Annotated in this window: 57 protein-coding genes and 1 riboswitch (2 of these 58 cut by a window edge); of the genes, 17 read left to right on the forward strand and 40 right to left on the reverse strand. The window is 57.2% G+C overall.

What is annotated here, in order from left to right:
- Positions 1 to 499, reverse strand: the 5' portion of a protein-coding gene (locus ACR0AH_RS06455; RefSeq protein ID WP_170732574.1) for a threonine/serine dehydratase. It extends 413 nt beyond the left edge of the window; only the first 499 of its 912 coding nucleotides appear in the window; the start codon lies at positions 497 to 499; its stop codon lies beyond the left edge, outside the window.
- A 78-nt stretch (positions 500 to 577) separates the two neighbouring features.
- On the opposite strand from ACR0AH_RS06455, the gene ACR0AH_RS06460 reads away from it, so the two are divergent.
- Positions 578 to 1,420, forward strand: coding sequence for an LOG family protein (locus ACR0AH_RS06460; RefSeq protein ID WP_170732575.1), 843 nt, complete (start codon positions 578 to 580; stop codon positions 1,418 to 1,420).
- 3 nt (positions 1,421 to 1,423) lie between these two features.
- Entirely contained in the window at positions 1,424 to 2,521 is a 1,098-nt protein-coding gene (locus ACR0AH_RS06465) for a cystathionine gamma-lyase (protein WP_480590952.1), read from the forward strand.
- Here the strand turns inward: ACR0AH_RS06465 and ACR0AH_RS06470 are convergent, their stop codons facing one another.
- On the reverse strand, positions 2,522 to 2,905 hold the full coding sequence (locus ACR0AH_RS06470) for a hypothetical protein (RefSeq protein ID WP_170399056.1): 384 nt from the start codon (positions 2,903 to 2,905) through the stop codon (positions 2,522 to 2,524).
- A gap of 159 nt (positions 2,906 to 3,064) precedes the next feature.
- On the opposite strand from ACR0AH_RS06470, the gene ACR0AH_RS06475 reads away from it, so the two are divergent.
- The 3 genes from ACR0AH_RS06475 (at position 3,065) to ACR0AH_RS06485 (ending at position 6,045) form a co-directional block, all read left to right on the forward strand.
- On the forward strand, positions 3,065 to 3,982 hold the full coding sequence (locus tag ACR0AH_RS06475) for a DnaJ C-terminal domain-containing protein (protein ID WP_480590954.1): 918 nt from the start codon (positions 3,065 to 3,067) through the stop codon (positions 3,980 to 3,982).
- Positions 3,979 to 4,323, forward strand: coding sequence for a hypothetical protein (locus tag ACR0AH_RS06480; protein WP_170406831.1), 345 nt, complete (start codon positions 3,979 to 3,981; stop codon positions 4,321 to 4,323). Before ACR0AH_RS06475 ends, ACR0AH_RS06480 begins: the two co-directional genes overlap by 4 nt.
- Before the next feature lie 63 nt (positions 4,324 to 4,386).
- Positions 4,387 to 6,045, forward strand: a complete 1,659-nt coding sequence (locus tag ACR0AH_RS06485; RefSeq protein ID WP_480590955.1) for a U32 family peptidase — start codon at positions 4,387 to 4,389, stop codon at positions 6,043 to 6,045.
- Positions 6,046 to 6,048: 3 nt separating this feature from the next.
- On the opposite strand, the gene ACR0AH_RS06490 is transcribed toward ACR0AH_RS06485, so the two are convergent.
- The 5 genes from ACR0AH_RS06490 to ACR0AH_RS06510 form a co-directional block, all read right to left on the reverse strand.
- A complete protein-coding gene (locus ACR0AH_RS06490) occupies positions 6,049 to 6,672 on the reverse strand; it encodes a cytochrome P460 family protein (RefSeq protein WP_170425939.1) in 624 nt (207 codons plus the stop codon).
- 225 nt (positions 6,673 to 6,897) lie between these two features.
- Positions 6,898 to 8,085: a dual-specificity RNA methyltransferase RlmN gene (rlmN, locus tag ACR0AH_RS06495; RefSeq protein WP_170562225.1), complete on the reverse strand. Its 1,188-nt coding sequence runs from the start codon at positions 8,083 to 8,085 to the stop codon at positions 6,898 to 6,900.
- 77 nt (positions 8,086 to 8,162) lie between these two features.
- Positions 8,163 to 8,483, reverse strand: a complete 321-nt coding sequence (locus ACR0AH_RS06500; RefSeq protein ID WP_480438911.1) for a lysozyme inhibitor LprI family protein — start codon at positions 8,481 to 8,483, stop codon at positions 8,163 to 8,165.
- A gap of 157 nt (positions 8,484 to 8,640) precedes the next feature.
- Entirely contained in the window at positions 8,641 to 8,811 is a 171-nt protein-coding gene (locus tag ACR0AH_RS06505; protein WP_170399076.1) for a hypothetical protein, read from the reverse strand.
- A gap of 176 nt (positions 8,812 to 8,987) precedes the next feature.
- Complete coding sequence (locus ACR0AH_RS06510) at positions 8,988 to 9,521, reverse strand: invasion associated locus B family protein (RefSeq protein WP_170399079.1); 534 nt, start codon at positions 9,519 to 9,521, stop codon at positions 8,988 to 8,990.
- Positions 9,522 to 9,700: 179 nt separating this feature from the next.
- Here ACR0AH_RS06510 and ACR0AH_RS06515 point away from each other — a divergent pair, with 179 nt between their 5' ends.
- Positions 9,701 to 10,699 carry an asparaginase gene (locus tag ACR0AH_RS06515; RefSeq protein WP_480590957.1) on the forward strand — a complete coding sequence of 333 codons (999 nt, stop codon included), beginning with the start codon at positions 9,701 to 9,703 and terminating at the stop codon, positions 10,697 to 10,699.
- A 3-nt stretch (positions 10,700 to 10,702) separates the two neighbouring features.
- On the opposite strand, the gene ACR0AH_RS06520 is transcribed toward ACR0AH_RS06515, so the two are convergent.
- From ACR0AH_RS06520 to hutI, 8 genes are all read right to left on the reverse strand, one after another.
- On the reverse strand, positions 10,703 to 11,023 hold the full coding sequence (locus tag ACR0AH_RS06520; protein ID WP_170399083.1) for a YciI family protein: 321 nt from the start codon (positions 11,021 to 11,023) through the stop codon (positions 10,703 to 10,705).
- A gap of 22 nt (positions 11,024 to 11,045) precedes the next feature.
- Entirely contained in the window at positions 11,046 to 11,474 is a 429-nt protein-coding gene (locus ACR0AH_RS06525; RefSeq protein WP_480590959.1) for an SRPBCC family protein, read from the reverse strand.
- On the reverse strand, positions 11,462 to 11,791 hold the full coding sequence (locus ACR0AH_RS06530) for a metalloregulator ArsR/SmtB family transcription factor (protein ID WP_170732583.1): 330 nt from the start codon (positions 11,789 to 11,791) through the stop codon (positions 11,462 to 11,464). Before ACR0AH_RS06530 ends, ACR0AH_RS06525 begins: the two co-directional genes overlap by 13 nt.
- Before the next feature lie 39 nt (positions 11,792 to 11,830).
- A complete protein-coding gene (serB, locus tag ACR0AH_RS06535; protein ID WP_170399090.1) occupies positions 11,831 to 12,709 on the reverse strand; it encodes a phosphoserine phosphatase SerB in 879 nt (292 codons plus the stop codon).
- A 68-nt stretch (positions 12,710 to 12,777) separates the two neighbouring features.
- A complete protein-coding gene (gene hutU / locus ACR0AH_RS06540) occupies positions 12,778 to 14,460 on the reverse strand; it encodes a urocanate hydratase (protein WP_480590961.1) in 1,683 nt (560 codons plus the stop codon).
- A gap of 1 nt (position 14,461) precedes the next feature.
- Positions 14,462 to 15,253 (reverse strand): N-formylglutamate deformylase, encoded by a 792-nt coding sequence (gene hutG / locus ACR0AH_RS06545; protein WP_480590963.1) that lies wholly within the window; start codon positions 15,251 to 15,253, stop codon positions 14,462 to 14,464.
- Positions 15,253 to 16,788, reverse strand: a complete 1,536-nt coding sequence (gene hutH, locus ACR0AH_RS06550) for a histidine ammonia-lyase (RefSeq protein ID WP_480590965.1) — start codon at positions 16,786 to 16,788, stop codon at positions 15,253 to 15,255. Before hutH ends, hutG begins: the two co-directional genes overlap by 1 nt.
- Positions 16,785 to 17,990, reverse strand: a complete 1,206-nt coding sequence (gene hutI, locus ACR0AH_RS06555) for an imidazolonepropionase (RefSeq protein WP_480590967.1) — start codon at positions 17,988 to 17,990, stop codon at positions 16,785 to 16,787. The genes hutH and hutI overlap by 4 nt, the downstream gene beginning before the upstream one ends.
- A gap of 81 nt (positions 17,991 to 18,071) precedes the next feature.
- Between hutI and ACR0AH_RS06560 the strand changes: the two genes are divergently transcribed.
- The 3 genes from ACR0AH_RS06560 to ACR0AH_RS06570 all read left to right on the forward strand — a co-directional run bounded on the left by ACR0AH_RS06560 (position 18,072) and on the right by ACR0AH_RS06570 (position 21,734).
- Positions 18,072 to 19,427 (forward strand): formimidoylglutamate deiminase, encoded by a 1,356-nt coding sequence (locus ACR0AH_RS06560; RefSeq protein ID WP_170732588.1) that lies wholly within the window; start codon positions 18,072 to 18,074, stop codon positions 19,425 to 19,427.
- A gap of 6 nt (positions 19,428 to 19,433) precedes the next feature.
- Positions 19,434 to 20,138: a GntR family transcriptional regulator gene (locus ACR0AH_RS06565; RefSeq protein WP_170732589.1), complete on the forward strand. Its 705-nt coding sequence runs from the start codon at positions 19,434 to 19,436 to the stop codon at positions 20,136 to 20,138.
- A 78-nt stretch (positions 20,139 to 20,216) separates the two neighbouring features.
- Complete coding sequence (locus ACR0AH_RS06570) at positions 20,217 to 21,734, forward strand: malonate--CoA ligase (RefSeq protein ID WP_170732590.1); 1,518 nt, start codon at positions 20,217 to 20,219, stop codon at positions 21,732 to 21,734.
- A gap of 3 nt (positions 21,735 to 21,737) precedes the next feature.
- Here ACR0AH_RS06570 and ACR0AH_RS06575 read toward each other — a convergent pair whose 3' ends face one another.
- The 11 genes from ACR0AH_RS06575 to glyA form a co-directional block, all read right to left on the reverse strand.
- Complete coding sequence (locus ACR0AH_RS06575; RefSeq protein WP_170399105.1) at positions 21,738 to 22,466, reverse strand: metallophosphoesterase family protein; 729 nt, start codon at positions 22,464 to 22,466, stop codon at positions 21,738 to 21,740.
- Positions 22,467 to 22,590: 124 nt separating this feature from the next.
- Positions 22,591 to 24,186 (reverse strand): phosphoglycerate dehydrogenase, encoded by a 1,596-nt coding sequence (serA, locus tag ACR0AH_RS06580; protein WP_480590970.1) that lies wholly within the window; start codon positions 24,184 to 24,186, stop codon positions 22,591 to 22,593.
- 58 nt (positions 24,187 to 24,244) lie between these two features.
- The gene (locus ACR0AH_RS06585) at positions 24,245 to 25,399 is read right to left on the reverse strand and encodes a phosphoserine transaminase (RefSeq protein WP_480590972.1); all 1,155 of its coding nucleotides are present in this window, start codon (positions 25,397 to 25,399) and stop codon (positions 24,245 to 24,247) included.
- 198 nt (positions 25,400 to 25,597) lie between these two features.
- Positions 25,598 to 28,453, reverse strand: a complete 2,856-nt coding sequence (gene gcvP / locus ACR0AH_RS06590; RefSeq protein ID WP_170509015.1) for an aminomethyl-transferring glycine dehydrogenase — start codon at positions 28,451 to 28,453, stop codon at positions 25,598 to 25,600.
- Between the two features lie 111 nt (positions 28,454 to 28,564).
- A complete protein-coding gene (gcvH, locus tag ACR0AH_RS06595) occupies positions 28,565 to 28,930 on the reverse strand; it encodes a glycine cleavage system protein GcvH (protein ID WP_170393732.1) in 366 nt (121 codons plus the stop codon).
- A gap of 17 nt (positions 28,931 to 28,947) precedes the next feature.
- On the reverse strand, positions 28,948 to 30,042 hold the full coding sequence (gene gcvT, locus ACR0AH_RS06600; RefSeq protein WP_170732594.1) for a glycine cleavage system aminomethyltransferase GcvT: 1,095 nt from the start codon (positions 30,040 to 30,042) through the stop codon (positions 28,948 to 28,950).
- Between the two features lie 16 nt (positions 30,043 to 30,058).
- Positions 30,059 to 30,481, reverse strand: a complete 423-nt coding sequence (locus ACR0AH_RS06605) for a universal stress protein (RefSeq protein ID WP_170776276.1) — start codon at positions 30,479 to 30,481, stop codon at positions 30,059 to 30,061.
- Positions 30,482 to 30,556: 75 nt separating this feature from the next.
- Positions 30,557 to 31,930, reverse strand: coding sequence for an alanine/glycine:cation symporter family protein (locus tag ACR0AH_RS06610; protein WP_170393738.1), 1,374 nt, complete (start codon positions 31,928 to 31,930; stop codon positions 30,557 to 30,559).
- A gap of 25 nt (positions 31,931 to 31,955) precedes the next feature.
- Positions 31,956 to 32,900 carry a lipoyl synthase gene (lipA, locus tag ACR0AH_RS06615; RefSeq protein WP_480590974.1) on the reverse strand — a complete coding sequence of 315 codons (945 nt, stop codon included), beginning with the start codon at positions 32,898 to 32,900 and terminating at the stop codon, positions 31,956 to 31,958.
- Positions 32,901 to 32,914: 14 nt separating this feature from the next.
- Positions 32,915 to 34,294 carry a dihydrolipoyl dehydrogenase gene (gene lpdA, locus ACR0AH_RS06620; RefSeq protein WP_480590976.1) on the reverse strand — a complete coding sequence of 460 codons (1,380 nt, stop codon included), beginning with the start codon at positions 34,292 to 34,294 and terminating at the stop codon, positions 32,915 to 32,917.
- Between the two features lie 11 nt (positions 34,295 to 34,305).
- A complete protein-coding gene (gene glyA / locus ACR0AH_RS06625) occupies positions 34,306 to 35,559 on the reverse strand; it encodes a serine hydroxymethyltransferase (protein ID WP_480590978.1) in 1,254 nt (417 codons plus the stop codon).
- A gap of 147 nt (positions 35,560 to 35,706) precedes the next feature.
- On the opposite strand from glyA, the gene ACR0AH_RS06630 reads away from it, so the two are divergent.
- The 4 genes from ACR0AH_RS06630 (at position 35,707) to ACR0AH_RS06645 (ending at position 38,769) form a co-directional block, all read left to right on the forward strand.
- Positions 35,707 to 36,309, forward strand: coding sequence for a helix-turn-helix domain-containing protein (locus ACR0AH_RS06630; RefSeq protein ID WP_480590980.1), 603 nt, complete (start codon positions 35,707 to 35,709; stop codon positions 36,307 to 36,309).
- A 62-nt stretch (positions 36,310 to 36,371) separates the two neighbouring features.
- On the forward strand, positions 36,372 to 37,331 hold the full coding sequence (locus ACR0AH_RS06635) for a dihydrodipicolinate synthase family protein (RefSeq protein WP_480590982.1): 960 nt from the start codon (positions 36,372 to 36,374) through the stop codon (positions 37,329 to 37,331).
- Positions 37,322 to 38,254: a 4-hydroxyproline epimerase gene (locus ACR0AH_RS06640; RefSeq protein WP_480590984.1), complete on the forward strand. Its 933-nt coding sequence runs from the start codon at positions 37,322 to 37,324 to the stop codon at positions 38,252 to 38,254. The genes ACR0AH_RS06635 and ACR0AH_RS06640 overlap by 10 nt, the downstream gene beginning before the upstream one ends.
- The gene (locus ACR0AH_RS06645; RefSeq protein WP_480590986.1) at positions 38,251 to 38,769 is read left to right on the forward strand and encodes a putative molybdenum carrier protein; all 519 of its coding nucleotides are present in this window, start codon (positions 38,251 to 38,253) and stop codon (positions 38,767 to 38,769) included. Before ACR0AH_RS06640 ends, ACR0AH_RS06645 begins: the two co-directional genes overlap by 4 nt.
- Here ACR0AH_RS06645 and ACR0AH_RS06650 read toward each other — a convergent pair.
- The 3 genes from ACR0AH_RS06650 to thiB are packed head-to-tail and all read right to left on the reverse strand — an operon-like array spanning position 38,757 to position 41,939.
- On the reverse strand, positions 38,757 to 39,449 hold the full coding sequence (locus ACR0AH_RS06650; RefSeq protein ID WP_480590988.1) for a thiamine ABC transporter ATP-binding protein: 693 nt from the start codon (positions 39,447 to 39,449) through the stop codon (positions 38,757 to 38,759). The genes ACR0AH_RS06645 and ACR0AH_RS06650 overlap by 13 nt on opposite strands.
- On the reverse strand, positions 39,436 to 40,983 hold the full coding sequence (locus ACR0AH_RS06655) for a thiamine/thiamine pyrophosphate ABC transporter permease ThiP (RefSeq protein WP_480590990.1): 1,548 nt from the start codon (positions 40,981 to 40,983) through the stop codon (positions 39,436 to 39,438). The genes ACR0AH_RS06650 and ACR0AH_RS06655 overlap by 14 nt, the downstream gene beginning before the upstream one ends.
- Positions 40,959 to 41,939, reverse strand: a complete 981-nt coding sequence (gene thiB / locus ACR0AH_RS06660; RefSeq protein ID WP_480590992.1) for a thiamine ABC transporter substrate binding subunit — start codon at positions 41,937 to 41,939, stop codon at positions 40,959 to 40,961. Before thiB ends, ACR0AH_RS06655 begins: the two co-directional genes overlap by 25 nt.
- Positions 41,940 to 41,971: 32 nt before the next feature.
- Positions 41,972 to 42,077: riboswitch (TPP riboswitch) on the reverse strand.
- Between the two features lie 179 nt (positions 42,078 to 42,256).
- On the opposite strand from thiB, the gene ACR0AH_RS06665 reads away from it, so the two are divergent.
- Both ACR0AH_RS06665 and ACR0AH_RS06670 read left to right on the forward strand, forming a co-directional pair.
- Positions 42,257 to 42,487, forward strand: a complete 231-nt coding sequence (locus tag ACR0AH_RS06665) for a type II toxin-antitoxin system CcdA family antitoxin (RefSeq protein WP_170406922.1) — start codon at positions 42,257 to 42,259, stop codon at positions 42,485 to 42,487.
- Complete coding sequence (locus ACR0AH_RS06670; RefSeq protein WP_170509040.1) at positions 42,487 to 42,786, forward strand: CcdB family protein; 300 nt, start codon at positions 42,487 to 42,489, stop codon at positions 42,784 to 42,786. The genes ACR0AH_RS06665 and ACR0AH_RS06670 overlap by 1 nt, the downstream gene beginning before the upstream one ends.
- Before the next feature lie 70 nt (positions 42,787 to 42,856).
- On the opposite strand, the gene ACR0AH_RS06675 is transcribed toward ACR0AH_RS06670, so the two are convergent.
- The 4 genes from ACR0AH_RS06675 to ACR0AH_RS06690 form a co-directional block, all read right to left on the reverse strand.
- Positions 42,857 to 43,267, reverse strand: coding sequence for a universal stress protein (locus tag ACR0AH_RS06675; RefSeq protein ID WP_170393765.1), 411 nt, complete (start codon positions 43,265 to 43,267; stop codon positions 42,857 to 42,859).
- A gap of 13 nt (positions 43,268 to 43,280) precedes the next feature.
- Positions 43,281 to 44,588: a TRAP transporter large permease gene (locus tag ACR0AH_RS06680; protein WP_170393768.1), complete on the reverse strand. Its 1,308-nt coding sequence runs from the start codon at positions 44,586 to 44,588 to the stop codon at positions 43,281 to 43,283.
- A gap of 160 nt (positions 44,589 to 44,748) precedes the next feature.
- Entirely contained in the window at positions 44,749 to 45,747 is a 999-nt protein-coding gene (locus ACR0AH_RS06685; RefSeq protein WP_170625728.1) for a TRAP transporter substrate-binding protein DctP, read from the reverse strand.
- 119 nt (positions 45,748 to 45,866) lie between these two features.
- A complete protein-coding gene (locus tag ACR0AH_RS06690) occupies positions 45,867 to 46,367 on the reverse strand; it encodes a TRAP transporter small permease subunit (protein ID WP_170393772.1) in 501 nt (166 codons plus the stop codon).
- Between the two features lie 616 nt (positions 46,368 to 46,983).
- On the opposite strand from ACR0AH_RS06690, the gene ACR0AH_RS06695 reads away from it, so the two are divergent.
- Complete coding sequence (locus ACR0AH_RS06695) at positions 46,984 to 48,465, forward strand: aminotransferase-like domain-containing protein (protein WP_170393774.1); 1,482 nt, start codon at positions 46,984 to 46,986, stop codon at positions 48,463 to 48,465.
- Positions 48,466 to 48,775: 310 nt separating this feature from the next.
- Here the strand turns inward: ACR0AH_RS06695 and ACR0AH_RS06700 are convergent, their stop codons facing one another.
- The 7 genes from ACR0AH_RS06700 to ACR0AH_RS06730 all read right to left on the reverse strand — a co-directional run bounded on the left by ACR0AH_RS06700 (position 48,776) and on the right by ACR0AH_RS06730 (position 55,598).
- Positions 48,776 to 50,050, reverse strand: coding sequence for a hypothetical protein (locus tag ACR0AH_RS06700; protein ID WP_480590994.1), 1,275 nt, complete (start codon positions 50,048 to 50,050; stop codon positions 48,776 to 48,778).
- A gap of 47 nt (positions 50,051 to 50,097) precedes the next feature.
- Positions 50,098 to 50,340, reverse strand: a complete 243-nt coding sequence (locus ACR0AH_RS06705) for a hypothetical protein (RefSeq protein ID WP_480590995.1) — start codon at positions 50,338 to 50,340, stop codon at positions 50,098 to 50,100.
- A gap of 144 nt (positions 50,341 to 50,484) precedes the next feature.
- Positions 50,485 to 51,723 carry an AGE family epimerase/isomerase gene (locus ACR0AH_RS06710; protein ID WP_480590997.1) on the reverse strand — a complete coding sequence of 413 codons (1,239 nt, stop codon included), beginning with the start codon at positions 51,721 to 51,723 and terminating at the stop codon, positions 50,485 to 50,487.
- Positions 51,724 to 51,884: 161 nt separating this feature from the next.
- Positions 51,885 to 52,916: a putative sulfate exporter family transporter gene (locus ACR0AH_RS06715; protein WP_170732609.1), complete on the reverse strand. Its 1,032-nt coding sequence runs from the start codon at positions 52,914 to 52,916 to the stop codon at positions 51,885 to 51,887.
- A 69-nt stretch (positions 52,917 to 52,985) separates the two neighbouring features.
- Positions 52,986 to 53,993: a phosphate acetyltransferase gene (pta, locus tag ACR0AH_RS06720; RefSeq protein ID WP_170422529.1), complete on the reverse strand. Its 1,008-nt coding sequence runs from the start codon at positions 53,991 to 53,993 to the stop codon at positions 52,986 to 52,988.
- A 193-nt stretch (positions 53,994 to 54,186) separates the two neighbouring features.
- On the reverse strand, positions 54,187 to 54,897 hold the full coding sequence (locus ACR0AH_RS06725) for an aspartate/glutamate racemase family protein (RefSeq protein ID WP_170732611.1): 711 nt from the start codon (positions 54,895 to 54,897) through the stop codon (positions 54,187 to 54,189).
- Positions 54,894 to 55,598, reverse strand: a complete 705-nt coding sequence (locus tag ACR0AH_RS06730; protein WP_170562158.1) for a GntR family transcriptional regulator — start codon at positions 55,596 to 55,598, stop codon at positions 54,894 to 54,896. Before ACR0AH_RS06730 ends, ACR0AH_RS06725 begins: the two co-directional genes overlap by 4 nt.
- Before the next feature lie 111 nt (positions 55,599 to 55,709).
- On the opposite strand from ACR0AH_RS06730, the gene ACR0AH_RS06735 reads away from it, so the two are divergent.
- Positions 55,710 to 55,872, forward strand: the beginning of a protein-coding gene (locus ACR0AH_RS06735) for a thiamine pyrophosphate-binding protein (protein WP_480590999.1). The gene runs 1,532 nt beyond the window's last position; only the first 163 of its 1,695 coding nucleotides appear in the window; its start codon is at positions 55,710 to 55,712; its stop codon lies off the right edge, out of view.

Below are 55,872 nucleotides of genomic sequence, written 5' to 3' on the forward strand. Positions count from 1 at the left end.
ATACTGTGTCCGCCTGCAAGCCCTGCGCGTCCCATTCAGCAAAACATGTCCCTTGCCCTGCCACCGTCGCTGGCGCATCATAGGCGTGGATTTGCATGGCGCCGGTGCTTTCCTCATGCGCCTGCGCCATGGTCAGTGCATTGGCGTATTCACCCGAAACAACACTCAGATCAGCCCCGATCCGCTTGATCAGCGCAATCTTGGAGGGACCTGCAAGTTCGGGCACAAAAATCTTCGCTGGGTAGCTCAGTGATTGCGCGGCATAAGCCGCTGCCGCACCGTGGTTGCCACCGGAAGCCGCCACGACGCCTGCCGCAGGCACATCCATGCTGAGCAGGGTATTGAACGCCCCGCGCGCTTTGAAGCTGCCGGTGTGCTGCATATGTTCAAGTTTCATTTCAACCGGATAGCCCGGAATTTGGCTTTCCATCACTGGCGTGACCTGTGCGTGTCCGGCAATGCGGTCCCGCGCTGCCAATATTTCACTTTTCCAATCCATTCTTGTCTTTCCGTGACTGGCACTCTGCCCGCGAACCCTATAGCTGTTTTGGAAACACGCAAGCAGGGAACCCCGCATATGAGAGAAGATCGCCTCAGCCCCTTTCGCGACGCACAGACCGACCGCTCGACCGCAAGCGAGGTACCAGATACCCCGCAGACGCGGTCTTCGGCCTATCGCCTTGCCTTCGCTGATGATGACTTCCTGTGCCGGGATGAGCTGCGCCCCGTGCGGCTGCAACTGGAGCTGCTGAAGCCCGAGATGATCATGACCGAGCGTGAGATCACCTCGACCATCGTCATGTTCGGTGGCGCGCGCATTCCGGAGCCGACCCAGAAACACACGGCGCGGACCGAGACCTTGGCCGGGCTGTCGAAATACTACGATGAAGCGCGTGAGTTTGCGCGTCTGATGACCGAGAAGTCAAATCGGACAGGTTGCCGCGAGAACGTGATCGTCACGGGTGGCGGCCCCGGCGTGATGGAAGCGGGCAACCGTGGTGCACAGGATGCAGGCGGGTGTTCGATCGGCCTGAACATCGTGCTTCCGCACGAACAGGCTCCGAACCTGTATGTAACGCCCGATCTCAGCTTCAATTTCCACTATTTCGCCATCCGCAAGATGCACTTCCTTATGCGCGCTCGCGCCATCACCATCTTCCCCGGCGGCTTCGGCACCATGGATGAGCTCTTCGAATCCCTGACTTTGATCCAGACCGGCCGCATGGATCGCGTCCCTTTCCTGCTGTTCGGGCGTGAGTTCTGGGAGAAGGTCATCAACTGGGAAGCGCTGGCCGATGCAGGCACCATCTCGGACGAGGATCTGGACCTGTTCCGCTTTGTCGACACTGCGCAAGAGGCGGTCGAGATCATCGAGAATTGGGAACCCGCGCCCCCACGCGATGAAATACCGGGGCGCTGAGCCATGAGCCCGAAGACCGGAGAAATGTTGCACTTGCGCGGGAATGCTCTGAACAAGGGCGAGCCTGTGGCCCTGCCGTTGACCCAAAGCAGCATGTACCATCTGCCCGGCGCGCCGGATGGGCATGCCAGCTATGGCCGGGTCGACAACCCGACCTGGGTGCATCTGGAACACGTTCTGTCGCATCTCGAAGATGCACCCTGCCTCAGCTTTCCTTCGGGTATGGGTGCGATTTCGGCGGCCTTGTTTGCGACGGTCCAAGCCGGGTCACGGCTGCTGATCCCGTCCGACGGGTATTATGTGACGCGCCTTTTGGCTGATCGGTTCCTGTCAAATCTGGGCGTCTCGGTTATCGAACGCCCAACCACCGACTTTGCCGAAGGTGGCTTTGATGAATTCGATGTGGTGTTTCTGGAAAGCCCCTCGAACCCCGGTTTGGACATGCTTGATCTGCCAGTAATCGCCGAGGCCGTGCGCGAGGCCGGCGGCATCACCATCGCCGACAACACAACGATGACCCCATTGGGCCAGCGCCCACTGGACCTTGGCGTCGATGTGGTTGTGAGTTCAGATACCAAAGCGATGGGTGGGCATTCGGACCTGTTGATGGGTCATTTAGCCAGCCGCGATCCGCAAATCATGGAGCGAGTTGAGGAATGGCGCCGCGTCTCCGGTGCGATCCCGGGGCCACATGAAGCGTGGTTGCTACATCGGGGTTTGGAGACTCTGGATGTGCGGTTTGATCGGATGTGTAGCTCAGCACAAATACTGGCTGAACGGCTGGCGGCGCACCCGGCCGTGAAACAGATCCGCTATCCCGGACTGACCGATGATCCGGCGCACACATTGGCGACGGCTCAAACCACGCGCTTCGGGTTTCTGCTAAGCATCACGCTTGAGACCGAGACCAAAGCCGAACAGTTCATCAACAGCTGCCCACTGCTGCGTCCGGCTACATCCTTCGGCGGCGTCCACAGTTCGGCCGAGCGGCGCGCCCGTTGGGGGGATGCTGTCGATCCTGCTTTCATCCGCCTGTCCGCGGGGTGCGAACCGGTGGACGAGTTGTGGCAGGCCATCGAGGCCAGTTTAGACGCGATATGACTATTTCTTAGGGTCGCGCAGTTCGGGAAACACGTAGATCGGCAGCACAATACTGCCGATCAGAGCGCCCAACCATACCAGCAAGGTTGCGGCCAACAGATTTGAGATACCGCCAATGGTCAGACCGGATGTGATCAGATCGGTGACCAGAAGGCCAACAAAGGTCACGATCAAGGCAATTCCGCCCTTCAGCGCCGGTGCCTTCTTTTCCCCCAGCTTCAGGATCAGCGGTTCGGCTATCACCTGGACCAGGGTGAACACGACTACCACCACGATGAAGGAAATCGGTCGGATCGCAAACTCTGACAGCAGCAAACTGGCCAACAACAGCCCGATGGCGTTCCCAGCCAGCAATGCCAGCACCGATTTGAGCCTGCGCGTCATGGGGTGATCTCCGTCAATGATCAATCTGAAACATCTTAATATTAGCAGAGCTTGACAGATTTACGAGACAATTTAGCCGCCTCTTCTTTTTTTGACCTGTTGAAATCAATTGATAAAATACCTTCATCAAGGCCAAACCCCACATCGACGAGAGGCAAGATGAGCGACGACCCCTATTCCGTACTTGGCGTCGCCAAAGACGCCAGCGATGCCGAGATCAAGAAAGCCTATCGGAAGATCGCCAAAGAATGCCACCCGGACCTCAAGCCGGGCGATGCCGAGGCAGAGGCCAAGTTCAAAGCCGCTGCTGCTGCTTATGACCTGCTGAAAGACCCCGAGACGCGCCAACGCTACGACAATGGCGAAATTGATGCGTCGGGTCAGGAACGTCCGCAGCAGCAGTATTATCGCGAATATGCCGAGGCTGCTGGCAACCCTTATCGCGGTCACGCGGCTGAACAGGACGATATGTCCGACATCTTTGCCGAATTCATGCGCGGGCGGGGTGGATATGGACAGCGCACGCAGGAGTTCCATGCACCGGGCCACAACCTGAACTACTCGCTGCAGATCAGCTTTCTTGACGCCGTTTTCGGAGCCAGCAAGAAATTGACCTTGCCAGATGGGAACCGGATTGAAGTGAAGATACCTGCGGGTATCACGACCGGGCAAACCATCCGCCTGCGTGGCAAAGGGGCCCCGGGGTACGGCGATGGGCCTCCCGGCGATGCGCTTGTGACGATCTCGGTTGCGGATCACCCGGTGTTCGACCGTCAGGGCGATGACATCCACATCACGCTGCCCATCACCATTGATGAGGCCGTTCTGGGTGGCAAGGTTCCCGCCCCCACCATCGACGGTGGCGTCAATGTCAGTGTCCCAGCGGGGACCAGCAGCGGCAAAACCCTGCGCCTGCGTGGCAAAGGGGTCAAGAAACGCGGCTCGTCCGAGCGGGGCGATCAGTTCATAGAACTGACCGTCGCAATGCCAGACAAGGTAGACGATGAATTGAAGCACTTCATGGAGACATGGCGCGAAACCCACGGCTATGATCCGCGCAAAGGAATGCCGTCATGAGCCGCACATTGACCGAAGCCGAACTGATCGACGCCATCGCCCGCCTGACTTCGGATCGCCTGACCGAATATCTGGCCGCTGAGATCGTGATCCCCGAGCAATCGGAGCAAGGTCTGCGATATCAGCGCATCGACGTTGCTCGTCTGGAACTGGCATGCGAACTGCATGACCAGTACGACATGGAGGCCGATGCACTGTCGATGATGATCTCTCTGATCGACCAGATGCATGGGCTGCGCGCCGAACTGCGCGAAGTTTTGAACGCGGTCGAGGCGCAACCGGAACCGGTTCGCCAACAACTGATCGAAGTGATCGGAACAGCGCGATTCCGTCGCAGTTAACGGGGTTTTGGGAGCCGGGATTTTGGCGTAGAAGGCGCCCTTGATCCTTAGCCCGGTATCCCCATGACCCAGTCCAGATCCGAATTGCTGATGCCTGCGGGCAATCTGCGTAAGTTGAAACTCGCCATCCTCTATGGCGCGGATGCAGTCTATTTGGGCACACCGGATATGTCGCTGCGCACTAAATCCGAGTTCTCGCTGGAAGAGGTGATAGAGGGAGTCGAGTTTTGCCACAACCATGGCCGGCGCGCGTACCTGACGCTAAACCTGTTCTCGCACAATAAGGACATTCCGAAGCTGGACGAATACATCGACACTGTCCGCAAGGTGAAACCTGACGGGCTGATCATCGCCGACCCCGGAGTGTTCCAATACGTCCGCGAACGCGCGCCGGAACTGCCGCTGCATATCTCGACGCAAGCCAATATCTGTTCGTGGTTGTCGGTGAAGTTCTGGCAGGATCAGGGGGCCGAGCTTGTGGTTCTGGCCCGCGAAGTCTCATACCCCGAATTGGTCGAGATTCGCGAGAAATGCCCCGATATCAAGCTTGAGGCGTTTGTGCACGGGGCCATGTGCATGACCTATTCGGGCCGCTGCCTACTGTCGAACTTCATGGCCGAACGCGGGGCCAATCAGGGCAACTGCGCCAATTCCTGCCGCTGGAACTATGGTCTGAAACTGCGTCTGAAAGATGGAACGCATCAGGAGCTGCGCATTACCGATGAAAACGCCGACCTATTCGAATTCCTGCTGGAAGAAGGCTGTCGCCCCGGTGATTTGATGCCCATCGAAGAGGATGATCGGGGATCCTACATCCTCAATTCCCGCGACCTGTGCATCATGCCCAAGCTGGATGAATACTTGAAGATCGGTGTCGACAGTCTGAAAGTCGAAGGGCGCGGTAAATCGGAGTATTATGCCGCCATCGTCGCGCGCGCCTATCGTATGGCCATCGACGACTATCACGCCGACCCCGAGAACTGGGACCCGAAGCCCTATATGCGTGAACTCGAAACAGTCGGGAACCGCGGCTACACGCTGGCTTTCCACGAAGGCCGCCTGAGCAATTATGCACATGATTACGAACACACAGCCTCGATTGCGCAGTGGGAATATGCCGGGATCGTCACCGAGGTAACTGAGGATGCCTTTCTGGTCGAGGTGAAAAACAAGCTGGAACCGGGGGATGTATTGGATTTCGTCTCTCCGATTTCGCGCGAGACGGTTCTGCTGCGGGTCTATGACTTTGAACGCGCTCATGATGGGGCGCGGCTGGACGTTGTGCATGGCAGTACCAAAACCATCATCCGCCTTCCCTTCACCCTGTTCGATCACGAGGATATCGACGATCTGCGCGCCCGTTTCCCGGTCTACTCCGTCCTGCGCAAAGAACGTGCCCTGACCGACGAACACTGGAGTCGCATTCGGTTTGACAAGCTGGTGCAGGGGCTGGAAACCTCAGGTCGCGACAACCCTAAGGCCTATACCCGCCGTCGTGACGAGCTGGTCGAGAAAATCGGCGAAGACGGCAATGAGCGCCGCTTCAAAACCAATCGTATCGGAACCGAGGGATGTTGCGGCAAAGGCTGCAACGGCTGTTTGATCTTCTGGCAGGATGAGAAATACGCGCTCGCCCGCGAGGTCCTATCCAAACGCAAACACGGTGAGCAACTCAGTCGTCAGGAAGCGACCGAGCTGAAGCTGCCTGACCCGGCGGCCTGAAGATCACTCTGCGACACGATACTCTTCGGGTACGTAAAACGTATAGTCCCGGTCCGCGACGGCCTCGTGGCAGACATGGCAGTAATCGACCTCTGACGCGCGAAAGCCCATCGTATCACCGAACAGCGAACCGTCCGGCATCACCATGATATAACGCCAGTCGGCTGTTTCCGGGTTGGTGCCTTCTGGCAGTTTCTCCATCACGAACAGGGCACCGGGATGGATATTGCCCTCATCTGTGACAGTCATACTGTCTTTGGCCAGGACCGAGCCCGCAGGCAGCTCTTCGCCTTCTTGCAATGTGCCGTAATTGTGGGCCATGCGGTTCGCATAGCTGTTGACATAGCGCTGCCCATGCGTGGCCGAGATGTAGGGCGCATCGTTGAACAACGGCCAGTTCTGATAGTTTCGGATCAAGTCCATCTGTGCCGCCGCATAACCCCGCGACATGCGTCGTATCAATGACTGATAGTGTTTCTGCGCTTGCTCCTTGGTCAGATCGGCTGGGTTTTCAATCGCCAAATGCGCATCCTGATCTTTGGTCTGAGCAGATGCCGCGTGGAGAACAAATCCCGAGATCGCCAGAACAGCCGCGATACCCAAGACTTGCCGGTGACTTACAATCATATTGTGGCCTCCCTGACTGATCAGTTCGCCTAAATGCCGCTTTGCTTCAGAAAAATGGTAGCGGCCTTAATTGGTGTTACCAGCACCGCCCCGGCAATCTCACCACCTTGTGTCTGTCGGTGAGTTCCCCATCCAGAGCGGGTCTGCGCCGAAGATACCAAATTTTGAACAAGGAAACAGCACTCAATTCATTAAGTTTTTCGCGTGAAGCCACGGCGCATGCCCTTAGCGGTTTAGCCCGGCTTCAGCCTCGATCTGCTTTCGCGATTTCCGGGCCCGTTCGGTGGCCGATTTTAACTGGCCGCAGGCCGCCATGATATCCTCACCCCGCGTTTTGCGGATGGGTGAGGCATAGCCCGCCTGATAGATGATGTTGGCAAAGGCCCGGATGCGATTGTTCGAGCTGCGCTTGTAGGGCGCGCCCGGCCATTCGTTGAACGGGATCAGGTTGATCTTGGCCGGGATGTTATGGCGCTTGATATGAGCGATCAGACGATGCGCGTCTTCGTCGCTGTCGTTCACGCCATCCAGCATCACGTATTCGAACGTGATCCGTTCAGAATTCGACGCGTTGGGATAGCTGGCCAACGCCTGCAGCAGTTCCTCGATATTCCAGCGCTTGTTGATCGGAACAAGTACGTCGCGAGTTTCATCAGTGGTGGCGTGGAACGAGATCGCCAACAGGCATCCAATTTCTTCAGCCGTGCGCGCGATCTCGGGTACCACACCCGAGGTCGACAGCGTGATGCGGCGACGGGACAGAGAAATCCCCTCGGGGTCCATCGCGATCTTCATTGCGTCACGGACGTTTTCAAAGTTGTAAAGCGGCTCGCCCATACCCATCAGCACGATATTTGACAGCAGGCGTGTTTCATCTTTGGGCGCACCCGGTGTTGGCCATTCCTCAAGATCGTCACGCGCCATCATGACCTGCCCGACAATTTCGGCCGCTGTCAGGTTGCGCACCAATTTCTGCGTGCCCGTGTGGCAGAAGGAGCAGGTCAGAGTACAGCCCACCTGAGATGAAATGCATAGAGTTCCGCGATCATCTTCAGGGATATAGACAACCTCAACCTCATGCCCGCCCGCGATGCGGCACAGATACTTGCGGGTGCCGTCCTCTGAAACCTGGCGGGTCACGACTTCGGGGATTTCGATTACGAACTGCTCGGCCAGTTGCGTGCGATAGGCCTTGGCCAGATTGGTCATCTCACCAAAATCACGCACACCCCATTGGTAGATCCATTGCCAAATCTGCCCCGTGCGCATCTTCGCCTGCTTTTCGGGCGTGCCGTGTTCAATTAGCGCCTCACGCAATTGATCGCGGGTCAAACCGACAAGGTTCATCTTCCCCTCGGGCAGTTTGCGGGGGATGGTCATGACGTCTTGAGTGATCGGCGCTTTGGGCGACATTGGCGTATCTCGGTGGATTCTGGCTTGGGATGCGCCTCTATATAGGAACACACGTAAAGATCAAAAGAATTCGTGCTTCAATTTGCGTAACGCAACAATTCGTCAACCCGCGCCCGGCCAAGGTCAACCCGACAGGCTGTGATGGCGATCCCCGTACCCGATCCTCCGCCGAACGAAGCACCTACCGCTTCGCACTGCGCATCGCGATAGGCCACCCACGCGTTTTGCGAGGCCTCCAGCGCAGGCACAGCAACGACCCGTCCAGTGACCTCGTCCAGTTCTTGTGCGGAGCCAAGCGCCAGCGAATAGCTGGAGTCTATCGCAGCGTTTACCCGCAATTCCATATCCGAAACACAAGATCCAATTTCCACCTGCGAACCGGCGTCAATACACTCCATAGTTGGATCCGCAATTGCGGATATCGGAAACATCAAAAAAACAAATGCCCATCGCATCCATCAATCCTCCAGACAGAGATATCTGTCTATCACAGATCAAGATGCGCGCCCAATCAAGATGGGCCACTAAAGCAGAAACTTAAGCGGCCCATTGTTGTTAGTTTACTGCGGGCGGGATGTAGCAATCTTCTGCATCCAGGGTCTTTACGGGATCTTCCGGACCACATTGCTCACCCGTTATCGGATAGGTTTCCGATCCTTTCTCACAACCTGCAAGGATCACCGCAGACGCCATCAAGAGCACTGCCAGGTTTTTGCTTAAGTTCATTGCCGACTCCTCAACAAATTCTGAACTAATTAGTTCAGAAAACGGGGGCGCAGGCTTTGACACGGATCAAGAAACACCGCTCTACGTGGCGTAAATTTCTGAAAACACACAGGATCGGACCAAACAAATAAAACCCCGCCGGAAAGCGGGGTTCCGGAATTTGATCTGCTTGTGGCTTAGTTCGTGCAACGCGTTTCCGCGTCTTCAATCGCGGCCGTAAAGCCCAGCAACGAGAAGGTGTCCTTGGTCTGCGTACCACGTTCCGAACGGGCGGTCAGCACCGCCTCACTTCCGCGCTTCATCGCTGTGACGATCTTGGCATCGTCCGAGGCGGTCGCAGGCCATGCCCACTCACCATCAGTGAACAGCTCGAACTCGCTGCCATCGACAACCAAATTGACAGTAGAACCAGACGCAAACGGATAGCCGCCGGTAAAGGTCACCTGCCCTTTAACCTCGGCATTCGGGCGATAGAACACAAACAGCAGGATATCGCTGCGCCGAACGGAAACGACCCGGCCACCGCGTGTGTTCACGGTCTCTTTCGGGGCAGATACGCTCCAGCATTCGGTTGGGTCGTCCTCGACAAACACGCTCCAGTCCGTTTTTGCAGCGACGCGATTGGTACTGGTCGCCTGCTGCGCAATTGCCGTTGTCGCCATTCCTGCCATGCACAGGCCCGCGATCACGCGGACGAGCTTTAATCCCATCGGTTCAGCCTCCTAGCCCGACCTATTACCTCATACCCATCGGAAATACGTGCGAACTCTGCCGGTTCGTCTGTTCAGTTGCGTATTCCGATGATTGTCGACATACACACACTAACGCAGGTTTCGCCACAGGCGAAAGGGCGATTGGCAGATTTTTGCGCATGATTGATGGGGTGGACATGACACAAGCCGTACCGATGACAGAACTCTGGCGCGGGTCACTGTTGGAAAGCCTGCATATGGGCCATGCAGTGATCTGTGACGATAGTGGTCAGATCGTGCGCAGCTGGGGTGATCCAAACGCGGTGATCTATCCCCGCTCCTCGGCCAAAATGATCCAGGCCCTGCCGCTGATCACCTCGGGAGCAGCTGCAAAATACGGTTTGAACAGCGAACATCTGGCCTTGGCCTGTGCTTCACATAACGGGGCGCATATCCATACTGACCGCGTGTCCGCATGGCTCGATCATCTCGGTCTGTCCGAGCCCGATCTGCGCTGCGGCCCACAGGAACCTGCCGACATGGCGGCCCGCGACGGGTTGATTCTTGCGGACGATACACCCTGCCAGATTCACAACAATTGCTCAGGCAAGCACTGCGGCTTCCTTACTTTGGCGCAGCATATGGGGGCCGGGCCGGAATACTTGGAAATCGACCATCCAGTTCAGCAGGCCTGCCTGTCTGCCATCGAGGAAACCACTGGCGAGACCAGCCCAACCTATGGGATCGATGGTTGCTCCGCCCCAAATTTTGCGACATCACTGGTAGGGCTTGCGCGATCGATGGCCTGGTTTGCCTCTGCCGCAGACCGTTCGGACCGCTCCAGCGAAGCAGCGGTACAGCTCACAGAAGCAATGGTGAAACATCCCGAACTTGTCGCAGGTGAAACTCGCGCTTGTACTGAGTTGATGCGAGCGATGAACGGGCGCGTTGCAATCAAGACAGGGGCCGAGGCCGTCTTTGTTGCCATCATCCCGGAAAAGCGCATGGGCGTTGCGCTAAAAATCACTGACGGCACTACCCGCGCCAGCGAATGCGCCATCGCCGCGATTCTAGTGCATTTAGGTGTGCTAGAGGCCGATCACCCGGCCACTCGCAAATTCATGAACGCCACACAGTATAGCCGTCGAGGGCTGGAATGCGGCGCTATCAAACCTGCACCGGGCTTCCCCGGCTGAGGATTACATCTCGATCTCGTGGACCTCGGCCACCTCGACCGAACCCGAGCCGTTCACAACCATCGGGCAACCCTTGGCCATCTCGGTTGCGGCGTCAATGCTATCAGCCTTGACCACCGTGAAACCCGAGGCCGGGTTTGCACCACCATTGTCTTCGATCCCACCACTGCTGACCGTGTAGGACTGGCCTACAGGATTTCCCGGAATCTCTAATGAGCCGCCGATTTCCTGAAACCAAGCGCCCCAAGCGGCCATGGTCGCCTCGATCTCGGCGGGATCGGTTGGGGTGTGACCCCCATGATAAACAAACAAATATTGGGGCATATCGCTCCTCCCTGATGAAAACCTATTTGCAAAGTGCTTCGAGTTTGCGCAGCGACGATGTCCAGCCTTCGTTGTGGTTCGTGGCCGATTCGGCATCGACAAGTTCACTGTGATCAACCACCAGCCGTGATCCGCTGTTGGTCGCGGTAACCGAAAAGGTCACATGGCTTTCCGCACCGCGCTGGTCCTGATCGTCATGCCAAGCCCACGTAAATCCAACAGATTTTGGTCGATCGATATGGGTAACGTGACCCGAGACTTTGAACTGCTGACCCTCGCCATTCTGCATAACCGAATACCACGGACCAATGCGCGAAAAGTCGAGATCATGTTCCGGTACATGCAACCCTTCGGGCCCCCACCACTGCAGAAGCTTCGCACCATCGCTGACCCATGCGAACAGGACCTCGGGACTAACGGGAAAATCTCGTTCCAGTTTCAGGTCGGCCATGAATTTTCCCTTTCAATAAGCTCTTCCAAACGGTCGAGGCTGCTTTCCCAGAACTGCCGTTTCGAAATCGTCCATTCGGCTATCGCGCGCAGCCCCTCGGGCTGCACCGAATACATCCGTTGCGTGCCGTGTACCCGCTGCTGCACCAACCCGGCCTCGCGCAAAACCTTCAAATGGCGCGAGATCGCGGCCCCTGACATGCCCTTGCCTTCTATCAAATTACCGACGGGCAGTTCGCCTTCGTCCATCAGTTGCTCGACAATCGAGAACCGAGTGGCATCAGACAAAGCGGAGAATGTGACCAGAAGCGTATTCATGGCTTTATTTAACACAATAGTTAAATTAAAGGAAACCCCTTAGAGGCCTTGAAATTCTGACCTGCCATAGCCCTGCAGATACAACAACGCTGTCAGATCGCCGTGATTTATGCGGACATCACATTCGGCAGCGACCGAAGGCTTGGCGTGCAACGCGACACCCGTCCCCGCCCGACCCAACATTCCCAGATCATTCGCTCCATCGCCAACGGCAATCACATCAACCTCGGAGATACCTAGGCGTGTTGTGATCTGCTCCAATGCCTCTATTTTGGCCTGTCGCCCAAGAATGGGCCGCTTCACGTCGCCGGTAAGCTTGCCATCCTCAGCCAGCAATGTATTCGCCCGGTTCTCATCAAACCCAAGCTCTTCGGCGACCTTAGCCGTAAAAGCCGTGAACCCACCCGAGACCAGCGCTGCATAGACCCCATTCGCGCGCATCGTGGCAAGTAACGCCTTGCCGCCGGGCATCAGCGTGATCCGTTCATTCAGAACCTTGCCGATCACGCTTTCATCCAGCCCTTTCAACAAGCCCACACGCTCAGTCAGTGCACCTTCGAAATCCAGCTCGCCGTTCATTGCACGCGCGGTGATATCCTTGACCCGATCACCGACACCAGCCTCATCAGCCAGTTCATCGATGCATTCCTGTTGGATCATGGTGCTGTCCATATCGGCCAGCAGCATCTTTTTCCGGCGACCGTCAGCTTTTTGCACGACCAGGTCCACGCCCATCTCTTGCAACTCGCCCCAAACGTCCCAGCGATTGTCGGGAATTTCTGGCAGGGAAAACTCGGCCGCCTCATCGAGGCTCAGCCAGTTCGCATCACCCCCGCCCCATGCATTCCGCAACGACTCAACCAGCGTCGCCTCTAAAGAAGGGGCCGCAGGGTTGGTCAGCAGAGTAGCTACATACATGTCAGGCCTCCGATTAGCGCACCTGCGGGATATCGCAGGTGCAGCATTTTCACCAGAGGCAGATTGATCTAACCAAGAATACCAGGCAGGCGCAGCCCATGTTCGCGAGCGCAGTCTTTCGCGATCTCATACCCCGCATCTGCGTGACGCCAGACGCCTGAGGCAGGGTCGTTCCACAGAACGCGCTCCAATCGCCGCGCGGCATCATCGGTCCCATCGGCGCAGATCACAACACCCGCGTGCTGGCTGAAGCCCATACCAACGCCGCCGCCGTGATGCAGCGAGACCCAGGTCGCACCGCTGGCCGTATTGATCAGAGCGTTCAACAGCGGCCAATCCGATACTGCGTCCGAGCCGTCCAGCATCGCCTCGGTCTCGCGGTTCGGGCTGGCGACCGAGCCCGAGTCCAAATGATCACGCCCAATGACAACAGGCGCTTTCAACTCGCCATTGGCAACCATTTCGTTGAAGGCCAACCCCGCGCGGTGGCGATCTCCAAGGCCGATCCAGCATATACGTGCGGGCAGACCCTGAAACGCAATGCGTTCCTGCGCCATATCCAGCCAACGATGCAGATGCTCGTTCTCAGGGAACAGCTCCTTCATCTTGGCGTCGGTCTTGTAGATATCCTCGGGGTCACCCGACAATGCACACCAGCGGAACGGGCCGATGCCCTTGCAGAACAGCGGCCGGATATAGGCGGGCACAAAGCCGGGGAAGGCAAAGGCATTCTCCAAGCCTTCATCCTGCGCCACCTGACGGATGTTGTTGCCGTAATCCAGCGTCGGAACGCCCGCGTCCCAGAAATCGACCATTGCAGCGACATGCTGTTTCATCGAAGCACGGGCGGCCTTTTCAACCGCTTTAGGATCAGTTTCGCGCTTGTCCTTCCACTGCGCCATGCTCCAGCCAATCGGCAGATACCCATTGATCGGGTCATGGGCGCTGGTTTGGTCAGTGACGATATCGGGGCGCATGCCACCGGCCTGCATCCGCGCATAAATTTCGGGGAACACCTCAGCCGCATTGCCTAGCAGACCCACAGATTTCGCCTCGCCCGCCTTGGTCCAGCGGTCGATCATCTCAAGCGCTTCGTCGAGAGTCTCGGCTTTTTCGTCCAGATACTTGGTGCGCAGGCGGAAATCGATAGAATCCGGATTGCACTCGACCGCCAAACAACTGGCCCCGGCGAACACTGCCGCCAGAGGCTGTGCGCCACCCATGCCGCCCAGACCGCCGGTCAGAATCCACTTGCCAGTCAAGTCGCCGCCATAGTGCTGACGGCCAGCCTCGGCAAAGGTTTCGTAGGTGCCCTGTACGATGCCCTGCGTACCGATATAGATCCACGAACCGGCCGTCATCTGGCCGTACATCATCAGCCCCTTCTTATCGAGCTCGTTGAAGTGATCCCAATTGGCCCAATGAGGCACGATGTTTGAGTTGGCGATCAGAACCCGAGGCGCATCCTTATGGGTGCGGATGATCGCCACCGGTTTGCCCGACTGGACGATCAGGGTTTCATCCTCTTCCAGATCTTTCAGCCCTGCGACGATCCGGTCGAAATCGTTCCATGTCCGCGCCGCGCGACCGATGCCGCCATAAACCACCAGCTCGTGCGGGTTTTCGGCCACATCCGGATGCAGGTTGTTCATCATCATCCGCAACGGCGCTTCGGTCACCCAGCTTTTTGCGTTCAGTTCGGGGCCGGTGGGCGGATAGATATCGCGGGTATTCTTGCGAGGATCGGTCATGTCAAAGCTCCAATGCAGTGTCTTGGATGGCGTCGAGAATATCCACCAACCAGCGACGCAGGCGCTTGGCTTTCGCCTCGTCAAACGCCCACGGAGGGGTTTCGGCGGACAGATAGGTAGATTGCGCCAGCTCCATCTGGATCGCGTGTTGGCCCTCATCAGGACGGCCATAGTGGCGGGTCGTCCAACCCCCTCGGAATCGCCCGTTCAGGACGGTGCTGTAAGGGGAGGAATGCGAAAATTCATAGGCCGCGGCCTCAATGCCGGGGGCACAGGTCGCGCCACCATCGGTGCCGATGTTCATATCCGGCAGGGTGCCTTCAAACAGGAACGGAATCTTGCTGCGGATCGAGTGGCAGTCAAACAAGATCGCAACGCCGTGTATTGCCCGCGCCCTTTCAAGCTCTTGCTCAAGCGCGTTGTGGTAGGGCGCGTGGTAGGCGGTTCGACGTACCTCGATCTCATCGATTGAGGGCTCCTGCCCCTCGGCCCAGATCGGCTGACCGTCAAAATCGGTCAACGGCACCAGAGTTGTTGTGTTCTGCCCAGGATACAATGATACACCCGCAGGGTCTCGATTAGCGTCAATGACATAGCGGTGGATATGGGATTGCACGACCGTCGCGTTGGCAACGAGCCCATCGTAGAGCTGATTGATATGCCAATCCGTATCCGCCAGCGCCTGCCCATTCGCATTCAGTTGCGCGGCAATGTCGTCGGGTACATGCGTGCCGCCATGCGGCTGTCCCAGCACGATGGGCCCATCGCCACGCTGAACACTGAAAACCTGCATTACGACAGCTCCGGCATGGGCATTGCAGCTGCCTGCAGTATAGTTCCACTTTCGACCAGCGACTTCGCGGTTTCCAATTCGGGTGCCAGATAGCGATCATCGCCTAGCGACGGAATATCGTCGCGCAAACGCCCAACCACGCTGGTCAGCGCTTTGCTGGTCGCAAGAGGTGCGCGGAATTCGATGCCTTGCGCGGCGCAGAGCAGTTCGATCCCCAGAATATAGTTCAAATTATCAACCATCCGGCCTAAACGCCGCGCCCCGTGCGCCGCCATCGAGACGTGGTCTTCCTGATTGGCCGATGTAGGTGTGCTGTCGGTCACACATGGGTTGGCCAGATGTTTGTTCTCGCTCATCAACGCAGCCGTCGTGACCTCGGCGATCATCAGACCCGAGTTCAGCCCCGGCTCGGGCGTCAGGAAGGGCGGCAGATCAAAGCTAAGCGCCGGGTCGACCATTAATGCGATCCGACGCTGTGCGATCGCCCCGATCTCTGACAGGGCCAAAGCAATCATATCGGCGGCAAAGCCTACCGGCTCGGCGTGGAAATTCCCGCCCGAGACGATTGCATCCGGATCGGTCAGAACCAGCGGATTATCAGTGGCCGCGTTGGCCTCAGTTACAAGAGCTGCGGACGCCTGCCGGATCACATCCATCGCTGCGCCGGTCACCTGTGGTTGGCAGCGGATGCAATATGGATCCTGCACTCGCGTATCCCCATCACGGTGACTTTCGCGGATCTCAGAGCCCTCCAGAGTGGCCCGCATCGCCGCCGCCGCTTCGATCTGCCCACGATGCCCGCGCAGCGCGTGAATCTCGGGTTGCAGAGGGGCGGTGGATCCCATGATCGCATCAGTTGAAGCCGCCGAAATCACCAGCGCATTTTGTGCTGAACGCCAACCTTCAAACAATCCGGCCAGAGCAAAGGCAGTCGAAAATTGCGTCCCGTTGATGAACGCAAGGCCCTCCTTTGGACCAAGTTGAATCGGCTCTAGCCCAGCTGTTTTCAGGGCCTCTGCACCCGGCATAACAACACCGTTCACCTCTGCCTCGCCCTCACCGATCACCACAGCGGTCATATGGGCCAGTGGCGCAAGATCGCCAGACGCGCCGACTGAACCCTGTGCCGGGATCACAGGTGTCACACCACACGCCAGCATCTGTTGCAGCAATTCGACAAGTTCCCAGCGGACACCCGAAGCACCTCGGCCGAATGACAGCAACTTCAGTGACATCATCAGCCGCGCCAGACGACGCGGCACTGCCGGACCCACCCCGCAACAATGGCTGAGGATCAGATTGCGCTGCAGGGTTGAGGTATCTTTGGCCGCAATCTTGTGACTCGCCAGTTTGCCAAAGCCGGTGTTGACGCCATAGACGGGCTCGGTCCCCTCGGCAGCCTGCGCAATGCGGGCAGCAGCGACCTCAACCTTGGGTCGGCAGGCGGCGTCCAGCGAAATGGCGGCTTCGGTCCAGTAGATCTGGGCAAGCTGATCCAGCGAAACCTGACCGGGGACAAGCAACAGAGGTGTCATTCCTGACCTCCAAAAATACGTTTATGCAGAGGGTTGAAACCGATGCGATAGGACAGTTCTGCAGGGTGAGTAGCATCCCAGACGGCCAGATCAGCGCGCAATCCGGGCGCGATCACGCCGGTATCATCCAGACCCAAAGCACGGGCCGCGACGCGGGTAACACCTGCCAATGCTTCCTCAGGCGTCATGCGAAACAAAGTGCACCCCATGTTCATTGTTAGCAGCAGAGAAGTCAGGGGTGAGGACCCCGGATTGCAATCGGTCGCCAGTGCCATGGGAACATTCTTCTGGCGCAACAATTCAATCGGCGGAGCTTGCGTTTCATGCAGCGTATAAAACGCGCCGGGCAGCAGGACCGCGACCGTTCCGGCCCCAGCCATGGCGGTAACGCCGTCGGCGTCCAAATATTCGATATGATCAGCGGATAGCGCTCCGTAAGCTGCCGCCAGCTTAGCCCCACCTAGATTCGAAAGTTGCTCAGCATGCAGCTTCACCGGTAGGCCAAGCTCTTGCGCGACAACAAAAACCCGTTCGATCTGTGTGGGATCAAATGCAATGCCTTCGCAGAACCCATCCACCGCGTCCACCAGCCCTTCGGCATGGGCCGCGCGCAGTGTCGGAATGCAGACCTCGTCAATATAGGCGTCATCCCGACCCGCATATTCTGGCGGAACGGCATGTGCGCCAAGAAAACTGGTGTTGACCCGAATAGGGCGCTCCCGCGCAATTCGGCGCGCCGCGCGCAACATACGCAGTTCGGTTTCGGTATCGAGCCCATAACCCGACTTCACCTCGATGCAGGACACACCTTCGGCCAGCAATGCGTCCACGCGCGAAAGCGCGCCTGCAAGCAGCTCTTCTTCTGTTGCTGCCCGCGTGCCGTTTACGGTCGACAGGATGCCTCCACCCGCGCGGGCAATTTCTTCGTAGGTCGCGCCCTTCAGGCGCATTTCGAACTCAACCGCGCGGTTGCCGCCAAACACAACATGAGTATGAGCATCAATCAGAGCGGGCGTGATCAAGCGGTCACCATAGTCGTTCTGCGGCCACTCGGCATATGACGGCGGCATTGCCGACCGAGCGCCAACCCAAACGATTTCCGACCCATCGATGGCAATCGCACCATCCTCGATCATCCCATAGTGTTGGTCGCCCCCCATGGTGGCTACATGTTTGCTACGAAGAACAGTTTTTTTCGTCATGGCGATTCTTTTGGGCTCCCCCTGCGCTTGATTTTTTCGTATACGGCTAAAAATATAAAGTCTACACAAAATGGAATTACGATGACGGTTCATGCCAAAACGGCCCTGTTAGGCTCTGAGTGGGTGCACAACCTACGAGTCGAAATCGAGGACGGTCGGATCGCTGCGCTGAAATCAGGGACCGAGCCAAAACCCGAAGACACTCGGGTCGACGTGTTGCTGCCCGCTTTGGCGAACCTGCACAGCCATGCCTTTCAACGCGCCATGGCGGGCATGACCGAAACGCGCGTAGCAGGGCGCGAAAGCTTCTGGACCTGGCGTACCTTGATGTACCGATTTCTGGACCGCCTCACTCCTGCACAGATCGAGTCCATTGCTGCATTGGTCTATATGGAGATGCAGGAAGCCGGGTATGCTGCGGTCGGGGAATTCCACTACGTCCACCACCAACCCGGCGGCACGCCTTATGCGCAGTTGTCTGAGCTGAGTCAGCGCATCTTCTTGGCAGTCAGCCAAACCGGGATTGGATTGACACATCTACCGGTGCTCTACACCTATGGCGGCGTCGCGCAAGAGCCTCTGACCGGTGGTCAATTGCGGTTCGGCAATGATGTGGAAAGGTTCCTGCAGCTTGTCGAGGACTGTAAGCCGCTGATGCCTTATGCAGACAGCCAGATTGGCATCGCGCCGCACTCTCTGCGTGCGACCTCGCCTGATGATCTACGGCAAGTGCTGAACGCTACCCCACGAGGCCCGGTGCACATCCACATCTCTGAACAAGAGAAGGAGGTCACGGATGTAGAAGCCGCTCTGGGTCAGCGACCGGTAGATTGGCTGCTGAGCAACGTGGATGTGAACGAACGATGGTGCCTGATCCATGCCACTCATATGACAGACGATGAAACCCGCGCTCTTGCCCGATCCGGGGCTGTGGCCGGTCTGTGCCCGATCACAGAGGCCAATCTGGGGGATGGTATTTTCAATGGTGCCGTCTACAACGAGCAGGGCGGTGCCTTTGGTGTCGGTTCAGACTCGAATGTGCGCATTTCACTGCCCGAGGAATTGCGTACGCTGGAGTATTCTCAACGTCTGCGCGACAAGGCCCGCACTGTGCTGGTACGTGGCGAAGGCTCGGTCGGTCAAACGCTGTATACCGGAGCCGCCCGCGGTGGCGCACAGGCGCTGGGGCGCGACGCCGGAGAGATCGCAGTAGGTCATCTGGCCGATCTGGTTGCGATCGATCGATGTCACCCCACCCTGTGTACTTTGCGCGACGATCAATTGATTGACGGCCTGAGCTTTGCCGCGCCTGACGGAACAGTGACCGACCTTTGGTCTGCCGGGCGACATCAGGTGCGCGGCGGGCGGCATATCGCCCGCGATGCGATCCTGAGCAATTATCGTGCCGCGATAAATGACCTTTTGGAAGACATCTGAGCTGATATGACCCAAACCAGCGACACAACCAGCTACAAAGACATTAAGCAAACCGTCCTGCGCCGCATCCGCTCGGGCGAGTTGCAGCCCGACGCTCTGCTTCCCAATGAGCAAGAATTAGCGGTCGAGTTTTCGTGCACCCGCACCACAGTCAACAGAGCACTGCGGGAACTGGCGGATGAAGGGTTTCTTGAACGGCGCCGAAAGGCAGGCACCCGGGTCCTTAGCGCACCGCAGCGACAGGCGCGCTTCACAATTCCACTGGTCCGAGATGAAATCGAAGCGGCGGGCGGAACCTATCGCTACGCTCTTGTGTCATGTGAAACGCAGATCGCCCCAGACTGGCTGGCGGCCCGGTTGGCCCTACGTGCTGATCAAAGTGTGATGCACGTGCGATGCATGCATTTCTCCGGCAATTCGCCGTTTCAGTTCGAAGACCGCTGGATCGTGATAGACAGCGTACCTCAGGTCACGCAGGCAGATTTCTCTAGCGTCGGACCCAATGACTGGCTGGTGCAAACTGTCCCGTTCACCAATGTCGAGTTGACCTTTCTGGCCAGCCGCGCCGATACCACTTTGGCCGGTTTTCTGGACATTCCCGAGGGTGAACCCGTTTTTACGGCCGAGCGTATCACATGGCTGCAGGGTCAGCCGGTAACGTTTGCCAAGATGTATTTTGCGGCCGGATATCGGATGACGACCGAGTTCTGATTGTCCGGGCTTTACGCTTCCCCAATTCCACGACAGATTTGCCGCAGAATGTGCGCGTCTGCTGGAAAGGATATCGGGATGGGCAACCCGCTTTATGATCGTTTGCTGGGCATCCATGCAGGCAAGGATACACCATTTTTGCGCCTTCCGGATGGTCAGACTCTGACCCATGCCGCGTTTCTGGACACGGCGGCCCGTCTGGCGAACGCCCTGACTGGTCTTGAGCTGGAACCGGGTGATCGCGTGGCTGTGCAGGTAGAGAAGTCCGCCGAAGCACTGGCGCTTTATGCTGCCTGCGCGCAAGCCGGGCTGATCTTTCTTCCGCTGAACACTGGCTATACGACGCTAGAGCTGAGCTATTTCATAGAAAACAGCGGCGCTTCACTAGTGGTGTGCGATGAGGCAAACGAGGCAGGGCTTGCCGAGATCGTGCAAAAGAACAATGCCCGGCTTGAAACGCTGAACGCCGACGGTTCAGGCAGCCTGATGCGACGCGCCCTAGGCATGCTTCCGGCCTTTCAGCCGGCCCACCGATCCGAAGATGATCTGGCTGCGTTTCTATATACTTCAGGCACGACGGGGCGTTCGAAAGGGGCAATGCTGACGCAGGCGAATCTGCTGTCGAACGCGGAGACCCTTGTGCAGGAATGGCGATTCACAGATGATGACGTGCTGTTGCACGCGCTGCCGATCTTTCACACGCATGGACTGTTTGTTGCGACAAATGTCGTCCTCGCATCGGGCGGGTCGATGATATTTCTGCCGAAGTTCGACCTGGAAGATATGTTACGCCTGATGCCACAGGCAACGGCGATGATGGGGGTGCCGACGTTTTACACCCGCCTGCTAAGCGACGACCGCTTCGCCCAAGATCTGACTCAGGATATGCGGCTGTTCATCTCAGGTTCAGCGCCTTTGCTGGCAGATACCCACGTTCAATTTGAAGACCGCACAGGTCATCGCATTCTGGAACGCTATGGCATGACCGAGACGAACATGAACACTTCTAACCCCTATGACGGCGAACGCCGGGCCGGAACGGTCGGATTTCCCCTGCCGGATGTTGAACTGAAGGTCACAGACCCCAAAACAGGTCAAACCCTAGCAGATGGTGAGATCGGCATCATCGAGGTGCGCGGTCCCAATGTGTTTCAGGGCTACTGGCAAATGCCCGACAAAACCGCCGCAGAACTGCGCGAAGACGGGTTCTTCATCACCGGTGATCTGGGGCGGATCGATGAAGATGGCTATGTCCATATCGTCGGGCGTGGCAAAGACCTGATCATCTCGGGCGGGTATAATATCTACCCCAAAGAGATCGAGCTGCTGCTAGACGAACAACCCGGCGTGCTGGAAAGCGCGGTAATTGGCGTCCCGCATCCGGATTTCGGAGAAACCCCGGTTGGCATTCTGGTCCCTACCCCCGGTCATACGCCAGATATCGAGGCCATCATGGGTGCGGTTCGGGACGCGCTCGCCCGGTTCAAACATCCCCGCCAGTTGATCCTGCTGGACGAGCTCCCCCGCAACACAATGGGCAAGGTGCAAAAGAACATCCTACGTGACCGCTGCAAAGACCTTTTCACCAAGACCTGATCTTCAAGGCAAAAGCGCAACGCGACCCTTGTCCGTCAACAACCAGCAATCCTGTCCTTCGAGCACCGCAACGCCAACCGGACGGCCATACCCTGCGCCGCTATCCAGGTTGATGCGATTGCCGTAATGCGTTGATTGATCCACCGGCGTATGCCCATGGACAATCAGTTTCGGATGCGGACCTCGGTGGTTGTGAAAGGTTTGCCTGATCCAGACCAGATCATTTTCCCGTTGTTCGCTCAGGGGAATACCGGGCCGAATGCCCGCATGGACAAAAGCAATCTCGCGCGTTTGATGCATGGCGATGAGCCCTTGCAGAAATATCCGATGCGCATCGGGAACCGCACCCCGCGCTGTTGCATGCAGATCCTCGAGCCGTGTCTGCTGATCGAAGAACACGCCATAGCTTTGTAGTGTTTCGACACCACCCAACCGCTCGTGCAGCCAATGATACCCGACCAACATATGCGGGTCGTGACGTGGGACATCTTCGAGGAACCATGAAAACATCCGGTCATGGTTGCCCAGCAGAGTGATCCACCGCTTGCCCGCATCGCGACCAGCGATCAGCCTATCCAGAACGCCCCGGCTGTCGGGGCCCCGATCAACGTAATCGCCCAGATACACGATCTCGGCATCGGCGCCGCCATCGCGTTCGATCAGCGCCAAGGAGCGCTCGAACTCATCCACGCGGCCGTGCAAATCTCCAATTGCGTAGATCGGATTGGTCATCAGCTTCCCCTCGGGCAATGGTGATTGCCGCACTTCTGGCGCAAAATCAGCACTTTGAAAAGGCGATGCCCACGCTTTGGACAAGCGCGGGCATCAATCTGTCACAGAAGTTCAACAGCGACCGTTAGGCCACGTCGAACTCCAACGGTTTGATCTGAGTAAACAGACCTGTCTCGGCGAGTTTGGCGCGCGCCTCAGCTGGTACCGGTTCATCAACATAAAGCAACGCAATCGCCTCACCGCCGGCTTCGGATCGTCCAAGAGTAAAGTTCGCGATGTTCACATCGTTCTCGCCCATGGTCTGTCCTAAAGCACCAATGATGCCCGGCACGTCTTCGTTAGTCGTATAGAGCATATGCGCCCCGATCTCGGCATCGATATTGATGCCCTTGATCTGAATAAACCGCGGCTTGCCGTCACTGAACACCGTGCCACCGATTGAGCGTTCACGCTTTTCAGTCACCACAGTGACCTTGATATAGCCTTCGAACGCACCGGATTTGTCCTGATTGGTCGTCGATATCTGGATGCCACGCTCTCTCGCGACAACCGGGGCCGAGACCATGTTCACCTCGGGATTGAATTTCTTCATGATTCCGGCAACGACCGAACAATTCAACGCAGCCAGGTTCATGTTCGCAGCGACACCGTCATAGAGGATGTTGATTGCCTTGATCGGCTCATCCGTCATCTGACCAATGAAGCTGCCCAGATGCCCGGCCAGCTTGATCCACGGCCCCATGACCTTGGCCTCCTCTGCCGTCACACTGGGCATGTTCAGTGCGTTCTCGACCGCTCCGGTCAGCAGGTAATTCGAGATCTGCTCGGCCACTTGCAGCGCCACGTTCTCCTGCGCCTCAGTCGTGGCCGCACCCAAGTGCGGTGTGCAAACCACATTGGGTAGGTTGAACAGGGCGTTCTCCTTGGCCGGTTCCTCACTGAACACGTCAAAGGCCGCACCGGCGACATGACCCGATTGCAACGCCTCGGCCAGCGCGTCCTCGTCGACCAGACCGCCACGGGCGCAGTTGACAATGCGTACGCCTTTCCTGGTCTTGGCCAGATTCTCACGGCTGAGGATATTGCGCGTCTGATCGGTCAGCGGCACGTGCAGAGTGATAAAGTCAGCGCGGGCCAGAAGCTCGTCCAGTTCGACCTTTTCCACACCCATCTGCGCGGCTTTCTCTTCGCCAAGGTAGGGATCATAGGCGACGACCTTCATCTTCAGACCCAAAGCACGCTCGCATACGATGCCACCAATGTTGCCCGCGCCGATCACGCCCAGGGTCTTGTTGGTCAGCTCAATCCCCATGAACTTGGACTTTTCCCACTTACCCGCATGGGTCGAGGTGCTGGCTTCGGGGATCTGCCGCGCCACGGCAAACATCATCGCGATGGCATGCTCGGCGGTGGTGATCATGTTGCCGAACGGTGTGTTCATCACGATCACGCCTTTTTTCGAGGCCGCATCCTTGTCGATATTGTCGGTGCCGATCCCGGCACGACCAATGACTTTTAACTTGTCTGCCTTCTCCAGAATGGTTGGCGTGACTTTGGTGGCAGAACGGATGGCGAGGCCGTCATACTGACCGATCACCTCGGCCAGCTTATCTTTGTCCTTTCCCAGATCGGGCATGAAATCCACGTCGATGCCACGGTCGCGGAAGATTTGAACGGCGGTTTCGCTCAGCTTGTCAGAGACGAGTACTTTGGGAGCCATATTTTTGGTCCTTGAACATTGTGGAAGGTCCGGGCCGGATGCGGCCCGGTAGAAAAGGTCAGGCAGCTTCGGTTTGCGCTGCAATCTCGGCTTCAAAAGCCCATGCAAGCCAGGGCAGCATCGCCTCGATATCTGATGTCTCAACCGTGCCGCCGCACCAGATGCGCAGACCCGCAGGGGCGTCGCGATAGGCACCGATATCAAGCGCAATGTTTTCGGCCTCAAGCCGTTTGGCGACGGCTTTGGCAAAAACGGCACCATCTTGAATGCGCTTATCGGTGAACTTCAGACAGACCGACGTATTTGATTGAGTTGTCGAGTCTTCGGCCAGATTGGCGATCCAGTCATTTTGGTCGCAGAACGCATGAACCGCGCCAGCATTGGCATTCGCACGAGCAATCAGCCCCTGCAAGCCTCCGACTGAACGCGCCCAATCCAACGCGAAAAGGTAATCCTCAACCGCGAGCATTGAGGGTGTGTTGATCGTCGCGCCGGTGAATATCCCATCAATCAGCTTGCCACCTTTGGTCAGGCGGAAGATCTTCGGCAAAGGCCATGACGGGGTGTAACTCTCCAAGCGCTCGACCGCGCGCGGAGACAGGATCAGCATCCCATGAGCCGCCTCTCCGCCTAGAACCTTCTGCCAGCTGAACGTTGTCACATCCAACTTGTCCCATGGCAAGTCCATCGCGAACGCAGCGGATGTCGCGTCACAGATCGTCAGACCCTGACGATCATCAGCAATCCAGTCGCCATCTGGGACCCGCACACCCGAAGTCGTTCCGTTCCATGTGAACACCACATCGTTGGCGAAATCGACGGACGCGAGATCAATGATCTGCCCGTACTCGGCGGTTTTCACTTCAGCGTCGATTTTCAGTTGCTTGACCACATCAGTCACCCAACCCGCGCCAAAGCTTTCCCAGGCCAGCATTTCAACTTTGCGCTCACCCAGCAAAGACCAAAGCGCCATCTCAACCGCACCGGTGTCCGAAGCTGGTACAATGCCGATGCGATAATCCGCTGGAATGCCTAGAATCTCTCGCGTGCCTTCAATGGCCGCCTTCAGCTTGTCCTTGCCAACCGCAGCCCGATGCGAGCGGCCCAAGGCGGCATCCGCCAGTTTGGTCAGATCAAATGTGGGGGGTTTGGCACAGGGGCCCGAGGAAAAACGCGGGTTGGCCGGCCGCGTCGCCGGTTGTTCGATAGTCATGTGTATTACCCTTCCAGATACACGCCCCTCGTTGGGGAGGGGTGTCCCACGCACAGAGGTATGGGTCGTTTGCACCTGCAGCAAGCGTAAAAGACGCTTCATCAGCGGAAAACGACACTGGAAATAGGCTCAGATCGGAACACAGGTTTCCGATGGGCGAAAACCCCCGCCAGTTGGCGGGGGTTTATTGATTGAGGTTTATTCAGCTGCGTCCATGTATTCGGTCATTGGAGGGCATGTGCAGATGAGGTTTCTGTCGCCGTATGCGTTGTCGACGCGGTTGACGGGGGACCAGTATTTGTCGACGCCCATGGAGCCTGGGGGGAAGCAGGCCTGTTCACGGGTGTAGGGACGGTCCCAGTCGCCGACCAGATCGCGCACCGTGTGGGGAGCGTTTTTCAGCGGGTTGTTTTCCGCGTCGATCTTGCCGTCGATGATGTCCTGTGCCTCGGAGCGGATGGACAGCATGGCGTCGCAGAAGCGGTCCAGCTCGTCCATGGGTTCCGATTCCGTGGGCTCGACCATCAGGGTGCCGGCCACCGGCCAGGACATGGTGGGCGCGTGGAAGCCGCTGTCCACCAGACGCTTAGCGATGTCATCGACGCTGACATGGGCCGCTTCGTCCAGCGGGCGGGTGTCGAGGATGCATTCATGCGCCACGCGACCCGTTTCCGAGGTGTAGAGGATCGGGTAGGCATCCTTGAGCCGCGCCGCGATGTAGTTGGCGTTCAGGATCGCCACTTTCGTGGCCTGCGTCAGACCCGCGCCGCCCATCAGCAGCACATAGGCCCAGCTAACCGGCAGGATCGAGGGCGACCCAAAGGGCGCCGCCGAGACCGGACCCACGGCAGTGCCGTATTCCGGGTGGCCGGGCAGATGCTCGGTCAGATGCGCTTTGACGCCGATCGGACCCATGCCGGGGCCACCGCCGCCATGGGGGATGCAGAAGGTCTTGTGCAGGTTCAGGTGGCTGACGTCACCGCCGATGTCTCCGGGACGCGACAGGCCGACCATGGCGTTCATGTTGGCCCCGTCGATATAGACCTGACCGCCGTGATCATGGGTGATCTGGCAGACCTCCTGCACGGTGGTCTCGAACACGCCATGGGTCGAGGGGTAGGTGATCATGCAGGCGGCCAGATGATCGGAGTGCTTTTCAGCCTTGGCGCGGAAATCATTCAGATCAATGTTGCCATTCTCATCCGCCTGCACAGGCACAACCTGCCAGCCGACCATCTGCGCCGAGGCCGGGTTGGTCCCATGCGCCGAGGTCGGGATCAGGCAGACATTGCGCTGCCCTTCGCCCCGGGCGAAGTGATAGTTGCGGATGGTCAAGAGGCCTGCGTACTCACCCTGCGCGCCCGAGTTGGGCTGCTGGCTGATCGCGTCATAGCCGGTGATCTGGCACAACTTGTCGTTCAGATCATCGATCATCTCATGATAGCCCTGCGCCTGATCTTCGGGGCAGAACGGGTGCAGGTTGCCGAACTCGGGCCAGGTGACCGGGATCATCTCGATCGTGGCGTTCAGCTTCATGGTGCACGAGCCCAGCGGGATCATCGCCCGGTCCAGCGCCAGGTCGCGGTCGGCCAGACGGCGCATGTAGCGCGTGATCTCGGCCTCGGCCCGGTTCTTGTGGAAGATCGGGTGGGTCAGGTACTCGCTTTCGCGCAGCGCGTAATCCGGCAGGCGATAGGCCACGTTCGAGCTGTCATCCTTGCGGTCGATGCCGAAGGCCCCCCAGACCGCCTCGATGGTCTCGGGGCGGGTCTGTTCGTCCAGGCTGATGCCCACTTTCGTGTCGCCGACCTTACGCAGGTTGACGCCCCGGGCCACAGCGGCCTCCATGACCGTTTTCTGCAGATGGCCAACCTCAACCGTGATCGTGTCGAAGAACACTTCCGGCTCCACAGCAAAGCCTGCCTCTTCCAGACCGGCAGCCATACGCGAGGTCTTGCGGTGCACCGATTGCGCGATGGCCTTGATGCCGTCGGGGCCGTGATACACGGCATACATCGAGGCAATCACCGCCAACAGCGCCTGCGCGGTGCAAACGTTCGAGTTGGCTTTCTCACGCCGGATGTGCTGTTCGCGGGTCTGCAGCGCCAGGCGGTAAGCCTTGTTGCCCCGGCTGTCGATGCTGACACCGATGATCCGGCCCGGCATCGAGCGCTTCAGCTTGTCGGTGGTCGCCATATACGCGGCGTGCGGGCCACCATAGCCCATCGGCACACCAAAGCGCTGGGTCGAGCCGATGGCGATATCCGCGCCCATCTCACCGGGCGACTTCAGCAGCGCCAGCGACAGGATATCGGCGGCGACGATGGCAATCGCCTTGTGTTCATGCAGCGCCGCAATCTCGGCGGTGAAGTCGCGCACATGGCCATGGGTGCCGGGGTACTGGAAGATGGCGCCAAAGACCGCGCCCGCATCCAGCGTGTCCGGATCAGCCACCTGCACCTCGATGCCCAGAGGCTCGGCGCGCGTTTTAATCACCGCGATGGTCTGCGGGTGGCAGTTCTTGTCGACAAAGAAGGCCGCGTTGTTGGCCTTGGACCGACCGCCGCGCTTGGCCATGGCCATCGCTTCGGCGGCAGCTGTGGCTTCGTCCAGCAAGGACGCGTTGGCCACGTCCAGCCCGGTCAGGTCGCTGACCATGGTCTGGAAGTTCAACAGTGCCTCAAGTCGGCCCTGGCTGATCTCGGGCTGATAAGGCGTGTAGGCCGTGTACCAGGCCGGGTTCTCCAGAATGTTGCGCAGGATCGGCGCCGGCGTGGTGGTGCCATAATAGCCCTGACCGATCAGCGAAGTCAGAACCTTGTTCTTGCTCGCCACTTCTTTCATGTGAAAGAGCGCATCGCGCTCGGTCATCGCCGGACCCCAGTCCAGCGGCTCTTTCTGCCGGATCGCGGGCGGGACGGTGGCGTCGATCAGCTCGTCTAGCGTCTTGAAGCCGATCACCTTGAGCATGTCGCGCATCTCGGTCGGGCTGGGCCCGATATGGCGGCGGTTGGCGAAGTCATAGGCTTCGTAATCGGTCAGTTTGAAGGCCATGTGTGCGCTCCTCAAGGATAGGTCAGGCCCGGCGGAGACGGCAGGAGCCTCCGGCGGAAGTATTTGGAAACAGATGAAGGGGCGGGGCCGCGCACGGACCCGCCGCCTGAGTTAACCGATGAAGGCCTTGTAGCCGGCCTCGTCCATCAGGTCTTCGAGCTGCGAGGCGTCCGCGATCTTGATCTTGTAGATCCAGGCCTCGCCTTCGGGGTCTTCGTTCAGCGCGCCGGGATTGTCGGCCAGTGCCTCGTTCACCTCGGTGATCTCGCCGTCGACCGGTGCGTAAAGCTCGGACGCCGCCTTGACGGATTCAATCACGCCGATCTCGCCGCCTTTTTCGAACTCGTCGCCTGCTTCCTGCTGTTCCACGAACACCACGTCACCCAATTGCTCGGCGGCGTGTTTGGTGATGCCCAGCGTGGCGGTGTCGCCGTCAACGCTCAGCCATTCATGCTCTTCGGAATAATAGGTTGCCATGTCTCTCTCTCCTGACTTCAACGCTTGTAATTCTGTTTGACGAAGGGCAGCGCCACGATCTCAGCCGGTTGCGGCTTGCCCCGGATGATCAGGTTCACTTTCTCGCCCGGCTCGCCATGGCCTTTGCTCACATAGCCCATCGCCACCGGTCCACCCACCGTGGGGCCAAACACGCCCGAGGTGATCTGACCGATGCTGTTGCCCTCAAGGCACCGCACTTCCACACCCTGACGCGCAGGCGCACGGCCTTCGGGCTTGATGCCCACCAGCTTGCGCGCGGGACCTTCGGCCAGTTCCTTTTGCACGCGGGCCGCGCCCGGGAAACCGCCCTCTTCCTTGCGGCGCTTTTGCATCGCCCAGCCCAGCGAGGCCTCGACCGGCGAGGTGCTCTGGTCGATGTCATTGCCATAAAGGCACAGACCTGCCTCAAGCCGCAGGCTGTCGCGCGCGCCCAGACCGGCCGGCTCGCAATCCTCATGCGCCAGAAAGGCTTTGGTGATCTCGATCGCCTTGTCCTCGGGGATCGAGATCTCGTAGCCATCCTCGCCGGTATAGCCCAGCCGCGAGATACGGCACTCAACACCGTTGATATCGGCAACCGTGGTTTCCATGAACTTTAGATCACGCGCGGCGGGGCACAGTTCGCCCACAACGTTTTCCGCCGCAGGGCCCTGAACCGCCACCAGCGCGCGGTCGAAAATCTCGATCACTTCAACGCCTTCAAGGTGCTCACGCATATGCGGAATGTCCTGATGCCGCAGCGCCGCGTTCACCACCACAAAGTAATGATCGCCCGCATTCGACACGATCAGGTCATCCATGATCCCGCCTTCTGCGTTCGTAAAGAACCCGTACCGCGCCTTGCCTTCCTTCAGCGTCGCATAGGCCTGCGGGCAAAGCGCTTCCAGCTTCTCACCCACATTCTCGCCCCGCAAAATCACCTGACCCATATGAGACACATCAAACACCGCCGCCTTCTCACGACACTGCTTATGCTCCCCCATAATCCCCAAAGGATACTGAACAGGCATCTCCCATCCCGCAAAATCAACCAACTTACCCCCCAACTCAACATGCAAAGCGTGAAGAGGCGTGCGTTTTAATTCGGTCATCAACTTAACCTTTCAATCAGCGGGACTGGTCGCGAACAACCGTGACGGTGCAATGCGCGTTGCGCACGACACGGGCCAGGTTCGGGCCAATCTCATAGTTCGGAAAATCGCCTTTGGTCGAAGCCATGACGATCAGATCAAAACCCTCTTTGTAGGCGAGCTTCAGTATCTCACGATAGACGCTGCCTTCTTCGATATGGATCGCCACATCAGATGCACCGTTGTGATCCAGTATGGCCTGCACCGCATTGCGCACGTGGTCTTTTGCGCCTGCGCCATAGTTGGCGGGCAGGTTCGGCAACTGGATGATCTCAGGAATGACGGCAATCGCGTGCAATTCGGCACTGTAGAACTTTGCTTGTTCTTGTGCGAGCGGCAGGGCGTTCTTCCACGAACGGTCGTCGGTGTGATCAATCGGCAGCAGGATTTTCGTGGCCATCACGTCTCTCCTCGAGAAATGGAATTCTGTTTGAAGCCGGGGGGCCGGGATGGCCCCCCGTATTTTCATCCGAGATTATTCGGCGGGTGTGCCGCCTGGCTCTTCGGACTTGCCACCTGAGGCAAAGAACTCTTTCGTCAGTTTGAAGACGATCGGGCTCAGCAGCGCCAGGGCGATCAGGTTCGGAATGGCCATCATCGCGTTCAGCGTATCGGCCAGCAGCCAGATGAAGCCCAGATCCGCTGTTGCGCCAAAATAGATCATGACGATCCACAGGACGCGGTAGGGCATCAGGGATTTCACGCCCAGCAGGAACTCAACACATTTCTCGCCATAGAAGGACCAGCCCAGAATGGTGGTAAAGGCAAAGATCGACAGAGCGATGGCGATCAGATACCCACCGATACCCGGCAGCGACAGTTCGAACGCGTGACTGGTTAATGCTGCACCGGATTCACCCGATGTCCAGGCACCCGACGAGATGATAGCAAGACCGGTGATGGTGCAGACGATGATCGTGTCGATGAACGTACCCAACATCGCGATCAGGCCCTGGTTGACCGGACCTTTGGTCTCGGCTGCGGCGTGTGCGATCGGAGCGGAACCCAGACCGGCTTCGTTCGAGAAGACACCACGTGCCACACCAAAGCGGATCGCGGCCCAAACGGCAGCACCCGCGAAACCACCTTCGGCGGCCGACGGGGTGAAGGCGTAGGTGAAAACAAGCGACAGAGCGGAGCCGATGTTACCGATGTTGATCAGTAGAACCAGCAGGCCTGCGACGATGTAGGCAATCGCCATGAACGGAACCAGTTTACCTGCAACCGCACCGATGCGGGTGATGCCGCCCAGGATCACGGCCGCGGTCAGAACCATCAGGACAACGCCGGTAACCGAAGTGTTCAGGCCGAAGTTCGACTCCAGAACCTGTGCAACACCGTTGGCCTGCACACCGTTGCCGATGCCGAACGCCGCGATTGCTCCGAACAGAGCAAATGCAACACCCAGCCAGGCCCATTTCGCGCCGAGGCCGTTCTTGATGTAGTACATCGGGCCGCCGACATAGTTACCAAGCTCGTCTTTTTCGCGGTATTTCACCGCGCAGACAGCTTCTGCATATTTGGTGGCCATGCCCACCAGGGCGGTCATCCACATCCAGAACAAGGCGCCCGGACCGCCCAGGAAGACAGCAGTGGCCACACCAGCGATGTTGCCCGTACCGATAGTCGCAGATAGCGAGGTCATCAGCGCGTTAAATGGGCTGATCTGGCCTTCGCCCTGACCTTCGCGGCCTTTGAACAGCAGGCTGAAGCCTGTGCCAATGCGCAGGATCGGCATGAACTTCAGGCCGACCTGCAGGAAGAAGCCAACGCCGAGAATGAGAACCAGCATCAGCGGCCCCCACACGACGCCATTGATGGCCCCTACGATTGAATTTAACGCTTCCATGGTTTCCCTCCCATTTGCGTTAGGTTTATGCCCTGTTCGCCAAAGCCCGCTGGCGGGCCTGCTTGAGGGCGGCAAAGTCTTCGTCCGCGTGGAACGATGATCGGGTCAGCGGTGTTGCCGACACGTGCAAAAAGCCCTTGGAACGCGCGATCTGTTCCAGTTGGGCAAAATCTTCCGGTGTCCAGAACCGGTCAATCGGATGGTGTTTAGGGGTCGGTTGCAGATATTGGCCGACGGTTAGGAAATCGACATTGGCCGCGCGCAGGTCGTCCATGACCTGACGGACATCGTCCAGACTTTCGCCAAACCCGACCATCAGGCCAGATTTGGTAAAAAGCTCCGGGTTCGCGCGTTTGGCATCATCCAGCAGACGCAGCGAGGTGTAATAGCGTGCACCCGGTCGCACAGTTGGATAAAGGTGCGGCACAGTTTCCAGATTGTGGTTGAAAACGTCCGGCGCCGCTTCAAATACGATCTCTGACGCATTGCCTTTTCCAAGAAAATCGGGTGTCAGAACCTCGACAGTCGTACCGGGGTTCTGATGGCGCACGGCACGGATGGTCTGAGCGATATGCTCGGCCCCGCCATCTGCCAGATCATCACGGTCGACCGATGTGATGACCACATGGCGCAGGTCTAGCTTCTTGACCGCTGCCGCAACACGGCCAGGTTCAAACACATCCAGAGCATCCGGGCGACCCGTTGAGACATTGCAAAACGAACAACCCCGCGTACAGACCTCACCCATAATCATCATGGTCGCGTGACGCTTGGACCAGCATTCGCCGATATTGGGGCAGGCGGCTTCTTCGCAGACCGTCGCCAGATCATGCTCGCGCATGAGGCGCCGTGTTTCATAGTATTCAGCGCTGTCGCCCTTTTTCTTGCGAATCCACTTGGGCTTGCGCGGGATGACACTGTCGGCCTTTTTGGCTTTTTCCGGGTGGCGAGGGCGAAGCTGGATGGTCATCTGGCTGGTCTTCCTTATGCGTGGATCGCGCGGCCCAGGGCGTCGAGGCAGGCTTCTTTGACGGCCTCGCCCATGGCCGGGTGCGCATGGCAGGTTGCAGCGACTTCGGACACCGTTGCGCCCTTTGTCATCGCCAGAACCAGTTCAGCGATTAGATCGCCGCCATGGGCTCCGCATATATGCGCACCCAGGATCTGGCCGTTCGGGTCTGCCAGAACTTTCACTGCACCGTCTGTTTCACCGGTCGAACGCGCGCGCGAGTTCGCCATGAAGGCGAATTTGCCGACCGAATACTCGGCACCGGATTCTTTCAGTGCTTCTTCGGTCAAACCAATCGAGGCGACTTCGGGGTCGGTGTACACCACGCCGGGAACAGTGTTGTAATCGACGTGGCCAGCTTCGCCTGCCAGCATTTCTACACAGGCGACACCATCTTCTTCGGCCTTGTGCGCCAGCATAGGTCCGGGAACGCAATCACCGATGGCGTAGATGCCCGGGACAGATGTCTGAAATGCGCCATCAACTTCAATGAAACCGCGTTGGTTCACGGCCACGCCCAGCTCTTCCAAGCCAAGGCCACGTTTGACTGGGCGGCGACCCACGGCGATCAACACCTTGTCGGCCTCGATCACTTCTTCTTTGTCCTTGCCGACGCGGTCCACAGTTAGTGTCAGGCCAGTATCCGTTTTGTCGACGGATTTCAGTGCCCGGCCCAGCTGGAATTTCAGGCCACGTTTTGACAGCGCGCGTTGCGCCAGTTTGGCAATTTCACCATCCAAGCCGGGCAGCACGCGGTCTAGATATTCGACGACCGTAACTTTGGCTCCGAGACGCGCCCAAACTTGCCCAAGTTCCAGTCCGATGACACCGGCACCGATCACCACCAGATGCTCGGGCACACTCACCAGCGCAATCGCGCCCGTCGAACTGAGGATATCTTGCTCGTCAATCTCAATTCCTGGCAACGGAGTAGGTTCGGAACCAGTGGCAATGAGGATGTTCTTGGCCTCATGGACTTCGTCACCTACCTTGACCTGACCAGCGGCCGGAATACTGGCCCACCCTTCGATCAGATCAACGCCGTTTTTCTTGAACAAAAACGCAATGCCCTTGGTCAGGTCGCCTACGATCTTGTCCTTGCGTCCCATCATTGCGGGCACATCGATGCTGGCCCCCTCGACCGCAATACCGTGGGAGGAGAGATGTGCAAGTTCGGCATATTTAGCCGAGGAGGTCAGCAACGCTTTGGAGGGTATGCACCCCACATTCAAACAGGTCCCGCCAAGCGCACTGCGGCCTTCAACGCAAGCGACTTTCAGGCCCAGCTGTGCCGCGCGGATCGCGGCGACATAGCCGCCCGGACCGCCCCCGATGACAATAAGATCGTAAGTCATTTGGTCTTCTTTCAGTAGATCGGGTGGCTTGCGCAGAGCGCGCGGACCTTTTCACGGGTTTCCTTTTCGACGGTCTCGTCACCGTCAGACGATTGTGCCAGCGCGTCGAGCACATCACCGATCATGTGGCCAATCTGTTTGAACTCTTCTGGTCCAAACCCACGGCTGCAGCCTGCGGCCGTACCAAGACGGATGCCGCTAGTGACAGTGGGCTTTTCGGGATCACCCGGAACGCTGTTTTTGTTGCAGGTGAATCCTGCACGCTCTAGCGCCGCTTCGGCGTCTTTGCCGGTTACGCCGACTGGGCGCAGATCAACCAGCATAAGGTGGTTTTCAGTGCCACCCGAAACGATGTCACACCCGCGCGCCATCATCACGTTGGCCAGGGCCGAGGCACTGTCGACAACGCGCTGCATATATTCTTTGAATTCAGGCTGCAGCGCTTCACCAAAGGCGACTGCCTTGCCTGCGATCACATGCATCAGGGGGCCGCCCTGCAGACCCGGGAAAACAGCCGAGTTGATCTTTTTTGCCAGCGCTTCATCGTTTGTAAGAATAATCCCACCGCGCGGACCGCGTAGCGTCTTGTGCGTAGTCGACGTAACAATGTGTGCGTGCCCGATGGGCGAGGGATGCAGGCCGGTCGCAACCAAGCCGGCGATGTGGGCCATGTCTGCCAGAAGCCATGCGCCAGCTTCGTCGGCAATGGCGCGGAAGCGTGCGAAATCGATCTTTTGCGAATAGGCCGATGCGCCTGCAATGATCAGTTTGGGCTTTTCGGCTTTCGCCAATTCTTCAACCTGATCATAGTCAATCAGCCCGGCCTGGGTCAGGCCATATTGAACCGGACGGAACCACTTGCCGGACTGGGCAGGTTTTGCGCCATGGGTCAGGTGACCCCCAGCATCCAACGACATACCAAGAATCGTGTCACCCGGGCTGAGTAGTGCCAGCTTAACCGCCCCGTTGGCTTGCGCGCCCGAGTGCGGCTGCACGTTTGCATATTCGCAGCCAAACAGCTTCTTCAATCGATCAATGGCTTCGGCCTCAACCTCATCCACATATTCACACCCGCCATAATAGCGGCGACCCGGATAGCCCTCGGCGTATTTGTTTGTAAGTACGGAACCCTGCGCATCGATCACTGCCTGAGAGACGATGTTCTCGGAAGCGATCAGTTCGATCTGTTCAGCCTGGCGTGTGCCCTCGCGTGCGATCGATGCTGCGATGACGGGATCAGCCTCGGTGAGCGGTTTTGTGAACATGATCTCCTCCTGTAATCTCGTTTCCAGTGTACGAAATTTTGTTTCCTATAGTGGAATTAGTGTACGCAAGGCAACAAAAATTTCATCACAGTAAAGTTGTTTGGCTCGGGGGAAATGAGTAAGCTTTGATAAAACAAGGAGATTCCCATGTCTGAGGATAACCTGAAAGATGGTGCCGGACCGGAAGAACAGGACAAGGGGGCGGCTTTGGGTCGGTCGATCCGGGATGCACGCCGCGCAAAAGGCTGGACATTGGAGGAGGCCGGGCGCGAAGCGGGAATCGGTCGATCAACACTTTCAAAGATCGAAAACAACCAGACACGTCCAAGTTTCGAGATCGTGCGGCGGCTGACACAGGCCTTGGACATGAATACGCCACAGCTGTTCTTGCAGTCCGCCCAATCGGGAATTTCGGGGCGACGTGATTTTACGCCGAAAGGGCAAGGCGAGATAAGAAATACGCCGACCTACATGCACGAATTGCTGTGCTCGGACCTGACCAGTAAGCGAATGCTTCCTTATATCGCGACGATAAAAGCGCGTGACATATCAGAATATGAGAACTGGATCAGGCACACAGGCGAAGAATTCATGTACGTTATCAGTGGCGAGTTGATATTCGTATCCGAGCATTACCGCCCCTTACCGATGAAACCCGGAGATTCTCTGTACTACGATAGCGGTATGGGGCATGGCTGTATTTCTACGAGTAAGGAAGACGCCAGGGTCCTGTGGGTTTCGCTGGAATGACACGTCAGGCCACGGCGCTTTCGCGCAGAATACCAATACCAACCTGAGCAAACGGATATCTCATGGACCGGACTATTTTCACTGGAACTATGCCTGCCCTTATGACGCCGTGTAAGGCCGACAGGACACCTGACTTTGACGCGCTGGTCAAAAAGGGCAAAGAGATGATCGCGGCCGGCATGTCCGCTGTCGTCTATTGTGGCTCGATGGGGGATTGGCCGCTTCTGACGGATGCCCAACGGATGGAGGGCGTGGAACGACTGGTCGACGCTGGCTTGCCGGTTGTCGTGGGGACGGGTGCCATCAACTCGAATTCCGCTGTGGCGCACGCAGCACATGCACAGAAGGTCGGCGCGGCAGGGTTGATGGTTATCCCTCGGGTTCTGTCACGAGGCTCATCGGTTGCCGCGCAAAAGAACCACTTCAAGGCTATTCTTTCTGCGGCAGCGGACGTGCCTGCGATCATCTACAACAGTCCTGTCTATGGTTTTTCCACTCGTGCGGAATTGTTTTTTGCACTGCGGGCCGAGCATCCGAATTTGGTTGGCTTTAAGGAGTTCGGGGGCAAGAGCGACCTGCGCTATGCCGCCGAACATATTACATCGCAGGACGATCAGGTCACTTTGATGGTAGGCGTCGATACTGAAGTCTACCATGGGTTTGTGAATTGCGGCGCCACCGGATCGATCACCGGGATAGGAACGGCGCTGCCCAAAGAGGCATTGTTGCTTGCGGCGCTTTCGAAAAAGGCAGCAGAGGGACATGCCGAAGCACGGTTGCGTGCGCGCGAACTGGACGAGGCATTTGGCGTTCTGGCAAGTTTTGACGAAGGCACGGATCTTGTTCTTTACTACAAGCATCTGCTGGTGCTGAACGGCGAAGAAGAATACCGCCTGCATTTCAATGAAACCGACGTGTTATCTGACGCCCAGCGAAATTACTGCGAGCAACAGTACAATTTGTTTAAGTCGTGGTTTACCGATTGGGTTCGTCAGGGTGGGGTCATTGCGGAATGCATGTGATTGACAGCCATACCGGTGGAATGCCCACACGGGTCATTCTGGACGGGGGGCCTGATCTGGGTTCAGGATCACTGGCTGAACGCGCCAAGCGACTGGCAACGGAACATGAGCGGTTCTACAAGTCTGTTCTACTGGAGCCGCGCGGCCAGCCCGGCATGGTCGGGGCGCTCCTTGTCGAACCGGTCATTGCTGGTTGCAAAGCGGGCGTGATCTACTTTGACGCGGATGCGGTACTGGGCATGTGCGGCCATGGGACGATCGGGTTAGGCGTAACATTGGCGCATCTTGGACAGATCGAGGTTGGCGCGCACCGAATCGAAACTCCGGTAGGTGAGGTTAAGATTGATCTGCTGGACGCCAACACCGTGCAGGTCACCAACATTGAAAGCCGCCGCGTACATCATTCCGTGACGGTCGAGACTGCAGAGTATGGCCCCTTCACCGGCGATGTCGCTTATGGCGGCAATTGGTTCTTCATTGTCGAGCCAAGCCCGATCCCGGTTGCGCCTGAGAACATTCGCCCGCTGACCGACATGGCTATCGCAATTCGCGAAGCCTGCATTGCGCAAGAAGTTGGTGGCGAAAATGGCGAGCCGGTTGATCACGTGATCTTTCAGGGCACCTCACCGAATGCAGGTATTCATAGCAGAAACTTTGTTCTGTGCCCCGACGATGACTATGACCGCTCGCCTTGCGGCACCGGCAGCTCGGCCCGGCTGGCCTGCCTCGCGGCCAGTCGGCGCTTGTCCGCTGGGGAAGAAATCGTTCAGGAAAGCATCATCGGAAGTTCGTACAGGCTGTCCTATCAGCCGGGGCAGGGCGGAGGCATTGTTCCCCAGCTAACTGGCCAGGCGCATGTGATGGCAGAGGGTAAGCTCTTCTTTGCGCAGAATGATCCGTTTCAATTTGGTATTGCGCGTTGACGCAGGGAGACGAGCAAGACGGAATCCCATTCGGGCGTCGTGTTCAGAAAATCGTATCAGGTGGACAAACCGGCGTAGACACTGCCGCATTGGAGTTTGCCCGCGCAAACGGCATCCCTTACGGCGGCTGGGTGCCGAAGGGTCGAACAAATGAGGATGGGCTGATCCCGGCTCATCTCAGCGGGCTTGTTGAAACGAAGTCTGAAGATGTCGCTGAACGGACAAGGCTCAACGTCTTTGCCAGTGACGCCACGCTTGTTTTTATCGACGGGTCAGACAGTCCCGGCACGCGGAAAACGGTTGAGTTTGCAGTTGATGCTGAAAAACCGCATCTGGTGGTGGATATCAGAAAAGGAAAGGCCGATTGCGCGCAACAGATACGTGCTTGGCTGAGCGCCAACCCTGTAACAGTTCTGAACATTGCAGGCCCGCGCGCTTCGGAGGCCCCCGAGATTGGTCCGCGTGTGCACGAGGTGCTGGACGCTTGTCTGGATCAGTTCGTTCAGCCCAAGTAATCGCGCAGCGCTGGCGGAGGATTGTTGAAGAGTGTCTCGGTCTCAGCAGGTGGATGTGCGATTTGATCCGCAACCAATACGGTTTGGTCGGTTATCCGAAGCGCATCCCGTGGGTCGTGGCTGACCATAAGCAGGGTGGTTTTGGTCTCGGCGACTAATTCAGCGACCAGATCGAGCATCTCTGTTTTCAGGGCAGGGCCAAGGGCGGCGAAAGGTTCGTCGAGCAATAACACCTGACGCTTTTGCACAAGGATCCTCGCCAGCGCCACGCGGCTTTGCTGACCACCTGACAATTCGGCGGGCTTTCTGGCCGCCATTCCCTGCAGGCCAACTCGGCCGAGGGCCGATAGAATGTGGTGTTGGTCGTCTGCGGTCAAACCTCCATTGGGCCTTAGGCCCAGGGCGACATTCTGTTTGGCGCTCAGGTGAGGAAACAGGTTTCCGTCCTGAAACAGCATTGCCATCGGTCGACTGCCTGGTGGTAATGTCGATAGGTCATGATCCTTCCAGTGGATGTGCCCACTTCTCAGGTCTCGAAAACCCGCGATAGTTTCAAGAAGTGTTGATTTTCCTGCCCCCGACGGACCGATGATCGCAACGCTGGATCCGGCCTTGACTTCAAAGTCAGCGCTTAATTGGAAGTCGCCATTTGCAATGATGCAATTGTCAAGCTTCAGCATGCCAGCGACCCCCTCGATCCAGAACCCAGAAAACACTCATCGATAGTATAAGCAGCAGCAGCGCGCCTCCTGCTGCGGCCTGCATCTGGTAGGCGCCCATCAGGCGGTAGATTTGCAGGGGCAGCGTTGCGATCTGCGCATCTGCAAACAGGGCGATCACACCCAGATCACCCATGGACAGTGCCGCCGTCAGGCCCGCGGCAAAACCGATCTGGGGCCGCAGGCGCGGAAGCATGACACGCAGGAAGAAGGACCAGTTGTTCATGTTCAGGGCCAACGCCAACCGCCCGTGCCGTTCCAACACATCGCGCGCTGCGGGAACCAAAATTCGAAGGGCGAAGGGCAAGGCCATGACCGCGTTCACAAGCGCGGTTACCGGCAACGCAAGAGTTGTAGGATTGGCCAGCGGGCGGATCAGAATAAAGAGACCCGTACCAATGACCAAGGGCGAGGCGGCGAGGCCAAGAAGTCCGCCAAGTTCGACGATGCCGAACCGGCCTGTCGCGACGGCTGTCGCCATGGGCAGTGCCAGCAGTAATAGGAGCATGGTACTGGCGGCGGCAACACAGATTGAAATTATAGCGGCACGGAACACCAAAACCGGCATCTCAAACAGTCCAGCGATACCCGAAATCGTGACGGATGCCAGAGGTAGCAGCAGGAACGCGGCGGCGGTGATAATCCAAAACGCATCCAGCAGTGGTCCTCGGCCATCCCAGCGCCGGATCTCACGATTCAGGCCGGTACCGAACCCGGCGCCGCGCGAGAACTTTAAGGCTGCCAACGCAGCCGCTGCAGTCAGGACAAGTTGCAAAGCGGATAATAAGGCGGCGCGCCCTAAGTCAAAATCATATGTAAAGGCCTGATAGATCGCGAGTTCAATCGTGGTGGCGCGCGGCCCTCCACCCAGCGTCAGGGCGACCGCAAAACTGGTCAGGCAAATGGCGAAGATCACGGCCAACACTCCGGGCAGAATGCGGCGTAGCATTGGCAGTTCGATCAAACGGAACATTGCCATTCCTTCGCACCCAAGTTGGGCCGCTAGCCGGAAACGCTCGGCAGGGATCTCCTGCCAACCCTGCAAGATCAGGCGTGTTGCCAGAGGTAGATTGAAAAATACGTGGGCCAGAACGACACCGTGCAGCCCATAGATTCGAATGGGCGGCAGACCGAAATAGCCCAACGCGTCCGAGATCCATCCTGCCCGGCCAAAGACCTGAAGCAATCCCAGAATGGCGACGATGACCGGCAGGATGAAAGGTGCGCCCAACAGCGTGATAAGGACGCGCCTACCGGTGAACCGGCGGCGGGCCAGCGCGCGGGCGACCGGAATAGCCAGACCAGCGCTGAACACTGCAGAGAGTGTTGCTTGCAACAGGGTGAAGCGTAAGGCCGCCCAGTCGGCTGGACCAAACCCGCCGCCTGCATCTGCCCGCACCGCCACCATGAACAACGTGCCCAATATCAGTGCGGCAACGATGGCCGCCGCACTGACACCGGGAAGTGGGTTTACTGGCTGAGTGCGCCCAACCATTCCGAAAGCGCCTGTTCCCGCGCAATGGCGGCTTGGTCCTGATCAAACAGCAGAGACTTCTGAGGGATCGTTAGAGTTTCAAAACCTTCGGGCAGACCGGAAGATGGAGTTACGGCAGGGTACATCCAGTTGGTCGTTGGAATGATCGTCTGAAACGCGTCAGACACCATGAAGTTCAGAAACTGATCTGCCAGCTCGGGCTGATCGGAATTGGCTAGCTTGGCCGCAACCTCGACCTGCATATAATGGCCTTCGTCAAAGGCTGCCGCTGCTTTGTTGGCATCTTCCTCGGCAATCAGGTGATAGGCTGGCGAGGTCGTATAGCTTAGAACCATGTCGGCCTCACCTTCAAGGAACAAGCCATATGACTCGGACCAGCCCTTGGTCACCGTCACGATATTGTCAGCAAGGTCAGCCCAGATTTCTTGGGCTTCATCGCGATACGCGGCCTTGACCCACAGCAGAAGACCCAGCCCCGGTGTCGATGAACGCGGATCCTGAATGATGATCTTGATGTCACTATCTGCCAACTCTCGGAAGCTGGTAGGAGCGGCAAAATCTGCATTGTGAACAAATGCAAAGTAACCCCAGTCGTAGGGGGCAAAAACTGTGTCGGTCCACTCGATGGGCAGTGCATACTCGGCAGTGACTGAATGAGGTGCAAACAGGCCGGTTTCTTTAGCTGCCGATATCAAGTTGGTATCCAAACCCAATACAATATCGGCGTCGCTGTTTTCGCCTTCCAGCCGGATGCGTGACAGCAGTGCCGCGCCATCTTCGACGCCGACAAGGTTCAGGTCGCATTCGCATTGCGCTTCAAACGCCTCTTCGACCTTCGGGCCGGGGCCCCAGTCCGAAACGAAGCTGTCGTAAGTATATACGGTCAACGTGGGCTTATCGGCTGCCACAGCCGAAGTCGCAGTCAGTATTCCCGCAGCAATTGCCAGATGTTTCATATCATCCTCCAATGCGGCGAGAGGGCAAGGATGGATGAAACCTGTACCTTTCCCTCCGCCGGTTCTAGCCGGTTCAGGTTCAACGGGTTTGCCAATTGGCATCTCAGCGCGGTCTTTAGCGCACCCCGAGGTAGGGTCGTGATTAGGGGGATGAGAGGACGATTTCAACCGAAATCGTTAGGTTCTCGTTCAATAAGCATTGAATGAAATACCATAAGAACGAGCCACGAAGCCAGAGAAGTCCTTTAGGAGATATGTGCATATTTGACGCGCATATAGTATATTGATATTCTCGGGCACATGGAGGCTAAGACAGAATGAACGCTCAACCACGCAAACCGACCAATCTATCACTTGATAGCGCTTTACTCACCGAGGCCAGAGCGCTGAACGTGAACCTGTCGCGTGCCGCCGAAGAAGGAGTGCGTGCCGCCGTTGCCGCTGCGAAGGCCGCACAGTGGAGGGCCGAAAACGCGGAGGCACTGCAAAGCTCAAACTCGTATGTTGAACGGCACGGGTTGCCCTTGGACCGCTTTCGTCAGTTCTGATGCCAAAATACGATGTGTTCCCCAACCCATCCGGCGATGGCTATCTTCTGGATGTGCAAACCGATCTTCTGAGCGATCTGAATACCCGCATAGTGGTGCCGCTTTTGTCAAAAGCACGTGCGCCGAAACCAGCGACCCGCCTCAACCCTGAGTTCCTGATAGATGGTGAGCAGGTTGTAATGGTGACCCAGTTCATGGCTGCTGTTCCTGTGGGACTCCTCAAATCACCCGTGGGTCATCTGAAAGATGATTTCGAGCAGATCACCGTGGCCGTAGACATGCTGATGCAAGGGTTCTGAACGACAATGGCTGGCCTCATTGGCCAGCCATCTTGCACGCATAACACCTGTCAGGTGTTATGCTTCTGCTCTACTTGTCGCGCAGTACCACGACACTGCAATGTGCATGGCGGACAACACGTGCAGCCGTTGAACCGATCAGATAGTCCGAAAGGCCTGGTTGGTGTGACGCAACCACTATGCAGTCCACTTTGTGTTCCTCGGCCCAATCCAGAATGGAATTTGTTGGATGACCTGTAACAACATGAGTGCCGATCTTCGGAGACTCCATCGATGCGTTCAGTTTGTCCTCAAAATCAGAAACGCTTTTCTGAACCTGCTCGGGTGGAAAGTATGACCCAATATACGAAGGTAGTTCTTCGAGAACGGACAGCACCGATACTGTCCCGCCATCCGATAGCAAGCGGCTTGCTGCATCCAGAGATTTGGCACAGTCGTTGATGTGATCAGGGGCGACTGGAACGAGGATATGGTTATACATCTGTACCTCCGGATTATTTCAGGATGTTGGGCAGCCAGGTGGCGATCTGCGGGAAGATGAAGATCAGGGTCAGGCCAACGAACTGGAGTGCCACAAACGGGCCAACCGAATTGTAGACATCCCCCATGCTGACATCTTTGGGCAGAACCCCTTTGATCCAGAACAGCACAAAACCGAACGGAGGTGTCAGGTAAGCGATTTGGATGTTCACGATGAACAGCGCGCCAAACCACAGCTTGTCGATCCCCAATTCGTCGATAATCGGGATGAACAGTGGTGTGCACAGCATGATGATGGCCCAATCATCCATCACCATACCCAGGACGAGGATGATCAGCATCATCATCAGCAGGATGCCGGTTGCACCGCCGGGCATGGAAAGAACCAGATTGGTCAGCAGGTCCTGGCTGCCAAGCGTGTTGAACACATTAAGATAGACGGTGGCACCAATCAGAATCCAAAGCCCCATACCGCTGAGCTTCAAGGTGGACACCAACGATTCCCTCAGCACCTCCCAGGTCAGTTTGCCGTAGATCAGGTTGATGACAAAGGCGCCTGCGGCACCAAATGCGGCAGCTTCCGCCGGCGTCGCGATACCGCCCCAGATGACGCCCAGAACGATGATGATGAGTAAGGCAAACGGCCAGATGCTGAGAACGGCGGTCAGTTTTTCGGTGCGGGTGAATTTCTGATCGGCGGGCAGGGCGGGGCCTAGCTCGGGCTGGATTTTACAACGTACGCCGATATAGATCGTGTAGAAAGTTGCCAGCATCAGGCCGGGCAGCAACCCCGCCATGAACAGGTCACCGATCGAAACCTTGGCCAGCAATCCATAGAAGATGAACGGAACGCTTGGTGGGATCAGCGCACCCAATGCACCGCCTGCCGCGATACAACCGATCGCGATACGGCGATCATATTTGTAGCGCATCATCGAAGGATAGGCGATCTGACCCATTGTGGTGGTCGCCGGTGGTGTGATGCCGGTGATTGCAGCAAAAACAGTACAGACCTGAACTGTACCCATCGCGAGACCACCATGAATGTGGCCGATCAGCTTGTAAACGGCGTCATAGGCCGTTTCGGCTATCCCCGAAAATCTTATGAGTGAGCCCATGAACAAGAACAATGGCACTGTGACCAGTACCGAATTCCAAGGCGTTGAATAGAATGCACTGGGCACGGACAACAGCGCGCGAGGTTCGAAAACCAGGGCAAATAGAACCGCTGTTCCGCCCAAGCCGAACGCAACCGGCAGCCCCATGAAAAGGATCCCAAACAGTATTAAGAAATACAGCGCTGTAATTAGTTCGAGGCTCATGATCTTTAGTTTCCCTACCTAGTGGCCGTTCGCGCGGTCTTTGCCGGGTTGTGTGTCAGCAGTGCTTTTAACACTGACATGCGCCCGTCTGGTCCGCTGGCCCGACGATCGGGCCAGCGAAAGAGTTTTAGCTATATTGGAAAGATGACATTGCGCGGGATTATTGCGCGTTCGCCTTGTCTTCCAGGAACCTCTTGAAGATTTCCACGCCTTTGGCGTTGCCCTCGGATGCGGCTGCAACCTGCGGCCACACTTCGGCAATGGATTTCTCGCGCATACGAGCAACTTCTTCATCGCTCAGCTCGATTACTTCACCACCGGCATCGCGCAGGATTTGAAGCGCTTCTTCGACACCTTCCGCATGCATGCGGCTGGTTTCGAAATAGGTTTCTTCGAAAACACCGTTGATCTTTTCGCGCTGCCAGTCGGTCAGGGCGTTCCAGCTCTGCAGGTTGATGAAGATCTCCTGGTGCTGAGCAGGGTTCCAGCCGGGCATGATCGCATAGTCGATAACTTCCTGGAACGACATGTCATCGATGCCGCCTGTATCCCAGTAGGTGCCTTCGATGGTGCCCAGTTTGATTGCGGTGTAAATCTCACCACCGTTCATCGAGACCGGCGCGCCGCCCATGGTCGAGTGGAAGATGGCCTGGGGTCCACCGGCGCGCATCTTGCGGCCTTCCAGATCTTCCAGTTTTTCGACACGGAACTTGGTGAACATTGCGTTCGGTCCCTGGTTGGTCCAGCCTGCCCACTGCAGGTTCCGCGCGTTGGCGGCCTCTTGCACGATGTCACCAACGCGGTAGTCGGGGTTGCCCCACATCACTTCCCACGCTTCTTCGGTGTTGTCGGCGCCCATGGCCATGCCAAACGCCAGCATGCCTTCGGGCATGTCGCCACCATAGACTGAACCCCAGCCCGCGTAGCCATCGGTCAGACCAGCAGCCGCTGCGCCAAAGGCCTCTGCACCACTGACCAGCGCCCCTGCGGGCTCAACACGGATTTTGACCGTGCCTTCAGTCGCTTTTTCAACTGCTTCAACCCAAGGGATCAGGCCATTGTCCCAGCCGGCATCGGTCTGGTCAAATGCGGGCTGGAAGGTCCACTCGGTTACTTCATCCGGCGGCCCATCTTGTGCGACGGCAATGCTTGCGGTCACGGCTATGGCGCCTGCCCACATGGTTGTGTGCACAAACCTGTTTGGTTTCATGTTTATTCCTCCTCGTTAGTGGATCAGTCTATTTTCGTTTGTATTTGCAGGCGCCCAAGCCAGCGTGCCTAACTGCGCCCGAAGATCGTTTGCAGATCGCGGAGCAAGTGTTTCAGGACCACCAAGAGAACCATTGCACCGCTGAGTGGGATCGCAAATTTGATCGGATAAATCGGGATCGGAATGGATGTCGGGGTCTTCTGATTAAGCATCAGAGACAGCGATGCGGCTTCGTAACCCTTCCAGATCAATGCGACCAGAAACAGGATTGCAATCGGTGCCGTCAGGACATCCAAAATCGCTTTTGACCGCTTGCTGGCGTTTGCATAAAACAGGTCGAGTTTGACGAAACTGTCATGCTGCAACGCATAGACGCCGCCGGTGCAGGCCAACAACACCATCGCAGCTTGCAATGTGGTGCCGATCCACTGGGAGGGCGCGTTCAGTACATAGCGCATGAATACGTCCGACACGCCAAACGCCATGCAATACAAGATGAGAAACCAGCCTATGCGGCCCATGACTTCTGAGATTGCGCTTGTCAGCTTTTCCAGACCGCGCATCAGCATGCCAACCTCGTTGTGTTTTTCATGGATCTGGTTCTCCCTCAAAAAATCTGTGCGCTGAATTGATGTACCGGACCCTTCGCGTCGGGGTTCGGAAGGACATCAGAGAAACGTCTGCTGAATCGCTGTTCACAGAGTCGACGCATATCCCACTCCTGCAAAACCATGCGAACGGTCTCCCTCCCTAGTCGCATCGAACGGCCCGGGTGATCCCTAATTTCGACATGGAACTTCCCGGATCGCTACAGCAAACGCGAAGGAGTTCGACTGAGAAAGATACAGTTGTTTGTAATAATGGGTACAGATTTCATCGCGCCAAGTGACTGTTCGATGCCGCGATTCAGTCCCGAGCGTTAAGATGTTACAAGTTCAACAATGGCAGCGCAGGTTGCTTAAGCACATCTCTGGTCTGTATAAATACTTTAAAAACATAGCGTTGGCTGAAGTCTCTTTTTTGAGTTATCATCAACCCGCTTTTAGTAAGAGCGCTATTGCTTTCAGCATTGCCAGTACAGAATTGGGGAATTTGGTGTCGTTTCCACTTTGCATGGAGCACTTGAAAACATGGATACAGTTTGCAAATCGCGTCGCAGAATTTGCGACTAGAGCCTGACAGGACATGACACAACGGTTGAGCATCGACAAAACTCAGTCCAGCGGTTTGCGAGATCAGATCGTCTCGCAGATTTCACGACTCATTTTTGAAGGTTTGATGCCGTCTGGACTAAAGCTTGCCTCATGTCGGGGGTTGGCGCGGGATCTCGATGTTTCGATCAATACGGTCGTCGCGGCTTATCGAAAGCTTGAAGAAGAGCAACTGATCGAGGCCCGGCCCCGCTCGGGTTATTATGTCTGCTCTGACGTGGGGATTCGCACCGACGGTGATGCGATTGGTCGAACCAGCACCAGACAGCGCACATCAATTGGCCAGAAACTGAACAAACTGCGCCGCACCGAAGAGATCGAAACCATCCAGCGCCCGAATGACTGGTACAAGTACGACTATCCGTTTGTGTGCAACCAAATCGATGATGGCGCATTCCCGGTTGCGGATTGGCGCGAATGCACTCGGTTGGCCATGAATCGAAAGCACCTGAAAATCTGGTCTGCGGACGGGTTGTACGAGGATTGCTTTGAACTTATCGAGCAGGTCCGGCAGCGCATCCTGCCCCGTCGCGGTATTTTTGAACCCAGCGACTCAATCCTGATCACATTGGGTTCGCAAAACGGGTTGTTTATCACCAGCCTGTTGTTCGGCGGGCGCGATAAAACTGCGGTCATGGAGGATCCGGGATATCCGGATGCACGCAAGATCCTTCAGGCAAATTTTGGGAATGTAAGGTTTCAACCCATTGATAGCGAGGGTCTGATCGTCGATGAACGTCTGCGCGAGGCTGACCTGGTATTCGTAACCCCCAATCGCCAGCACCCAACCACCGTCACGATGTCCGAGCGTCGCCGCAAGGCCTTGCTGCAGGCCGCTGAAGAGTATGATTTTTACATCGTCGAAGACGATTACGAATGCGATGTGGATTACCGGCATTCTACTTTGCTGCCGCTGCGCAGTCTGGATGACACGGATCGATTGATCTATTTGGGCAGCCTTTCCAAAGGTCTTTCACCAGGTTTGCGCCTGGGGTATCTGGCGGCTGCGCCAGAATTTATTGACGCCGCGCGCGATTGCCGGGGAATGATGATGCGCCATCCGCCGATGATTCTTCAGCACACTGCTGCCGCGTTTATTAACTTGGGGTACTATGATGGCTTGTTGCGCAGGGTTCGCCAGAATTATGAGCTGCGCTGGCATCTGGCTGATACGACGATCCGTGAAAAGCTACCCCATTTCCTGAAAACGGGCGAATTTGGCGGAACGGTTTTTGTGCTTTCTGATCCCGAGGCCCGGTTGGATGCCATGACGATATGTCAAGCCGCCCTAAAACGCGGTGTTATTGTGGAGCCGATCGGGCCCTGTTTTTCAAATAAAACCGCAGGGAGATACCACTTTCGTCTTGGCGTCTCGTCAATCCAACCCGGTTCTATCCGAAAAGGGATTGAGCTGTTGTCCGAAGTGATTTCAGACCTACGCGCAACAAACTCGTAATGTACCAGGGCGGGAGGCAAACCAATAGTCCGCAAGCTTAAAAAGATTGATCGATGGTTCAATCTCCGACAGCTGAGTTTTCCCCCCACAGCATATGTGACACCAGGCTGGCTAGAAGGCTCAGGACGTACCAAGTCAGCAGAAAGCCGACGCATTCCAGGGCGAATGACCCCCATTTGTAGAATAGGTCAGCAATAACAAAGGCGATAAGTAGCCAGGGGGCTTCCTGCCGCAAGAATGACTTTACGCCTTGTGATTTAATCGCTCTGTGCATGATGTATATCCCTGAATTATAAATGGTTATAATGTTTTAGACGATAACGGGCGGATGGCGACGTGGTGCGTCATAGCGCTGCTGTGCGAACCAGGTCATGGTTGGTTCGATGTCAGTTTGGGTGTTCCCGCCCTGCAGCGTGTACCCGGCTGCCAGCCAGGTGAAGCCATCATCGGCAACCTCGGCACAGTTGGTGTAGTCGCCCCATTTTCCCAGACCCGGAGTGTCTGTGCCCCGTCGAGCGAGGGCCAGCCGCCAAGTCAGATCGATATCGTCGTATGAGCCAACAACATGGCTCGGATGCAAATTCCCACCACCCGCAAAGACCGAAAGCCCTACATCACCAACCCGGTTTACAGCTGTTGAGGGGTAGGCGAACGCGATCTGACTGTTCCAGATATCCGGTTCGTCAATCAATGACATGGTTGCTTCGTCAATGCGGACGGTCCTGACGTAAGGGAGTGGCCTGTTGGTCTGACGATTAGCTGTCCACATAAAGCCCAGAACGCCGCGTCCCAGCCAACCAGCCATAATGCGTGGATCAGTGCGCGACATCCAGTCGCCACCGGTGGTCTGCGCGGAATAATTGCCTGCGGACCAAGGCGTGACATCGATGTCGAATTCATCTACGTCCGAGGCGTTCTCGGTCCATCTGAATACGCGGATCTGCGAGTTCGTGTTGTGGCTGGCAAAGTACATCGCGCCGCGTGCGCCTTGTACGCAGCGCAGAGAAAAGTTGTCTTCTGTTTCGAATATGTCGAATGATAGCGTTGCCGCGGTCGCCAGTTCGTCCAGTGAAATCCGCAGAATGACCGAGCGGGTAAACTGGTTAGCCCCGGCCGAGAACACATTGGTGCCCGCATACATATAGTTTTCTGACAACGAAACGTGGTTATAGTCGAACCACTCATTGTTCCACGCGGGATCAAGCCCGGCGGGGGTGAAATCCCAAATGTTCCATGTGTCATTCCCCAACGTGCGCCCTTGTTTGACCGCAACCCGCAGTGTGTTGGTGCCCCCCTGTTCGATATATTGTAGCAGCCAGATAAGCAGATCCCGGCTTGGGTCGTAAATCGTGGTCTGGTCGCAGCAAAACCCCCCGTCAACAGGTGGGAACAACGTGAAAGGGCTCATGTGAGACCAGCTTTGGCCGCCGTCCAGTGACCGACTTGCATACCAGTTGCCAGTGGCCAGAATCTGGCCTCCGTTGCTGGAAACCGTCGGTTCGCCCACAGTTGAGGTTTGGCCGTTAGTGTCGAAATCCGTAAGGTTTACTGTGTTGAAAATCCTTGGCTGATGGGTCGAGGGCATAGCAGCCTCCGTAATCTATTCATGTCAAAAAAAATGCGCGTAATTGATTAGTAATCCAGTTCTGTCGGACCAGCGTCATTGCCGGATTGATCAGAGTTATCTTCTTCCAATGCAGGCCCGCCCTTTTTGCGAGTTTTTGAGACGCGCTCATCGCGTTCGCTCAGCATTTGCGGGGTCATGAGGCCTGACGCCCCGGCCCGTTCGCTCAGGGCGGAATGGGCCGATGGTTGTGGTCTCACCTCAAGTGTGCCCTTTCGGGTCGTTCGCTTTCCACGTGCTTGATTTGCCATTCAACTCTCCTATCCGGTCGTCAAGAAACGCATCCGAACTCGCAGGTCGTCGGATGGTGTTGAATGCATTAAACATAGCAGATTTGCCCCGACTCTTCAATTGAGCCGGCTCGATGCGGGTCTCGCTCTGTTTGAATCCGCGCGCTAAAGCGGCACCATCCGCGATAAGCGCCCCGATAGCGGGAACAGGCAAGCCTGCAATGAATGATAGATATCCGGTTTGCCGTCAAAGATGGATGTCACGATGTCACCGGATTCATCCACCGCCGGGAACCAGCCGCCATGTTGGTGATCCACGAACGTCTCATTCGCAAAGGTCCAGAGTTTTCTGTACCAAATTTCATCCTCTTTCCTTTTATCCAGTGCGATCAGGGCTCCAACCGCACCAATGGCTTCAGCTACTGGCCACCAGAACCGCGACGCATTTGCGACCCGACCCCCAAAATCCAGCGTATATACCATGCCGCCGCCGGGCAGCCACGCATCCTTGAGGGCCTGCTCAATCAATCGTCGCGATGACTCGGGCGCGCCCGAGTTCGGTCGGCCTGATAAATCCCAATGCTGCAGCTGAAGTCGCCCAAGCTCGAACGAATGGCCCGGGGTCGTGCCTGCGGGACGAAACATCGGGTCACCGGCATAGCCTCGGTCAATCTGCCAATCTGAAGTGAAATGCTCGGGCAAGCGCCAGTTTTCAGCAGGTGCGATCCGGCCAATAAAGAAATCCAGAATACGACCGGCGCGGGTAATATAGATTTCGTCGCCTGTCGCCTCAAAAGCTGCAAGCAGTGCCTCAACTCCGTGCATATTCGCGTTCATTCCGCGATATGTGGAAAACGGCGTCCAATCGCGGTTCCATTCGTCGCGGAACAACCCGGTCTCATCATCCCAGAAATGGGTGTCCAAAACATCTCGGACTTCGGTCAGCAGTTTGTCAGCTTCCGGGTGCCCTATCTGTTTTGCGCTTGAGGCAGCGAGCAGAACAAAGACATGCCCGTAGGCAAGTTTGCGATCATCCTTGATGTTGTCGCCATCCAAAGCCCAAAGGTAACCGGTGTGATCCCGGTCTTTGTGGTGGCTGTTGAGGTAGGCCATACCGTGATCGATGATCCGCTCTGCGCCTTGAAATTCAATCAGATGCCCCAGAGCGTAAGAATGCACTAGGCGTGTAGTCGTGTGCAGTTCCTGCAATGTGTTTGGCAGCGGGCTGCCATCATGGTCGAGGATGAAAAATCCTGGCTCGGTCCGACAACTTGCGCTGAAAAACGCCAACTGTTGCATAGCCTGATCTTTCAACCACGTGCGGTGTTCAGATGAATCAAGCCAAAAGCCCGGTTCGGAACGTGGGCCGGGTGGCAGAGGCAAGGTGTTGTCCATATTCTTCATCTCGCTTGAGGAATCATTCGGAATCGAACGAAAAAGCGCTGCAAAGCGCCAGTCGCCAATGAACCAAACACCGCGAACGAAGGCAATCGGCAAACCCGCATCGGACTGTCAGGGGTTGCCGTTCAGCCGTCGCAGTTGGCGGAAAACTCTTGGTAACTGCTTCAGGTTAATAGGTTAATCCCGGCCAGAATTACCACGGCGATGAACAACGTCTCCACTATGATGAGGGCGATTGCGGCTGCACCGACCGACAGGATTTGTTTAAGGTTTGTCTTCATCCCAACAGCTGCGATCGCAACAAGCAACAACCATCGAGAGCATTGGCTTAGAAATTCTGAAATCGCTGGCGGGATCAATCCGAATGAGGATGCCGCAGCGAGAACCAGAAATCCTAACACGAATCCCGGCAACAGCGGTGGGCGTTTCCCGTCTGCGTCCATTTCAGCAAAGCCACGAATAATCAGTGAAGCGACCAAAACCACTGGTGCCAGCATCGCCACGCGGAACAATTTGACCAGCGTCGCTGTATCTCCGGTTTGTTCCGAGATCGAAAATCCCGCGCCGACAACCTGAGCCACATCATGGATGGTGCCACCCAGAAACACACCGCCCGCAACATCGTTCATCCCTAATGAGCGTACGAGGATCGGATAGGCGATCATGGCGATGGTGGACAAAACGGTCACGCCCATGACAGTAAAAATCAGACGCTCTTCCGAGCGTTCGTCCTTGGGCAGGATTGCACTGATCGCCATTGCCGCCGATGCACCGCAAATTGCGACCGAACCGGCGGTCAGAAAGGCAAAGCGCCATTTGTGGCCAAAAAAACGAGCTACGGACAGGCCAAAACCTATGGTCAACAGCACTCCGACGATCACAAGGGCAATCAGGTCCCAGCCCAGACCCAGCATCAGAGTCATCGACACGCGCACACCCAGCAAGGCCACGCCAAGGCGCAGAAGTGTGCGTGCGGCGAATCCGATCCCCTCAACGGTTTTTCCTTCTTCGCCGAGAAAGCTGACCGCAATCCCCAATAGAAGGGCAAGCAGCATGGCCGGGGTAGCATAATGCTCGGACAGGAACTTGGCGGCGACGGCAACGGTTACGGCAATCATGACGCCGGGAAAGAGCGTGCGAACACGCTCCTTGCTCCGCTCGGTGAGGGATAGGTCTGAGGGATCGGCGGACGCCATAACGGATAGTCTTTCGTTTGTAAGGAATGGGTCGCGAGCCCGCACGAAGGGGCAGGCGAGCTGCCGAGTTTAGGGTTCGCGCGCCTGCAGGATGGTCACCGCGATTATCTGCGTCACATCTTCTGCGCTGCATCCGCGCGATAGATCATTGGCCGGTTTGGCGAGCCCCTGCAAAACCGGACCGATCGCCAGATAACCGCCCAGCCGTTGAGTCATCTTGTACCCGATATTTCCGGCATCCAGATTTGGGAAAATCTTGACGTTCGACTGACCCGCGACCGAGGACCCGGGGGATTTTCGCTCACCAATCGACGGCACGAAGGCGGCATCAAATTGCAGCTCTCCATCCACATTCAACTCTGGGTGTTTCGCCCGCAGAATTTCTGTCGCGTTGACGACTTTGTCCACCGCTGGGTGTTGGGCGCTGCCTTTTGTTGAGAAACTCAACATCGCGATCTTTGGCTCTTCCTGCAGCAATGCCCGCGCGGAAACCGCTGAAGCAGCTGCAATGTTTGCCAGTTCTTCGGAGGTCGGATCGATCACCAAGCCGCAGTCAGAATAGAGCATGGCGCGCGCGCCCTCAGCGGCGGCCTCGGGTGGGTACATCAGAAAGAACGAGGATACCATACCAGCATCAGGCTTCATTCCAATAACCTGGATGGCAGTTCTGACCACATCGCCTGTGGTATGGACCGCCCCGCCCACGGTTCCTGTTGCGTGCCCCATTCGCACCAGCATCGCGGCATAGACCAGCGGCGATTCTGCGGCTTTGCGTGCCTTGGCTTCATCGACACCTTTGTGTTTGCGCAGAGAATGATACTCGGCCGCAAAAGCGTCAGTCAGTTCCGAATGCGCAGGATCATGGATGGCGATACCGTCCCCGGTTGAGCCACCCTCTGCCGCGAGCGCCGCTTTAACGTCGGCCTCAGGTCCGACGAGAATAATATCTGCCAGACCAGCCTTATGGGCGGCTAATCCTCCGGCAACAATGCGGGGATCGGTGCCTTCGCTCAGCGCTACAACTGGGCGGGTTTCCGAGGCACTGGCCGCCAACAGCTCGATCGGTGTTTTCGTCATGCGTCTCGGTTCCTGAACTGTTGTTAATCGGTGTCGGAACAGGTGCCTTGAGGTCAACGATGATCGTTTCGGCGCTGTTCCGATTTCGTTTCTTGATTGCTTGGTTCTGGTTCACCGTCAAGTTGTTGCCGATAGGTCCAGAATCGCCATCTGGCTATAGGCGGCGGCTACTCTGGACTTACTGTTCACTTGATCAGAACCTTGGCGGGTTTAGTCCGGCCTGAAACCAGTTGATGAAAGTAACAATAGAAAACACTGGCAAACCAGTCGCCTGCTGTATGTCCGCCGCGTAAGGGCACATGTTTGTACATTCCAGTACAATTGCACCAAGGTCGGGATTGCCCGCTTGCAGCGCAAGCGCTGCTTCGACATTGTCGTCGCGGGCTTTGTCCACATCCAGCGTCAATGCGTTTTCGAGAATAGCGGTTGTGAATTCGTTGCCGCCTTCGGTGGTGCCAATTGGAGTTCCGTCGGGGACCTGTGCCTTTCGCAGGTGCTCATTCGTAAGTGTTGAGGCGGAGATGGTTAGAATGCCGGCGCGCATTCCTGCAGGAAGGATACGGTTCACCATATCGACCTGCATCATCGAGGACGTCGCGACCGGAACAGGAACCGCCTCGGCCAGTTCATCCTGAAACAGCGAAAGAAAGCCGCAATTGGTGGTGATCCCGTCTACCCCGTCTTTGACAAGTTCCCGTGCGGCATCGATGAACGCTCCAAGCATTCCTTCAGCACCTTGTCGGACCACAAGATCAGGCGAGGCGTTGCGCACGATGCGGTAGAGCACGGGAAACGGCCATGTCCGAGCGTTGCCCATATCACCGGGAATACGTGGAAACTGTGCGTCCAACATCAGGATGCCGACAGATGCGCCGTATATGGATTTTCCGCCCTGCGCGATCATGACTGCGCCTCCTGAATGATGCGGGTCGAGATATCGTCGGACCCTTCCATATAGATGCTTGATATCCCATGGCGCACCGCGTCCTGCACCTGATCCATCCGCTTGTTGATATGGGTGCCCAAAGCCTGCGCGGCCTCATCAGCGTCGCGGTTCATCAAGGCCTGCATGACGCGCTTATGTTCGTCTTTTGAGCGTTGGACCCGGTCCAGACTCATGGAAATCCATCGGATATAGCGAATGCGCTCATTAATCCGCATCAGGGTTTGCAGCAATTCCATGTTGCCAGACAGCCGGGCGATGCCCAGATGAAACGCTTCATCTCGCGTGACGGCCTCTTCAACGGTAAGCCCGGTGATATCGATACCCGTCGCATAAAGTTCGTCGTGAAGCGCCTGCAGTTGTTCTGTGGTGGCCTTGGTGCACGCTGCGCGGACGGCGGCGGTTTCGATGATTTGGCGCAGCTCGAACAGGTCAAAAATGCTTTGGGCATCCAATGGGCGGCAAAAGAAACCCTGTCCCGGGCGGAAGTCGAACAAACGTTCGGCGACCAGCCGGTTCAGTGCTTCGCGCAAAGGGGTGCGGCTGACGCCCAGCTCCTTCGACAGGGCGACCTCGTTCAAACGATCGCCGGGACGCAGGCGGAATGAAACCGCCATGGCCTTCACCTGATCGTAGATATCATCAACGCGTGGACCTGCCATCGGTACTGCCTTTTGGTCGTTGCCCCACAGGTGCCACAGGCCAGTCTTGAAATCAATATACAAAACTGTATACAGGTCTGTGTGCAGATTAGATTAAGGGAGTCGCCGACCATGACAGGAACGAATTACCTGACCGGAGCCGAGGCAATGGTCCGTATGCTTGAGGCGCATGGCGTGAAGCACATGTTCGGCCTATGTGGTGATACAACCTTGCCATTCTATGATGCGCTATCTCGGATGGATCACGGTATTCAGCACATTCTGACGCGGGATG

Source organism: Ruegeria sp. AM5 (genome assembly GCF_056540645.1).

Excerpts from the sequence above, each read along its gene's own strand:
- glyA (WP_480590978.1), bottom strand. The coding sequence starts at position 35,559 with ATGTTCACAAAACCGCTCACCGAGGCTGATCCCGTCATCGCAGCATCG.
- ACR0AH_RS06485 (WP_480590955.1), top strand. The coding sequence starts at position 4,387 with ATGACCCAGTCCAGATCCGAATTGCTGATGCCTGCGGGCAATCTGCGT.
- ACR0AH_RS06560 (WP_170732588.1), top strand. The coding sequence starts at position 18,072 with ATGACGGTTCATGCCAAAACGGCCCTGTTAGGCTCTGAGTGGGTGCAC.
- ACR0AH_RS06640 (WP_480590984.1), top strand. The coding sequence starts at position 37,322 with ATGCATGTGATTGACAGCCATACCGGTGGAATGCCCACACGGGTCATT.
- ACR0AH_RS06695 (WP_170393774.1), top strand. The coding sequence starts at position 46,984 with ATGACACAACGGTTGAGCATCGACAAAACTCAGTCCAGCGGTTTGCGA.
- ACR0AH_RS06680 (WP_170393768.1), bottom strand. The coding sequence starts at position 44,588 with ATGAGCCTCGAACTAATTACAGCGCTGTATTTCTTAATACTGTTTGGG.
- hutU (WP_480590961.1), bottom strand. The coding sequence starts at position 14,460 with ATGACCGATCCTCGCAAGAATACCCGCGATATCTATCCGCCCACCGGC.
- ACR0AH_RS06475 (WP_480590954.1), top strand. The coding sequence starts at position 3,065 with ATGAGCGACGACCCCTATTCCGTACTTGGCGTCGCCAAAGACGCCAGC.
- ACR0AH_RS06565 (WP_170732589.1), top strand. The coding sequence starts at position 19,434 with ATGACCCAAACCAGCGACACAACCAGCTACAAAGACATTAAGCAAACC.
- ACR0AH_RS06610 (WP_170393738.1), bottom strand. The coding sequence starts at position 31,930 with ATGGAAGCGTTAAATTCAATCGTAGGGGCCATCAATGGCGTCGTGTGG.
- ACR0AH_RS06480 (WP_170406831.1), top strand. The coding sequence starts at position 3,979 with ATGAGCCGCACATTGACCGAAGCCGAACTGATCGACGCCATCGCCCGC.
- thiB (WP_480590992.1), bottom strand. The coding sequence starts at position 41,939 with ATGAAACATCTGGCAATTGCTGCGGGAATACTGACTGCGACTTCGGCT.
- gcvP (WP_170509015.1), bottom strand. The coding sequence starts at position 28,453 with ATGGCCTTCAAACTGACCGATTACGAAGCCTATGACTTCGCCAACCGC.
- ACR0AH_RS06500 (WP_480438911.1), bottom strand. The coding sequence starts at position 8,483 with ATGGAGTGTATTGACGCCGGTTCGCAGGTGGAAATTGGATCTTGTGTT.
- ACR0AH_RS06505 (WP_170399076.1), bottom strand. The coding sequence starts at position 8,811 with ATGAACTTAAGCAAAAACCTGGCAGTGCTCTTGATGGCGTCTGCGGTG.
- ACR0AH_RS06585 (WP_480590972.1), bottom strand. The coding sequence starts at position 25,399 with ATGACTATCGAACAACCGGCGACGCGGCCGGCCAACCCGCGTTTTTCC.
- ACR0AH_RS06465 (WP_480590952.1), top strand. The coding sequence starts at position 1,424 with ATGAGCCCGAAGACCGGAGAAATGTTGCACTTGCGCGGGAATGCTCTG.
- ACR0AH_RS06460 (WP_170732575.1), top strand. The coding sequence starts at position 578 with ATGAGAGAAGATCGCCTCAGCCCCTTTCGCGACGCACAGACCGACCGC.
- rlmN (WP_170562225.1), bottom strand. The coding sequence starts at position 8,085 with ATGTCGCCCAAAGCGCCGATCACTCAAGACGTCATGACCATCCCCCGC.
- ACR0AH_RS06575 (WP_170399105.1), bottom strand. The coding sequence starts at position 22,466 with ATGACCAATCCGATCTACGCAATTGGAGATTTGCACGGCCGCGTGGAT.
- ACR0AH_RS06705 (WP_480590995.1), bottom strand. The coding sequence starts at position 50,340 with ATGGCAAATCAAGCACGTGGAAAGCGAACGACCCGAAAGGGCACACTT.
- ACR0AH_RS06700 (WP_480590994.1), bottom strand. The coding sequence starts at position 50,050 with ATGCCCTCGACCCATCAGCCAAGGATTTTCAACACAGTAAACCTTACG.
- hutH (WP_480590965.1), bottom strand. The coding sequence starts at position 16,788 with ATGACACCTCTGTTGCTTGTCCCCGGTCAGGTTTCGCTGGATCAGCTT.
- ACR0AH_RS06525 (WP_480590959.1), bottom strand. The coding sequence starts at position 11,474 with ATGGCCGACCTGAAACTGGAACGAGATTTTCCCGTTAGTCCCGAGGTC.
- ACR0AH_RS06715 (WP_170732609.1), bottom strand. The coding sequence starts at position 52,916 with ATGGCGTCCGCCGATCCCTCAGACCTATCCCTCACCGAGCGGAGCAAG.
- lipA (WP_480590974.1), bottom strand. The coding sequence starts at position 32,900 with ATGACCATCCAGCTTCGCCCTCGCCACCCGGAAAAAGCCAAAAAGGCC.
- hutI (WP_480590967.1), bottom strand. The coding sequence starts at position 17,990 with ATGACGAAAAAAACTGTTCTTCGTAGCAAACATGTAGCCACCATGGGG.
- gcvT (WP_170732594.1), bottom strand. The coding sequence starts at position 30,042 with ATGACCGAATTAAAACGCACGCCTCTTCACGCTTTGCATGTTGAGTTG.
- ACR0AH_RS06470 (WP_170399056.1), bottom strand. The coding sequence starts at position 2,905 with ATGACGCGCAGGCTCAAATCGGTGCTGGCATTGCTGGCTGGGAACGCC.
- hutG (WP_480590963.1), bottom strand. The coding sequence starts at position 15,253 with ATGCAGGTTTTCAGTGTTCAGCGTGGCGATGGGCCCATCGTGCTGGGA.
- ACR0AH_RS06710 (WP_480590997.1), bottom strand. The coding sequence starts at position 51,723 with ATGAAGAATATGGACAACACCTTGCCTCTGCCACCCGGCCCACGTTCC.
- ACR0AH_RS06635 (WP_480590982.1), top strand. The coding sequence starts at position 36,372 with ATGGACCGGACTATTTTCACTGGAACTATGCCTGCCCTTATGACGCCG.
- ACR0AH_RS06605 (WP_170776276.1), bottom strand. The coding sequence starts at position 30,481 with ATGGCCACGAAAATCCTGCTGCCGATTGATCACACCGACGACCGTTCG.
- lpdA (WP_480590976.1), bottom strand. The coding sequence starts at position 34,294 with ATGACTTACGATCTTATTGTCATCGGGGGCGGTCCGGGCGGCTATGTC.
- ACR0AH_RS06515 (WP_480590957.1), top strand. The coding sequence starts at position 9,701 with ATGACACAAGCCGTACCGATGACAGAACTCTGGCGCGGGTCACTGTTG.
- ACR0AH_RS06530 (WP_170732583.1), bottom strand. The coding sequence starts at position 11,791 with ATGAATACGCTTCTGGTCACATTCTCCGCTTTGTCTGATGCCACTCGG.
- ACR0AH_RS06730 (WP_170562158.1), bottom strand. The coding sequence starts at position 55,598 with ATGGCAGGTCCACGCGTTGATGATATCTACGATCAGGTGAAGGCCATG.
- ACR0AH_RS06510 (WP_170399079.1), bottom strand. The coding sequence starts at position 9,521 with ATGGGATTAAAGCTCGTCCGCGTGATCGCGGGCCTGTGCATGGCAGGA.
- ACR0AH_RS06490 (WP_170425939.1), bottom strand. The coding sequence starts at position 6,672 with ATGATTGTAAGTCACCGGCAAGTCTTGGGTATCGCGGCTGTTCTGGCG.
- ACR0AH_RS06670 (WP_170509040.1), top strand. The coding sequence starts at position 42,487 with ATGCCAAAATACGATGTGTTCCCCAACCCATCCGGCGATGGCTATCTT.
- ACR0AH_RS06725 (WP_170732611.1), bottom strand. The coding sequence starts at position 54,897 with ATGATCGCGCAGGGCGGAAAATCCATATACGGCGCATCTGTCGGCATC.
- serB (WP_170399090.1), bottom strand. The coding sequence starts at position 12,709 with ATGTATGTAGCTACTCTGCTGACCAACCCTGCGGCCCCTTCTTTAGAG.
- ACR0AH_RS06690 (WP_170393772.1), bottom strand. The coding sequence starts at position 46,367 with ATGCTGATGCGCGGTCTGGAAAAGCTGACAAGCGCAATCTCAGAAGTC.
- gcvH (WP_170393732.1), bottom strand. The coding sequence starts at position 28,930 with ATGGCAACCTATTATTCCGAAGAGCATGAATGGCTGAGCGTTGACGGC.
- ACR0AH_RS06675 (WP_170393765.1), bottom strand. The coding sequence starts at position 43,267 with ATGTATAACCATATCCTCGTTCCAGTCGCCCCTGATCACATCAACGAC.
- ACR0AH_RS06630 (WP_480590980.1), top strand. The coding sequence starts at position 35,707 with ATGTCTGAGGATAACCTGAAAGATGGTGCCGGACCGGAAGAACAGGAC.
- ACR0AH_RS06570 (WP_170732590.1), top strand. The coding sequence starts at position 20,217 with ATGGGCAACCCGCTTTATGATCGTTTGCTGGGCATCCATGCAGGCAAG.
- serA (WP_480590970.1), bottom strand. The coding sequence starts at position 24,186 with ATGGCTCCCAAAGTACTCGTCTCTGACAAGCTGAGCGAAACCGCCGTT.
- ACR0AH_RS06665 (WP_170406922.1), top strand. The coding sequence starts at position 42,257 with ATGAACGCTCAACCACGCAAACCGACCAATCTATCACTTGATAGCGCT.
- pta (WP_170422529.1), bottom strand. The coding sequence starts at position 53,993 with ATGACGAAAACACCGATCGAGCTGTTGGCGGCCAGTGCCTCGGAAACC.
- ACR0AH_RS06520 (WP_170399083.1), bottom strand. The coding sequence starts at position 11,023 with ATGCCCCAATATTTGTTTGTTTATCATGGGGGTCACACCCCAACCGAT.
- ACR0AH_RS06655 (WP_480590990.1), bottom strand. The coding sequence starts at position 40,983 with ATGGTTGGGCGCACTCAGCCAGTAAACCCACTTCCCGGTGTCAGTGCG.
- ACR0AH_RS06650 (WP_480590988.1), bottom strand. The coding sequence starts at position 39,449 with ATGCTGAAGCTTGACAATTGCATCATTGCAAATGGCGACTTCCAATTA.